This is a genomic window from Pseudomonas sp. FW215-R2, assembly GCF_058789255.1.
The window spans coordinates 400,528-455,639 of sequence record NZ_JBYTBO010000002.1 but is presented as its reverse complement, the minus strand read 5'-3'; the positions used below and the strand labels follow the sequence as shown (position 1 = coordinate 455,639).

56 protein-coding genes (1 of these 56 running past the window's edge) are annotated in these 55,112 nt (G+C 61.4%); 30 read left to right on the top strand and 26 right to left on the bottom strand.

The genetic code is table 11. From position 1 onward, the window contains the following. Nucleotides 1-210, top strand: the end of a protein-coding gene (locus AC3WRD_RS04660) for an MFS transporter (RefSeq protein WP_096817292.1). Its footprint begins 936 nt before the window's first position; 210 of the gene's 1,146 nt are visible here — the last part of the coding sequence; its start codon lies off the left edge, out of view; its stop codon occupies nucleotides 208-210. A gap of 21 nt (nucleotides 211-231) precedes the next feature. On the opposite strand, the gene AC3WRD_RS04655 is transcribed toward AC3WRD_RS04660, so the two are convergent. Both AC3WRD_RS04655 and AC3WRD_RS04650 read right to left on the bottom strand, forming a co-directional pair. Further along, nucleotides 232-1,800 (bottom strand): phospholipase D family protein, encoded by a 1,569-nt coding sequence (locus AC3WRD_RS04655; protein ID WP_102620712.1) that lies wholly within the window; start codon nucleotides 1,798-1,800, stop codon nucleotides 232-234. A 60-nt stretch (nucleotides 1,801-1,860) separates the two neighbouring features. Then, on the bottom strand, nucleotides 1,861-3,282 hold the full coding sequence (locus AC3WRD_RS04650; RefSeq protein ID WP_102620713.1) for an aminotransferase-like domain-containing protein: 1,422 nt from the start codon (nucleotides 3,280-3,282) through the stop codon (nucleotides 1,861-1,863). A gap of 179 nt (nucleotides 3,283-3,461) precedes the next feature. Here AC3WRD_RS04650 and AC3WRD_RS04645 point away from each other — a divergent pair, with 179 nt between their 5' ends. Further along, nucleotides 3,462-3,707 (top strand): DUF1127 domain-containing protein, encoded by a 246-nt coding sequence (locus AC3WRD_RS04645; protein ID WP_096817297.1) that lies wholly within the window; start codon nucleotides 3,462-3,464, stop codon nucleotides 3,705-3,707. 41 nt (nucleotides 3,708-3,748) lie between these two features. Here the strand turns inward: AC3WRD_RS04645 and AC3WRD_RS04640 are convergent, their stop codons facing one another. Continuing rightward, complete coding sequence (locus tag AC3WRD_RS04640) at nucleotides 3,749-5,059, bottom strand: NAD(P)/FAD-dependent oxidoreductase (protein ID WP_102620714.1); 1,311 nt, start codon at nucleotides 5,057-5,059, stop codon at nucleotides 3,749-3,751. 144 nt (nucleotides 5,060-5,203) lie between these two features. Between AC3WRD_RS04640 and AC3WRD_RS04635 the strand changes: the two genes are divergently transcribed. After that, nucleotides 5,204-5,557 (top strand): YkgJ family cysteine cluster protein, encoded by a 354-nt coding sequence (locus AC3WRD_RS04635; protein ID WP_007954485.1) that lies wholly within the window; start codon nucleotides 5,204-5,206, stop codon nucleotides 5,555-5,557. Nucleotides 5,558-5,561: 4 nt separating this feature from the next. Here AC3WRD_RS04635 and AC3WRD_RS04630 read toward each other — a convergent pair whose 3' ends face one another. Beyond that, on the bottom strand, nucleotides 5,562-6,050 hold the full coding sequence (locus AC3WRD_RS04630; protein WP_003177284.1) for an Lrp/AsnC ligand binding domain-containing protein: 489 nt from the start codon (nucleotides 6,048-6,050) through the stop codon (nucleotides 5,562-5,564). Nucleotides 6,051-6,205: 155 nt separating this feature from the next. On the opposite strand from AC3WRD_RS04630, the gene dadA reads away from it, so the two are divergent. The 6 genes from dadA (at nucleotide 6,206) to AC3WRD_RS04600 (ending at nucleotide 12,300) form a co-directional block, all read left to right on the top strand. Then, nucleotides 6,206-7,510: a D-amino acid dehydrogenase gene (gene dadA / locus AC3WRD_RS04625; protein ID WP_085731396.1), complete on the top strand. Its 1,305-nt coding sequence runs from the start codon at nucleotides 6,206-6,208 to the stop codon at nucleotides 7,508-7,510. Continuing rightward, on the top strand, nucleotides 7,482-7,835 hold the full coding sequence (locus AC3WRD_RS04620) for a RidA family protein (RefSeq protein ID WP_039765240.1): 354 nt from the start codon (nucleotides 7,482-7,484) through the stop codon (nucleotides 7,833-7,835). Before dadA ends, AC3WRD_RS04620 begins: the two co-directional genes overlap by 29 nt. Before the next feature lie 95 nt (nucleotides 7,836-7,930). After that, a complete protein-coding gene (gene alr / locus AC3WRD_RS04615) occupies nucleotides 7,931-9,004 on the top strand; it encodes an alanine racemase (protein WP_102620715.1) in 1,074 nt (357 codons plus the stop codon). 89 nt (nucleotides 9,005-9,093) lie between these two features. Beyond that, entirely contained in the window at nucleotides 9,094-9,642 is a 549-nt protein-coding gene (locus AC3WRD_RS04610; protein WP_096817305.1) for a cupin domain-containing protein, read from the top strand. A gap of 182 nt (nucleotides 9,643-9,824) precedes the next feature. Next, complete coding sequence (locus AC3WRD_RS04605) at nucleotides 9,825-10,241, top strand: c-type cytochrome (protein ID WP_025112727.1); 417 nt, start codon at nucleotides 9,825-9,827, stop codon at nucleotides 10,239-10,241. A gap of 136 nt (nucleotides 10,242-10,377) precedes the next feature. Further along, nucleotides 10,378-12,300 (top strand): acetyl-CoA hydrolase/transferase C-terminal domain-containing protein, encoded by a 1,923-nt coding sequence (locus AC3WRD_RS04600; RefSeq protein WP_102620716.1) that lies wholly within the window; start codon nucleotides 10,378-10,380, stop codon nucleotides 12,298-12,300. Nucleotides 12,301-12,369: 69 nt separating this feature from the next. Here AC3WRD_RS04600 and AC3WRD_RS04595 read toward each other — a convergent pair whose 3' ends face one another. Both AC3WRD_RS04595 and rep read right to left on the bottom strand, forming a co-directional pair. Further along, on the bottom strand, nucleotides 12,370-12,942 hold the full coding sequence (locus AC3WRD_RS04595) for a xanthine phosphoribosyltransferase (RefSeq protein ID WP_007920398.1): 573 nt from the start codon (nucleotides 12,940-12,942) through the stop codon (nucleotides 12,370-12,372). Nucleotides 12,943-12,999: 57 nt separating this feature from the next. Next, nucleotides 13,000-15,009, bottom strand: coding sequence for a DNA helicase Rep (gene rep / locus AC3WRD_RS04590; RefSeq protein ID WP_085731399.1), 2,010 nt, complete (start codon nucleotides 15,007-15,009; stop codon nucleotides 13,000-13,002). A 264-nt stretch (nucleotides 15,010-15,273) separates the two neighbouring features. Between rep and AC3WRD_RS04585 the strand changes: the two genes are divergently transcribed. Further along, the gene (locus AC3WRD_RS04585) at nucleotides 15,274-16,947 is read left to right on the top strand and encodes a putative bifunctional diguanylate cyclase/phosphodiesterase (protein WP_096817309.1); all 1,674 of its coding nucleotides are present in this window, start codon (nucleotides 15,274-15,276) and stop codon (nucleotides 16,945-16,947) included. Between the two features lie 44 nt (nucleotides 16,948-16,991). On the opposite strand, the gene AC3WRD_RS04580 is transcribed toward AC3WRD_RS04585, so the two are convergent. Next, nucleotides 16,992-18,389, bottom strand: a complete 1,398-nt coding sequence (locus tag AC3WRD_RS04580; RefSeq protein WP_096817311.1) for a NorM family multidrug efflux MATE transporter — start codon at nucleotides 18,387-18,389, stop codon at nucleotides 16,992-16,994. Between the two features lie 157 nt (nucleotides 18,390-18,546). Here AC3WRD_RS04580 and AC3WRD_RS04575 point away from each other — a divergent pair, with 157 nt between their 5' ends. Both AC3WRD_RS04575 and AC3WRD_RS04570 read left to right on the top strand, forming a co-directional pair. Beyond that, a complete protein-coding gene (locus AC3WRD_RS04575) occupies nucleotides 18,547-19,467 on the top strand; it encodes a LysR substrate-binding domain-containing protein (RefSeq protein WP_102620717.1) in 921 nt (306 codons plus the stop codon). A gap of 181 nt (nucleotides 19,468-19,648) precedes the next feature. Next, nucleotides 19,649-21,625: a methyl-accepting chemotaxis protein gene (locus tag AC3WRD_RS04570; protein ID WP_102620718.1), complete on the top strand. Its 1,977-nt coding sequence runs from the start codon at nucleotides 19,649-19,651 to the stop codon at nucleotides 21,623-21,625. A 14-nt stretch (nucleotides 21,626-21,639) separates the two neighbouring features. Here the strand turns inward: AC3WRD_RS04570 and AC3WRD_RS04565 are convergent, their stop codons facing one another. From AC3WRD_RS04565 to AC3WRD_RS04535, 7 genes are all read right to left on the bottom strand, one after another. Then, nucleotides 21,640-22,353: a phosphocholine cytidylyltransferase family protein gene (locus AC3WRD_RS04565; RefSeq protein ID WP_102620719.1), complete on the bottom strand. Its 714-nt coding sequence runs from the start codon at nucleotides 22,351-22,353 to the stop codon at nucleotides 21,640-21,642. Between the two features lie 19 nt (nucleotides 22,354-22,372). Next, nucleotides 22,373-22,969, bottom strand: a complete 597-nt coding sequence (locus AC3WRD_RS04560; RefSeq protein ID WP_102620720.1) for a gamma-glutamyl-gamma-aminobutyrate hydrolase family protein — start codon at nucleotides 22,967-22,969, stop codon at nucleotides 22,373-22,375. Continuing rightward, the gene (locus AC3WRD_RS04555) at nucleotides 22,966-25,281 is read right to left on the bottom strand and encodes a PEP-utilizing enzyme (protein WP_102620721.1); all 2,316 of its coding nucleotides are present in this window, start codon (nucleotides 25,279-25,281) and stop codon (nucleotides 22,966-22,968) included. Before AC3WRD_RS04555 ends, AC3WRD_RS04560 begins: the two co-directional genes overlap by 4 nt. 6 nt (nucleotides 25,282-25,287) lie before the next feature. After that, nucleotides 25,288-26,037, bottom strand: coding sequence for a class I SAM-dependent methyltransferase (locus AC3WRD_RS04550; protein WP_096817321.1), 750 nt, complete (start codon nucleotides 26,035-26,037; stop codon nucleotides 25,288-25,290). Then, the gene (locus tag AC3WRD_RS04545) at nucleotides 26,034-26,582 is read right to left on the bottom strand and encodes an adenylyl-sulfate kinase (protein ID WP_096817323.1); all 549 of its coding nucleotides are present in this window, start codon (nucleotides 26,580-26,582) and stop codon (nucleotides 26,034-26,036) included. The genes AC3WRD_RS04550 and AC3WRD_RS04545 overlap by 4 nt, the downstream gene beginning before the upstream one ends. Nucleotides 26,583-26,656: 74 nt before the next feature. Further along, nucleotides 26,657-27,862: a hypothetical protein gene (locus tag AC3WRD_RS04540; RefSeq protein ID WP_244142421.1), complete on the bottom strand. Its 1,206-nt coding sequence runs from the start codon at nucleotides 27,860-27,862 to the stop codon at nucleotides 26,657-26,659. A 333-nt stretch (nucleotides 27,863-28,195) separates the two neighbouring features. Further along, entirely contained in the window at nucleotides 28,196-29,689 is a 1,494-nt protein-coding gene (locus tag AC3WRD_RS04535; protein WP_102620722.1) for a YifB family Mg chelatase-like AAA ATPase, read from the bottom strand. A 323-nt stretch (nucleotides 29,690-30,012) separates the two neighbouring features. Between AC3WRD_RS04535 and AC3WRD_RS04530 the strand changes: the two genes are divergently transcribed. Next, a complete protein-coding gene (locus AC3WRD_RS04530) occupies nucleotides 30,013-30,291 on the top strand; it encodes a type II toxin-antitoxin system RelE/ParE family toxin (RefSeq protein ID WP_096817328.1) in 279 nt (92 codons plus the stop codon). Between the two features lie 7 nt (nucleotides 30,292-30,298). After that, on the top strand, nucleotides 30,299-30,604 hold the full coding sequence (locus tag AC3WRD_RS04525) for a HigA family addiction module antitoxin (RefSeq protein ID WP_096817330.1): 306 nt from the start codon (nucleotides 30,299-30,301) through the stop codon (nucleotides 30,602-30,604). 46 nt (nucleotides 30,605-30,650) lie between these two features. On the opposite strand, the gene AC3WRD_RS04520 is transcribed toward AC3WRD_RS04525, so the two are convergent. Continuing rightward, nucleotides 30,651-30,917 (bottom strand): accessory factor UbiK family protein, encoded by a 267-nt coding sequence (locus AC3WRD_RS04520; protein WP_102620723.1) that lies wholly within the window; start codon nucleotides 30,915-30,917, stop codon nucleotides 30,651-30,653. A gap of 413 nt (nucleotides 30,918-31,330) precedes the next feature. On the opposite strand from AC3WRD_RS04520, the gene glnK reads away from it, so the two are divergent. The 4 genes from glnK (at nucleotide 31,331) to sutA (ending at nucleotide 34,115) form a co-directional block, all read left to right on the top strand. Continuing rightward, nucleotides 31,331-31,669 carry a P-II family nitrogen regulator gene (gene glnK, locus AC3WRD_RS04515; RefSeq protein WP_002555808.1) on the top strand — a complete coding sequence of 113 codons (339 nt, stop codon included), beginning with the start codon at nucleotides 31,331-31,333 and terminating at the stop codon, nucleotides 31,667-31,669. A gap of 37 nt (nucleotides 31,670-31,706) precedes the next feature. Next, the gene (locus AC3WRD_RS04510; protein WP_102620724.1) at nucleotides 31,707-33,044 is read left to right on the top strand and encodes an ammonium transporter; all 1,338 of its coding nucleotides are present in this window, start codon (nucleotides 31,707-31,709) and stop codon (nucleotides 33,042-33,044) included. 216 nt (nucleotides 33,045-33,260) lie between these two features. Beyond that, nucleotides 33,261-33,686 carry a secondary thiamine-phosphate synthase enzyme YjbQ gene (locus AC3WRD_RS04505; RefSeq protein ID WP_085731425.1) on the top strand — a complete coding sequence of 142 codons (426 nt, stop codon included), beginning with the start codon at nucleotides 33,261-33,263 and terminating at the stop codon, nucleotides 33,684-33,686. A 102-nt stretch (nucleotides 33,687-33,788) separates the two neighbouring features. Then, complete coding sequence (gene sutA, locus AC3WRD_RS04500; protein WP_007951900.1) at nucleotides 33,789-34,115, top strand: dormancy-specific transcriptional regulator SutA; 327 nt, start codon at nucleotides 33,789-33,791, stop codon at nucleotides 34,113-34,115. A 65-nt stretch (nucleotides 34,116-34,180) separates the two neighbouring features. On the opposite strand, the gene AC3WRD_RS04495 is transcribed toward sutA, so the two are convergent. The 6 genes from AC3WRD_RS04495 to lptM are packed head-to-tail and all read right to left on the bottom strand — an operon-like array spanning nucleotide 34,181 to nucleotide 38,788. Then, entirely contained in the window at nucleotides 34,181-34,885 is a 705-nt protein-coding gene (locus tag AC3WRD_RS04495) for an HAD family hydrolase (protein WP_102620725.1), read from the bottom strand. After that, nucleotides 34,882-35,781, bottom strand: a complete 900-nt coding sequence (xerC, locus tag AC3WRD_RS04490; RefSeq protein ID WP_007951897.1) for a tyrosine recombinase XerC — start codon at nucleotides 35,779-35,781, stop codon at nucleotides 34,882-34,884. The genes AC3WRD_RS04495 and xerC overlap by 4 nt, the downstream gene beginning before the upstream one ends. A gap of 2 nt (nucleotides 35,782-35,783) precedes the next feature. Continuing rightward, nucleotides 35,784-36,509, bottom strand: coding sequence for a DUF484 family protein (locus tag AC3WRD_RS04485; protein ID WP_096817337.1), 726 nt, complete (start codon nucleotides 36,507-36,509; stop codon nucleotides 35,784-35,786). A gap of 13 nt (nucleotides 36,510-36,522) precedes the next feature. Then, nucleotides 36,523-37,353, bottom strand: a complete 831-nt coding sequence (gene dapF, locus AC3WRD_RS04480; protein ID WP_102620726.1) for a diaminopimelate epimerase — start codon at nucleotides 37,351-37,353, stop codon at nucleotides 36,523-36,525. Between the two features lie 4 nt (nucleotides 37,354-37,357). Continuing rightward, nucleotides 37,358-38,605, bottom strand: a complete 1,248-nt coding sequence (gene lysA / locus AC3WRD_RS04475; RefSeq protein WP_096817340.1) for a diaminopimelate decarboxylase — start codon at nucleotides 38,603-38,605, stop codon at nucleotides 37,358-37,360. A gap of 9 nt (nucleotides 38,606-38,614) precedes the next feature. Next, the gene (lptM, locus tag AC3WRD_RS04470; protein WP_085731736.1) at nucleotides 38,615-38,788 is read right to left on the bottom strand and encodes an LPS translocon maturation chaperone LptM; all 174 of its coding nucleotides are present in this window, start codon (nucleotides 38,786-38,788) and stop codon (nucleotides 38,615-38,617) included. A 239-nt stretch (nucleotides 38,789-39,027) separates the two neighbouring features. On the opposite strand from lptM, the gene cyaY reads away from it, so the two are divergent. From cyaY to rnk, 3 genes are all read left to right on the top strand, one after another. Further along, on the top strand, nucleotides 39,028-39,360 hold the full coding sequence (cyaY, locus tag AC3WRD_RS04465; RefSeq protein ID WP_007951887.1) for an iron donor protein CyaY: 333 nt from the start codon (nucleotides 39,028-39,030) through the stop codon (nucleotides 39,358-39,360). 4 nt (nucleotides 39,361-39,364) lie between these two features. Next, on the top strand, nucleotides 39,365-39,589 hold the full coding sequence (locus AC3WRD_RS04460) for a DUF1289 domain-containing protein (protein WP_096817341.1): 225 nt from the start codon (nucleotides 39,365-39,367) through the stop codon (nucleotides 39,587-39,589). A gap of 128 nt (nucleotides 39,590-39,717) precedes the next feature. Further along, nucleotides 39,718-40,128, top strand: coding sequence for a nucleoside diphosphate kinase regulator (gene rnk / locus AC3WRD_RS04455; protein ID WP_065258140.1), 411 nt, complete (start codon nucleotides 39,718-39,720; stop codon nucleotides 40,126-40,128). 7 nt (nucleotides 40,129-40,135) lie between these two features. On the opposite strand, the gene AC3WRD_RS04450 is transcribed toward rnk, so the two are convergent. From AC3WRD_RS04450 to AC3WRD_RS04440, 3 genes are all read right to left on the bottom strand, one after another. Further along, the gene (locus AC3WRD_RS04450; RefSeq protein ID WP_096817343.1) at nucleotides 40,136-42,979 is read right to left on the bottom strand and encodes a class I adenylate cyclase; all 2,844 of its coding nucleotides are present in this window, start codon (nucleotides 42,977-42,979) and stop codon (nucleotides 40,136-40,138) included. Nucleotides 42,980-43,173: 194 nt separating this feature from the next. Next, the gene (locus AC3WRD_RS04445; RefSeq protein WP_007951883.1) at nucleotides 43,174-43,419 is read right to left on the bottom strand and encodes a TIGR02647 family protein; all 246 of its coding nucleotides are present in this window, start codon (nucleotides 43,417-43,419) and stop codon (nucleotides 43,174-43,176) included. A 191-nt stretch (nucleotides 43,420-43,610) separates the two neighbouring features. After that, complete coding sequence (locus tag AC3WRD_RS04440) at nucleotides 43,611-43,895, bottom strand: hypothetical protein (protein ID WP_102620727.1); 285 nt, start codon at nucleotides 43,893-43,895, stop codon at nucleotides 43,611-43,613. Nucleotides 43,896-44,018: 123 nt separating this feature from the next. Here AC3WRD_RS04440 and AC3WRD_RS04435 point away from each other — a divergent pair, with 123 nt between their 5' ends. Beyond that, entirely contained in the window at nucleotides 44,019-44,678 is a 660-nt protein-coding gene (locus AC3WRD_RS04435; protein WP_096817345.1) for a glutathione S-transferase family protein, read from the top strand. Nucleotides 44,679-44,738: 60 nt separating this feature from the next. On the opposite strand, the gene argH is transcribed toward AC3WRD_RS04435, so the two are convergent. Then, a complete protein-coding gene (argH, locus tag AC3WRD_RS04430) occupies nucleotides 44,739-46,133 on the bottom strand; it encodes an argininosuccinate lyase (protein ID WP_096817347.1) in 1,395 nt (464 codons plus the stop codon). A gap of 471 nt (nucleotides 46,134-46,604) precedes the next feature. On the opposite strand from argH, the gene AC3WRD_RS04425 reads away from it, so the two are divergent. From AC3WRD_RS04425 to rsd, 7 genes are all read left to right on the top strand, one after another. Continuing rightward, nucleotides 46,605-47,351 carry a LytR/AlgR family response regulator transcription factor gene (locus AC3WRD_RS04425; protein ID WP_096817349.1) on the top strand — a complete coding sequence of 249 codons (747 nt, stop codon included), beginning with the start codon at nucleotides 46,605-46,607 and terminating at the stop codon, nucleotides 47,349-47,351. A 138-nt stretch (nucleotides 47,352-47,489) separates the two neighbouring features. Further along, entirely contained in the window at nucleotides 47,490-48,431 is a 942-nt protein-coding gene (hemC, locus tag AC3WRD_RS04420) for a hydroxymethylbilane synthase (RefSeq protein ID WP_096817351.1), read from the top strand. After that, on the top strand, nucleotides 48,428-49,195 hold the full coding sequence (locus AC3WRD_RS04415; protein ID WP_096817353.1) for a uroporphyrinogen-III synthase: 768 nt from the start codon (nucleotides 48,428-48,430) through the stop codon (nucleotides 49,193-49,195). Before hemC ends, AC3WRD_RS04415 begins: the two co-directional genes overlap by 4 nt. Nucleotides 49,196-49,211: 16 nt before the next feature. After that, complete coding sequence (locus tag AC3WRD_RS04410) at nucleotides 49,212-50,354, top strand: uroporphyrinogen-III C-methyltransferase (protein ID WP_102620728.1); 1,143 nt, start codon at nucleotides 49,212-49,214, stop codon at nucleotides 50,352-50,354. After that, nucleotides 50,351-51,589, top strand: a complete 1,239-nt coding sequence (locus AC3WRD_RS04405) for a heme biosynthesis protein HemY (protein WP_102620729.1) — start codon at nucleotides 50,351-50,353, stop codon at nucleotides 51,587-51,589. The genes AC3WRD_RS04410 and AC3WRD_RS04405 overlap by 4 nt, the downstream gene beginning before the upstream one ends. Nucleotides 51,590-51,806: 217 nt before the next feature. Continuing rightward, nucleotides 51,807-52,358 carry a disulfide bond formation protein B gene (locus AC3WRD_RS04400; RefSeq protein ID WP_096817359.1) on the top strand — a complete coding sequence of 184 codons (552 nt, stop codon included), beginning with the start codon at nucleotides 51,807-51,809 and terminating at the stop codon, nucleotides 52,356-52,358. Nucleotides 52,359-52,543: 185 nt separating this feature from the next. Next, complete coding sequence (gene rsd, locus AC3WRD_RS04395) at nucleotides 52,544-53,002, top strand: sigma D regulator (protein WP_085731442.1); 459 nt, start codon at nucleotides 52,544-52,546, stop codon at nucleotides 53,000-53,002. 59 nt (nucleotides 53,003-53,061) lie between these two features. Here rsd and AC3WRD_RS04390 read toward each other — a convergent pair whose 3' ends face one another. After that, the gene (locus tag AC3WRD_RS04390; protein ID WP_096817361.1) at nucleotides 53,062-53,727 is read right to left on the bottom strand and encodes an FKBP-type peptidyl-prolyl cis-trans isomerase; all 666 of its coding nucleotides are present in this window, start codon (nucleotides 53,725-53,727) and stop codon (nucleotides 53,062-53,064) included. 192 nt (nucleotides 53,728-53,919) lie between these two features. Here AC3WRD_RS04390 and AC3WRD_RS04385 point away from each other — a divergent pair, with 192 nt between their 5' ends. Then, a complete protein-coding gene (locus tag AC3WRD_RS04385; RefSeq protein ID WP_102620730.1) occupies nucleotides 53,920-55,086 on the top strand; it encodes an AlgP family protein in 1,167 nt (388 codons plus the stop codon). The last annotated feature ends 26 nt before the right edge of the window (nucleotides 55,087-55,112 follow it).

Sequence of the window (55,112 nt, the reverse complement as noted above, 5' to 3'; positions counted from 1 at the left end):
CGCTACCGCGACGACGCGCTGGTGCGGGCCAATGCGCATGTCGCGCAACTGTGGGGTGTCGGTTGCCTGATCGGGCCGTTGGCGGCGGGGGCGGGCAGTCAATGGATCAGCGGGCACGCGTTGCCGTGGTTCATGGCGGCCGGGGCGTTCGGTCTGGTGATTCTGCTGTCGCGGCAAGGGGCGTTCGGCAAGGTGCCGGAGCCGGCCTGATGATCCGGCTGGAGCGGACTGCTACAGCATCCGCTCCAGCCCCACCGTGGTGCTGAACCACGCATTGAACCGCCGCCACCAGCTGCCGGGCTCCTTGGTCAGCGTGTGCATCTGGCCGTTGTCCTCGGTGACCCAGACGACTTTCCCGTCCTGAAGTTTCGCCTCGTAACTCAGCGCCGGCGCCATGCCTTGCAAGGCCAGTTCCCGAACGCGGGCAGCCAGTTCGGGACTGTCCACCAGCACCCCGACTTCGGTGTTCCACAGCACCGAGCGCGGGTCGAAATTGAACGAGCCGATGAACGCTTTTTTCCCGTCGAAAATCATCGCCTTGCTGTGAAGGCTGGAATCCGAGCCGCGAAACGACTTGCTGTAAAACAGGTGCGGGCCGCTGCCGAACTTATCCCCAGGCTGGCGCCGCAGCTCGTACAGCTTCACGCCATGTTCCAGCAACGCTTTGCGATAGGGTGCGTAACCGCCGTGCACCGCCGGCACGTCGGTGGCTTCCAGCGAGTTGGTCAGCAGGCTCACCGACACACCCGCATCGGCACGGCCGGTCAGGTAAACCAGCCCCGGCTGTCCCGGTACGAAGTAGGCGGAAATCATCATCAGTTCTTTGCTGACGCCCCGCAGTTCCGGTGCCAGTTGCGTGGTCAGCAGCAGTTGTGGATCAGGCTTGCCGTCCGCCAGCACCTTGCTCGGTGCATCCCACAACGCCTGGTTCCAGGCCCAGATCAGCTCCCGGCGCCAGATGTCCATGCGCGGGTGGGTGGTGAAGGTCATCAACTGTTGGTACAGCGCGTGGTTCTGCTTGCGGGTTTCTTCGAGGGATTCTTCCAGGCGCGTGCGGGTGTTCTGCAGGTCTTTGGCCGAGGGTTTGCTGGAGAGAAACTCGTCGATCGGTTTGCTCAGGGCGCTGTTCCAGTACTGGTCGAAACTGTGCCCGAGCTGCTCGGCGACCGGCCCGACGCTGAGCATATCGATGTCGGTGAAGTTGAGGTTCGGCTCGGCATCGAAGTACTCGTCACCCAGATTGCGCCCGCCGACGATGGCGGCGCTGTTGTCCGCCAGCCACAGCTTGTTGTGCATCCGCCGATGCTGCAGTGACAGGTTGAACAGCCGCCCGGCCGCACGGGTCACGCCGGTGCTGCGCCCCAGGTTCAGGGGGTTGAACAGACGGATCTGGATGTTCGGATGCGCCGCCAGCGTGGCGATGATCAGGTCGAGGCCGTCGCTGGTGGTGTCGTCCAGCAGAATGCGCACCCGCACACCACGGTCGGCAGCCTTGAGCACTTCTTCCACCAGCATTCGCGTACTGATGCCGTCGTGGACGATGTAGTACTGCAGGTCGAGGCTGCTCTGGGCGTTGCGGATCAATTCGGCGCGGGCGGTGAAGGCTTCGGTGCTGTTGGACAGCAGACGAAAGCCGGACTGGCCTTTGTACGGTGCCGCCTGGGCCTGGATCGAGCGGCCGAAACTCGATGCAGAGGCCGGCAATGCCTGGCTCGGCTCGCGCGGTACGTCGAGGGTCGCGCAACCGCCAAGGAACGAGGCGAGTAACAGCAGAGCGAGTAGGGGCTGTCTGAAGCTCACGTAGGATCGTTCCGATTGGCGGCAAGGGTCGGCATATGGACGCGGGTCTCTCGAAAAAGGTCAGTCGGCTTCAGCCAGCAGTTTGATCGCCGCTGCACCCACCTTGCGCACTGCCTCTTCGACCAGCGCGGTCGGTTTGGCAGCGTAGTTCATGCGCAGGCAATTGCGGTACTTGCCCGAGGCAGAAAAGATGCTGCCGACGGCAATCTGTACGCCCTGATCGTGCAGCGCACGATTCAGTTTCAGCGTATCGAAACCTTCCGGCAGTTCGACCCAGAGCATGAAGCTGCCTTGCGGGCGGCTGGCGCGGGTGCCGGCCGGGAAATAGCGGGTCACCCAATCGATCATCACGTCGCGATTGCGCTGGTATTGCGTGCGCATCCGTCGCAAATGCGGTTCGAAGTGCCCGGCCTTGATAAATTCGGCGATGGCGATCTGCGGTTGTGTCGCGGTGGAGCCGGTGCTGATGTATTTCATGTGCAGTACGCGTTCGAGATAGCGACCGGGCGCGACCCAGCCGATACGCAGCCCCGGCGCGAGGGTCTTGGAAAACGAACTGCACAGCAATACGCGACCGTCTTCGTCGAAGGATTTGATCGTGCGCGGGCGCGGGTAGGTGTAGGCCAGTTCGCCATACACATCGTCCTCGATAATCGCCACGTCGAAGCGCTGGGCCAGGTTGAGCAGGGCGCGCTTACGCGACTCCGGCATGATGTAGCCGAGTGGGTTGTTGCAGTTGGGCGTGAGCTGGATGACCTTGATCGGCCATTGTTCCAGCGCCAGTTCCAGCGCTTCGAGGCTGATGCCGGTGAGCGGGTCGGTGGGAATTTCCAGGGCTTTCATGCCCAGCCCCTTCAGGGTCTGCATGGCGCCGTGAAAGCTTGGCGAATCCACGGCGACGATGTCGCCGGGCTCGCAGATCGCGTGGATGCTGGTGGACAGCGCTTCGTGGCAACCGGTGGTGACCACCAGATCACTGGCGCTCAACTGGCAGCCGGAGTCGAGCATCAGTCGTGCGATCTGTTCGCGCAGTTCGAGGGTGCCGTGGATGTTGTCGTAATACAGACCGGGCATGTCCTGGCGGCGGCTGATACGGGCCAGCCCGCGCAGCAGCGGCTTCATCGTCGGTGACGAGATGTCCGGCATGCCGCGACCGAGTTGCACCACGTCCTTGCGCGGCACGGCGCGAATCAGCTCAAGCACCTGATCCCACTGGGAAATCTCTACCGGCCGTTGGGCCGGACGCCCGACCGCCGGGAGTTCCGGCAGCTCACGACCGGCCGGCACGAAGTACCCGGATTTGGGTTTGGGCGTGGCCAGGCCGCTGTCTTCCAGCATCCGATAGGCCTGCTGCACCGTGCTCAGGCTGACCCCATGTTCTACGCTCAAGGCGCGCACCGACGGCAGGCGATCACCAGGACGGTAGAAGCCTTGTTCGATGCGGGTGCCGAGCAACTCGGCAAGGTTCACATACAGGGTCATGGCACTGCCTCGATGCAGGTGATTCGAAAAACCAGTACAGATGCGGCGTAAATCGACAATTCAGTCTCGGGAACAGCAAATCTGTATGGAGTTAATACAGATGTGTTGAATCTGTAATGCTTTTGTCGACCCGCGCATCATGGAATCTCTGGCTACCCAAGTAAACAGGAGCAATGAAAATGAACGGCTTGAGCGATGTGCGGCTGACGTTACACAGTCAGGAACTGGAGGCAGGGCAACAGGACAACGCGCGCGACGAGATCATGCGCAACGCACCGTCCGGGCTGAGTCGCTGGGGTCTGTTCTGGCATCGTCTTCACACGCGCAAGGCGTTGCTGGGCCTGACACCGGAGCAGCTCAAGGATGTCGGGCTGACCCGGGAACAGGCGCTGGAGGAGGGGTTGAAGCCGTTCTGGCGGATCTGAGTTCTGTATCAGGCGTTCCCACGCAGAGCGTGGGAACGAGCTCAGACCAGCTCTTTGAGCCGATGCCACAACATCCCCAATGCCAGCAACGGCGAGCGCAGATGCTTGCCGCCGGGGAAGGTGATATGTGGCACTTTGGCGAACAGGTCGAAGCCACCGCTGTGCCGGCCGCTGATGGCCTCGGCCAGCAACTTGCCCGCCAGGTGCGTGGCGTTCACGCCATGGCCGGAATAGGCCTGGGCGTAATATACGTTCGGCTGGTCGGCGAGCCGGCCAATCTGCGGCAGACGGTTGGCACCGATGCCGATCATCCCGCCCCACTGATATTCGATCTTCGCTGAGGCGAGCTGCGGGAACACTTCGAGCATCTTCGGCTGCATATACGCGGCGATGTCCTTCGGATCGCGCCCCGAGTAATGGCAAGCGCCGCCGAACAACAGGCGGCGGTCCGCCGAGAGCCGGTAGTAATCCAGTGCCACGCGCTGGTCGCAGACCGCCATGTTCTGCGGCAGCAGGGCGTGGGCTTGTTCTTCGCTCAGCGGTTCGGTGGCGATGATGTAGCTGCCGGCGGGCAGCACCTTGCCACTGAGTTGCGGATTCAGATTGTTGAGGTAGGCGTTGCAGCCGAGCACCAGCGTCTTCGCCCGCACCGAACCTTGCGCCGTGTGCACCCGGACTTCGGGGCCGTAATCAATGTGGGTGACCGCCGATTGTTCGAACAGTTTGACGCCCAGTTGCTGCGCCGCTGCGGCTTCGCCGAGTGCCAGGTTCAGCGGGTGCAGGTGACCGGAACCCATGTCGATCAAGCCGCCGACATAGCGCTTGGAGCCGACCACGGTGTGCATCTCGTTCGCTTGCAGCAAACGGGTTTCGTAGCGATAACCGAGGCTGCGCAACTCTTCGGCGTCTTCGGCGAAGCCTTCAAGGTCGGAAGGTTTGTTGGCGAGGTCGCAATAACCCCAGGTCAGGTCGCAGGGGATCTGAAATTTTTCGACGCGCTGTCGGACGATTTCCACCGCTTCCAGGCCCATGAGCTTCATCTGACGCACGCCGTCGGTGCCGATCACGTTGGCGAACTGGTCGAGCCCGTGGCCTACGCCGCGAATCAGTTGCCCGCCGTTGCGACCGCTGGCGCCCCAGCCAATCCGGTGCGCTTCCAGCAGCACCACGCTCAAGCCCCGTTCAGCCAGTTCCAGCGCGGTGTTCAGCCCGGAGAAACCGCCACCGACCACGCATACGTCGGCAATCAGTTCGCCTTGCAGCACCGGATGGTCGGGCTGCGGCAGGCTGCTGGCGGCGTAATAAGAGGCAACGTGGGGTTGGCTCGCGGAGGCGTGGGCGCGGGCATTCATGGGCGTCATCCTGAACGGGTGTCGAGAAAATTTGACGGAGCATAAGCCGCAGGCCCGAGGCGGGCAACATTGGTCGGCTTATGGTGTCTGGATCACGGCTTTTGCGGCACAATTGCCGCCTATTTCGCTCCGGTTACCGCTGCAATGAGCTGCAACAGTCAGAAAATCCGCACCCTGCGTCAGCAGATTCCCACGTTCGAGTGCGTGCCGGGCTGTCATGACTGCTGTGGGCCGGTGACCACCTCGCCCGAGGAAATGTCCCGCCTGCCGCGCAAGACGCGCGCCGAGCAGGACGCGGCCATGGAAGAACTCAACTGTGTGCACCTGGGGCCGAACGGCTGCACGGTGTATGACGAGCGGCCACTGATATGCCGGTTGTTCGGCACCACCCAGACCCTGCCGTGCCCCAACGGCCGGCGGCCGGTGGAGCTGATTCACCCACGGGTCGAGAAGCAGGTGTTCGAGTACATGGCCGAAAACCGGCAGGTGCTGGTCTGAGCGATCAGTCCGGAATTGGCAGGCTCAGGCTCTCTTTCACTTCTTCCATCACGATGTAGCTCTTGGATTCACGCACGTGCGGCAGCTTGAGCAGGATGTCGCCCAGCAGCTTGCGGTACGAGGCCATCTCGGAAATCCGCGCCTTCACCAGATAGTCGAAATCCCCTGACACCAGGTGGCATTCGAGCACGTGGGGCAATTTCAGCACCGCGCGTCGGAACTCTTCGAAAGTATCGCCGGATTTGTAGTCGAGGCTGATCTCGACGAACACCAGCAGACTACCCTTCAAGTGCTGCGGATTCAGGCGGGCGTTGTAGCCCATGATGATCCCCTCGCGCTCAAGGCGCCGCACCCGCTCCGTGCAAGGCGTGGTGGAGAGCCCGACCTTCTCGCCCAGTTCGGTGAATGAAATCCGCCCGTCCGCCTGCAGGATCCGCAAGATGTTGCGGTCGATCTTGTCCAGCTCACGTTTGGTCTGAGTGTTGGTACGCATAGGGGATGCGCCTCCGTGAAAAGGGTTTTTGCCGAGAATTGTCGCCAAATATAGGCGCTTATACAGTGAAAAGCACTGGCGAATCTTTTTTACACTGCGCGCATCATTGCTCTAACAACAGACGTACGCGGCACGCCGCGATGAGGGATACAAAAATGCGCGTTATGGTCTTGGGTAGCGGCGTCATCGGTACCGCCAGTGCTTACTATCTGGCCCGTGCCGGGTTTGAAGTGGTGGTGGTCGACCGGCAGCCAGCCGCGGCCATGGAGACCAGTTTCGCCAACGCAGGCCAGGTCTCGCCGGGCTATGCCTCGCCGTGGGCCGCGCCGGGCGTGCCGCTCAAGGCCATCAAGTGGCTGCTGCAACGCCACGCGCCGCTGGCGATCAAGGCCACCGCCGACATCGACCAGTACCTGTGGATGGCGCAGATGCTGCGCAACTGCACCGCCAACCGTTACGCGGTGAACAAGGAGCGCATGGTGCGTCTGTCCGAGTACAGCCGCGACTGCCTCGATGAATTGCGCGCCGAGACCGGCATCGCCTACGAAGGCCGCAGCCTGGGCACCACCCAGCTGTTCCGCACTCAGGCGCAGCTTGATGGCGCCGCCAAGGACATCGCCGTCCTGAAAGAGTCCGGTGTACCGTTCGAAGTCCTCGACCGCGCCGGCATTGCCCGCGTCGAGCCGGCCCTGGCCAGCGTCACCGACATCCTCGCCGGTGCCCTGCGCCTGCCGAATGACCAGACCGGCGACTGCCAGATCTTCACCACCCGCCTTGCCGAAATGGCGGTGAACCTGGGTGTGGAATTCCGCTTCGGCCAGGACATCCAGCGCCTCGATTTCGCCGGTGACCGTATCAACGGCGTGTGGATCGACGGCAAGCTGGAAACCGCCGATCGCTACGTGCTGGCTCTCGGCAGCTACTCGCCGCAACTGCTCAAGCCGCTGGGCATCAAGGCCCCGGTCTATCCGTTGAAGGGCTACTCGCTGACCGTGCCGATCACCAACCCGGCGATGGCCCCGACCTCGACCATTCTCGACGAGACCTACAAGGTCGCGATTACCCGTTTCGACAACCGCATCCGCGTCGGCGGCATGGCGGAGATCGCCGGTTTTGACCTGTCGCTGAATCCGCGTCGGCGTGAAACCCTGGAGATGATCGTCAACGACCTTTATCCTCAGGGCGGCAATCTGGCCGAAGCGAGTTTCTGGACCGGCCTGCGTCCAACCACGCCGGATGGCACCCCGATCGTCGGCGCGACACCGTTCAAGAACCTGTTCCTGAACACCGGTCACGGCACCCTCGGCTGGACCATGGCGTGCGGCTCCGGTCGTTTGCTGGCCGACCTGATGGCGAAGAAAAAGCCGCAGATCAGTGCCGAAGGCCTCGATATTTCCCGTTATGGCAACAAGACCCAGGAGTCCGCAAAGCATGGCAATCCAGCGCCAGCTCACCAATGAGCGCATGAGTCAGATCGTCAGCCACAACGGTACGGTGTATCTGTCCGGGCAGGTCGGCGATGACTTCAACGCCGGCGTGGAACAGCAGACCCGCGACGTACTCGCCAACATCGAGCGTTTGCTCGATCTGGCCGGCACCGACAAACAGCACCTGCTGTCGGCGACGATCTACCTGAACGACATCGAGGCGCACTTTGCCGGCATGAATTCGGTGTGGGATCAATGGCTGCCCAAAGGCGCCGCGCCAGCCCGTGCCACCGTCGAAGCGAAGATGGCCAAGCCGAGCATCCTGGTCGAGATCTCCATCGTCGCCGCGTTGCCGTAACCTGTTTTAAAGATCCCTCTCCCGGTGCTGTTGGCGGTTCACGCCGTCAGCCAGCGCCGGTTTTTATTCCCATGACCGCCAAGAAGTCTGCTGCCATGCGTCCTGCCCGTGCCCTGATCGACCTTCAAGCCCTGCGTCACAACTACCGTATCGCCCGTGAAGTCACCGGTGCCAAGGCACTGGCGGTGATCAAGGCCGATGCCTACGGCCACGGCGCGGTGCGTTGCGCCCAGGCGCTGGAGGCTGAAGCGGACGGCTTCGCGGTGGCGTGTATCGAAGAAGCCCTGGAACTGCGTGCCGCCGGGATTCGTGCGCCGGTGCTGTTGCTTGAAGGCTTTTTCGAGGCCGATGAGCTGGCGCTGATCGTCGAGCACGACTTCTGGTGCGTGGTGCATTCGCTGTGGCAGCTCGAAGCCATCGAGCAGGCGGCGTTGAGCAAACCGATCACCGTGTGGCTGAAGCTCGATTCGGGCATGCACCGCGTTGGCTTGCATCCGAAGGATTACCCGGCGGCTTACCAGCGCCTGCTGGCCAGCGGCAAAGTGTCGAAGGTCGTGCTGATGAGCCACTTCGCCCGCGCCGATGAACTGCACGAGCAGAGCAGCGCCGATCAGGTCGCGGTATTTGAAGCTGCGCGTCAGGGGCTGGCAGCCGAAGTCAGCCTGCGCAACTCGCCGGCGGTGCTGGGCTGGCCACAGATTCACAGCGACTGGGTGCGCCCGGGCATCATGCTCTACGGCGCCACCCCGTTCGAAGAAGCCAACGCCGTGGCCGATCGCCTGCAACCGGTGATGACGCTGGAATCGAAAGTCATCAATGTGCGCGAGCTGCCAGCCGGCGAACCGGTGGGCTATGGCGCGAAATTCGTCACCGACAAACCGATGCGCATCGGTGTGGTTGCCATGGGTTACGCCGACGGTTACCCGCGTCAGGCGCCGACCGGCACGCCGGTACTGGTGGCCGGCCAACGCAGCCGCATTCTTGGCCGGGTGTCGATGGACATGCTCTGCATCGACCTGACCGACGTGCCGGAAGCCGGCCTCGGTTCGACCGTCGAGCTGTGGGGCAAGAACATCCTCGCCAGCGAAGTGGCGAAGTGGGCGGACACCATTCCGTACCAGATCTTCTGCAACCTGCGTCGGGTCCCAAGGCTCTATTCCGAGGGTTGAAGCCCAGGCTGGGCCCAAGTGTTGTAAATACTGAACGCTGTCGCCATGATAACGCTCAATATTTCTACAACACTCAGGAGGCCCAAGCCTTGGACGTCGGTGAACGACTGCAATCGATCCGCAAGCTCAAAGGGCTTTCCCAGCGTGAACTCGCCAAGCGCGCGGGCGTCACCAACAGCACCATTTCGATGATCGAAAAGAACAGTGTCAGCCCTTCGATCAGTTCGCTGAGGAAGGTGCTGGGCGGGATTCCCATGTCAATGGTCGAATTCTTTTCCGAAGAGATCCTGCAGGAAAAACCGACCCAGATCGTCTACAAGGCCAACGAGCTGATCGACATTTCCGACGGCGCCGTGACCATGAAACTGGTCGGCCGCGCGCACCCGAGCCGGGCCATCGCGTTCCTCAATGAAATCTATCCGCCGGGCGCCGACACTGGCGAAGAAATGCTCACCCACGAAGGCGAGGAAACCGGGATTCTGGTGGAAGGAAGACTGGAGCTGGTGGTGGGCCTTGAAACTTTTATCCTCGAAGCCGGCGACAGCTACTACTTTGAAAGTACCAAGCCGCATCGTTTCCGTAATCCGTTCGACTCGCCTGCGCGACTAATCAGCGCAGCCACGCCGGCGAATTTTTAAACCGAGAGACGCCAGGCCAGTGCGGCAAAGGTGTCCGGACTGTTTGACCGATGCGCAACAAGACCCCTTTAACTTTGGGGTTGTTTCAGTGTGGCGGGCTAACCGCTATACTTGCGCCCGCCTGCGAACCGTGGCCGCAGGCGTGAATAGCCACCATTGAGGGTGAACGCGTGAATCTAATTATGAAAATGCTGGCTGCACCAGCAACCGTACTGGCCCTCTGGGCTGTCAGCGCTCAAGCTGCGACGAATGACGACATTGCCAAACGCCTCGAGCCCGTCGGCCAGGTCTGTGTTCAAGGGCAAGAGTGCAAGGGGATGGAAGTCGCTGCTTCGGCAGGCGGCGGTGGCGGCGCCAAGACGCCGGACGAAGTGATTGCCAAACATTGCAACGCTTGCCACGGAACCGGCCTGTTGGGCGCACCGAAAATCGGTGACGCAGCAGCCTGGAAAGACCGTGCCGATCACCAGGGCGGCCTCGACGGCCTGCTGGCCAAAGCCATCACCGGCCTGAACTCGATGCCTCCGAAAGGCACCTGCGCCGATTGCTCGGATGACGAGCTGAAGGGCGCCATCCAGAAGATGTCCGGCCTGAAATAAGGTGCACTTCTGACGAAAAAAACCGTCTTCGGACGGTTTTTTTGTGCCTGCGATTCAGGCCCGAGGCTGTTCATTGCAGCAAACAACCGGCAATCTCGGTCGTACCTCTATTCACGGAACGGGCGGGAGGCTTCAGATGGTGCAGTTGTGTTCGATCGAACAGGCAGTGGACGACGTACTGGCTCGGTTGCCGGCGCACATCCACATGGGTCTGCCGCTGGGGCTGGGCAAACCCAATCTCTTCGTCAACGCGCTGTACCGGCGCATCGCCGGTTTGCCGGAGCGGCAACTGACGATCTACACCGCGCTGTGCCTCGGCCGGCCTTCGTTGGGCGACGGTTTGCAGAAGCGCTTCATCGAACCCTTCGTCGAGCGGGTGTTCGGTGATTACCCGGAGCTGGATTTCCTTGCTGACCTGCACCGCGACAGCCTGCCGGCCAACATCCGCATCGAGCAATTCTTCATGCAGCCCGGCAGCCTGCTCAACAGCGCGCCGGCCCAGCAGGACTACGTCAGCAGCAACTACAGCCATGCAGCCCGCGACATCTACGCCGCCGGGCTGAACCTGGTGGCGCAGTTGCTCGCCAGCAGCAGCGAACATCCTGATCGCTTGAGCCTGAGCTGCAATCCGGACATCACCCTCGACCTGTTCCCGATGATCGCCAAACGCCGGGCGGCGGGGGAGACCGTTCTGCTGGTCGGCCAGGTGCACACCGAGTTGCCGTACATGCCGGGCGACGCCGAAGTCGAAATTGACACCTTCGACCTGCTGATTGATGAGAAGGACAACAGCACGCTGTTTTCCACGCCGAACATGCCCGTCGGGTTTCAGGACCACTTCATCGGCCTGCACGCCAGTACGTTGGTGCGCGACGGCGGCACCTTGCAGATCGGCATTGGCTCGATGGGTGACGCGCTGACCGCTGCGTTGCTGGCGCGTCAGGCCGACAATGTAGGCTACCGGGAGTTGCTGGCCGATGTGAATCTCAGCCAGTGGGCGCAATTGATCGAGCGCGAGGGCGGCATCGAACCGTTCGCCAAGGGCCTTTACGGTTGCAGCGAAATGTTCGTCAACGGCCTGCTGGTGCTGGCGGACGCCGGGATCATCCGGCGCAAGGTCTACCCGGACGTGCAGACCCAACAACAGGCCAACGCCGGCAACCTCGACGAGGCGGCGCAAACCGACGGCATTTCAGTGCACGGCGGCTTTTTCCTCGGGCCGCGCAGTTTCTATGAGCGCTTGCGTGAGCTGCCCCACAGCAAACGCCTCGAATTCAACATGACCCGCATCAGCTACATCAACGAGCTGTACGGTCAGGAAGAACTCAAACGCCTGCAGCGCCTTGATGCACGATTCATCAACACCGCATTCACCATGACCCTGCTCGGAGCCGGGGTGTCCGATCAGCTACAGGATGGCCGGGTGCTCAGCGGCGTCGGCGGGCAGTACAACTTCGTTGCCCAGGGCCATGCGCTGCACGATGCGCGTTCGATACTGCTGCTGCGCAGCTGGCGCGAGTCCGGCGGTGACGTCAGTTCGAACATTGTCTGGGAATATGGCCACTGCACGATTCCACGGCACCTGCGGGATATCGTGGTCACCGAGTACGGCATCGCCGATCTGCGTGGTAAGTCCGATGCGGTGGTGATTGAAGCGCTGCTCAATATCAGTGACTCGCGCTTTCAGCAGGGTCTGATCGAGCAGGCACAGAAGGTCGGCAAACTGCCGAAGGATTTCCGCCTCGATCCACGCTTTACCGACAACACCCCGCAACGCTTGCAGGCGATTGCCGCACGGCATCCGAATCTGTTTCCGGAATATCCGCTGGGCTGCGATTTCAATGAGGTCGAGAAGGATTTGCTGCGGGCGCTGAACTGGCTGAAGAGCAAGTTCAAACTGACCGAGATTCTGGAGCTGGGCAAGGCAGCGCTGGATGCGCCGGAGGCTTCGCTGTATCCGGAGCATCTGGCGCGCATGCAGCTCACCCACCCGGAAGGTCTGAAAGAAGACCTGTTTCAGCGGTTGTTGCTCACTGGCCTGAAGGCCACCGCGCAATAACTGTCCACCCCCAAAACAACGGTGGGAGCCAGCAAGCTGGCTCCCACAGAAGTCCTGCGGTGTTACGGGTTACTCGATGAAAGTAACCACGCCATCCTTCAGCGATTTCACGCGAGCCAGCGACTCGACGCGGTAACCCTGCGAATCCAGCTCCGCACGGCCGCCCTGGAACGACTTCTCGATCACGATGCCCAGGCCCGCGACGGTGGCGCCGGCTTGCTTGATGATCGAAATCAGCGCCTGGGACGCCTTACCGTTGGCCAGGAAGTCGTCGATGATCAGCACGCGGTCGCTGCTGGTCAGGTGACGCGGGGAGATGGCCACGGTGCTTTCGGTTTTCTTGGTGAACGAGTAAACGGTCGCCGACAGCAGGTTTTCAGTCAGGGTCAGGGACTGTTGCTTGCGGGCGAAGATCACCGGCACACCGAGGTTCAGACCGGTCATGATCGCCGGGGCGATGCCCGACGCTTCGATGGTGACGATTTTGGTGATGCCGGAATCCTTGAACAGCGAGGCGAATTCGTCGCCGATCAGCTTCATCAGGGCCGGGTCGATCTGGTGGTTCAGGAAGGCGTCGACCTTCAGGACCTGGTCGGAAAGCACGATGCCTTGTTCGCGGATTTTCTGGTGCAATGCTTCCATGAAGCTGTCCTCATTTGGCGCTTTGTGCGCCGAAGGTCTAGTAAAAAGTGGTCAATTCTAGCGCTTTAACATCGCGCGTATATCAGCCAATGCGCTATTGCCCCGCACGGCTTTGACTTCGGTCGGTGTGTCGTCGTTGCCTTCCCAGGCCAGGTCGTCCGGCGGCAGCTCATCGAGGAAGCGGCTTGGCGCGCAGTCGATGATCTCGCCGTACTGTTTACGCTTGGCGGCGAAGGTGAACGCGAGGGTCTGGCGTGCGCGGGTGATGCCCACGTAGGCCAGGCGGCGCTCTTCTTCGATGGTGTCGGCTTCGATGCTGGAGCGGTGCGGGAGGATTTCCTCTTCCATGCCCATGATGAACACGTAAGGGAATTCCAGGCCCTTGGACGCATGCAGGGTCATCATCTGCACGCCTTCGGCGCCGTCTTCCTCTTCCTGCTGACGTTCCAGCATGTCACGCAGGACGAGTTTGCCGATGGCGTCCTCGACGGTCATTTCGCCGTCTTCGTCTTTTTCCAGGGTGTTCTTCAAGGCTTCGATCAGGAACCAGACGTTGCTCATCCGGTAGTCCGCCGCCTTGTCGCTGGAGCTGTTGGTGCGCAGCCAGTTCTCGTAGTCGATGTCCATGACCATGCTGCGCAGGGCGGAGATCGGGTCTTCGCCGGCGCACTGCTCGCGCACCTTGTCCATGAAGCGCTTGAAGCGCGACAGGCGATCGGTGAAGCGGCTGTCCAGATGCTCGCCGAGGCCGAGTTCGTCGGTGGCGGCGTACATCGATATCTTGCGTTCGGTGGCGTAGTTGCCGAGTTTTTCCAGGGTCGTCGAGCCGATCTCGCGGCGCGGCACGTTGATCACGCGCAGGAAGGCGTTGTCGTCGTCCGGGTTCACGATCAGGCGGAAGTAGGCCATCAGGTCTTTCACTTCCTGGCGGCCGAAGAAGCTGTTGCCGCCGCTCAGACGGTACGGCACCTGATGGTGCTGCAGTTTCAGCTCGATCAGCTTGGCCTGGTAGTTGCCGCGATAGAGGATCGCGAAATCACTGTACGGGCGATCGGTGCGCAAGTGCAGGCTGAGGATCTCCATCGCCACGCGTTCGGCTTCGGCGTCCTCGTTGCGGCAGCGGATCACGCGGATCTCGTCGCCGTGGCCCATCTCACTCCACAGCTGCTTTTCGAATTCGTGCGGGTTGTTCGAGATCAGTACGTTGGCACAGCGCAGGATGCGGCTGGTGGAGCGATAGTTCTGCTCCAGCATCACCACTTTCAGGGACGGATAGTCGTCCTTGAGCAGCATCAGGTTTTCCGGCCGCGCGCCGCGCCAGGCGTAGATCGACTGGTCGTCGTCGCCTACTACGGTGAACTGGTTGCGCTTGCCGATGAGCATTTTCACCAGCAGGTACTGGCTGGCGTTGGTGTCCTGGTATTCGTCGACCAGCAGGTAACGCACCTTGTTCTGCCACTTTTCGAGGATGTCGGCGTGCTCTTCGAAGAGCTTCACCGGCAGCAGGATCAGGTCGTCGAAGTCCACCGCGTTGAACGCCTTGAGCGTGCGCTGGTAGTGGGTGTAGACGATGGCGGCGGTCTGTTCCTTGGGGTTGCGGGCGTTTTCCAGGGCTTCGGCCGGCAGGATCAGGTCGTTCTTCCAGGCGCCGATCATGTTCTTGATCTCGTCGACGCCGTCGTCGCCCGCGTATTCCTTCTGCATGATGTCGGTCATCAGCGACTTGACGTCGGTTTCGTCGAAGATCGAGAAACCGGGTTTGTAGCCCAGCCGTTCATGTTCCTTGCGGATGATGTTCAGGCCCAGGTTGTGGAAGGTGCAGACCGTCAGGCCACGACCTTCGCCGGCACGCAGCAGGGTGCCGACCCGTTCCTTCATCTCGCGCGCGGCCTTGTTGGTGAAGGTCATGGCGACGATGTACTGGGCACGGATGCCGCAGTTCTGGATCAGGTGCGCGATTTTGCGCGTGATCACGCTGGTCTTGCCGGAGCCAGCACCGGCGAGCACCAATAGAGGGCCGCCGACGTAGTTCACGGCTTCTTGCTGCCGGGGATTGAGTCGGGACATACGAAAATTCGGGAGTCGTTGACGAAATGGGCCGGCATTTTAACAGGCTCAGCGATTTGTGCTGCTCTCTCCGACTTGTGACGCAGCACGCGATTCAAATTTGCCGGTTTTGTTACTTTCACGCAGGATGCGCGGTGATTTTGCGGCTAATGTTCTCATTCGTGACACAAAATAACGTTTTGATAACCGTTGTCATTTGGTCATTGGTTGGCAGAACGGCATAATGCCCGCCGCCCACATCATTGCAGAGTCTAGGGAGTCAGCTTGACTACGCCTGTCGAACCCTTGCGTTTGCTGCTACTGGCCGAAGAGCCAGCGTGGACAGCGTTATTGCGCGAGTGTCTGGCTCCGTTGGGGAGTGCGGCGGTGCTGATCAGCGCGCCGAACTGGGAGTCGGTCAGCAGTCTGTTCGAAGACAACCGCCATGCGGTGTTGTTGACCGTTCCTGCTTTGCAGCCGGCGCCCGGCCGGTGCAACCTGCCGACGGTGTTGCTGCTGGAGCACGAGCCGGCGACCGCACCCGATGGCGTCAGTGACTGGCTGGTGTTCGATGCCCTCGATGCCGGCATGCTTCGCCGTTGCCTGCGCCATGTGCGCGAACGCGGCGTGCTGGAAAACACCCTGCAACGCCTGGCCGAACAGGATCCCTTGACCGGCATCGCCAACCGTCAGGGTTTCCAGACCCTGCTCACGGCTCGGCTGGCCGAAAACGACGGTCGCGGCCTGGCCCTCGGGCACCTCGATCTCGACAACTTTCGTCACGCCAACGACGCCCTCGGCCATCAGGCCGGCGACCGCCTGATCCTGCAAGTCGTCGCACGGCTGAAAAGCCAGCTGGAGGCCGGCGATCAACTGGCGCGCCTGGGCAGCGACGAATTCGCCTTGCTGATCGACACCCGCCGCGCCCCGCAACGGGCTGAATGGATGGCCGAACGCATCACCGAAGCCTTGGCCGAACCTTACTGGGTCGATGGCGAAAGCCTGCTGATCGGCTCCAGCCTCGGTATCGCCCATGCCCGCGCCCAGGGCGGCGCCGATCCGTTGATGTGGCACGCACACATCGCCATGCAACAGGCGAAGAGCACGCAAGGCTGCACCTTTCACATCTTCAACGAGCGGATCAACCGCAATGCGCGAAGCATGGCCGACCTCGAAAGCGAGCTGCGCCGGGCCTTGCGTCGCGATGAGCTGGAGCTGCATTACCAGCCGCGTCTGAACATGCAGGACGGCCAGATTGTCGGCCTCGAAGCGCTGGTGCGCTGGCGTCACAGTGAGCGCGGCTTGCTGCCACCGAGCGAATTCGTGCCGCTGGCCGAGCAGAGCGGTCTGATCGTGCCGCTGGGTTACTGGGTGATTTCCCGGGCTCTGCGTGACATGCAGGCCTTGCGCGAACGCGGATTGCCGGCGCTGCACATGGCGATCAACCTGTCGTTCCGCCAGTTCCAGGACAGCCAGTTGCTGCCGACGCTCAGTCGTCTGATCGCCGAGCGCGGTGTCGAGGCGCAGTGGCTGGAATTCGAACTCACCGAAACCGCCGTGATGCGCCGCAGCGATCTGGTCAAACAGACCATGGACGCCCTCGGCCGCCTCGGCGTGCGCTTCTCGCTGGATGACTTTGGCACCGGATTCTCGTCGTTCGTGCACCTCAACAGCCTGCCGATCACCTTGCTGAAGATCGACAAGAGCTTCGTCGGCGGCATGGAACAGCGCGAAGAAAACCGCAAACTGGTGCACGCGATGATCAACCTCGCGCACAACCTGCACCTGGAAGTGGTGGCCGAAGGGGTGGAAACCCCGGAGCAGATGGAGTTGCTGCGCGGGTTCGGCTGCGATCAGGTGCAGGGGTATCTGATCAGCAAGCCGTTGCCGCTGGCGGAGCTGGTTGAATACCTGACCTTCGATGCGAGTCAGCAGCCGCCGCTGGAAATCGTGGTTTAACCACAGAACCCTGTGGGAGCAAGCCTGCCCCCACAGGGAAACACCTATTCAGGTTGGGCGACTGCGAACGGCTTTGAGGGTGCAGGCTCCAGGCGAATCATCCGCTTCATTTTCCATTCGAACGCCAGCGTCAGGCTGATCGCCGCGCAGGCCAGCCCCAGCGCCAGTCCCCACCAGACGCCAGTTGGCCCCCAATGCAGATGGAACGCCATCAGCCACGCCGCCGGCGCGCCGATCAGCCAGTAGCAACCGAGCCCGACCAGAAACGTGGTTTTGGCATCCTTCAGCCCACGAATACAGCCCATGGCAATGGTCTGCGTGCCGTCGAACAGCTCGAACCACGCTGCCACAGCCAGCAGGCTCACGGCCAGACGAATCACCTCGGCAAAGGCCGGGTCGTTATGGTCGAGGAACAAACCGACCAGCTGATTCGGCAGCAACCAGAACACCATCGCAAACCCCAGCATCACCACTGCACCGAAGACGATGCCGACCCGCCCGGACATCCGCGCATCGTTCAATTGTCCGGCGCCGTAATGCTGGCCGACGCGCATGGTGATCGCATACGACATCCCCGCCGGCACCATGAACGCCACCGAGACGATTTGCAGAGCGATCTGATGCGCCGCCAGTTGCGTACTGCCCATGGTGCCCATGCACAGCGCCGCGAAAGCGAACAACCCGACCTCCACCGCGTAGGTGCCTCCGATCGGCAGACCCAGGCGCCAGAGTTCTTTCAGGTACTGCCGGTTCGGCCGCGACAGGCCCTCGCGCAGCGGGTAAGCGTCATAGGCCGGATGCCGACGGATATGCCACGCCAGCGCCAGTGCCATGCAGTTGGCGACAATCGCCGTGACCAGTCCGATACCGGTCAGCCCCAGCTTTGGCAGGCCGAACATGCCGGTGATCAGCGCGTAATTGAGCAGGAAGTTGGCCACGGTGCCGGCGAGGCTGATGACCATCACCGGTGTCGCCCGGCCGATGGCGCTGGTGAAGCCGCGCAGGGCCATGAAGCTCAGGTAGCCGGGCAGGGCAAACGGCAGCGCGATCAGAAACTGCCCGGCCGCGTTGACGTTGGTCTCGGTCTGGCCGAACAGCAACAGCACCGGTTTCAGATTCCACAGCAGCAGCCCGGCACCGAGCGCCATCAGCCACGCCAGCCACAACCCGGCCTGGGTCAGTTTGGCGGCGCCGATAATATCGCCGGCGCCCTGACGGATCGCGACCAGGGTGCCGACCGCCGCGATCACGCCGATGCAGAAAATCGACACGAACGAATAGCTCGCCGCGCCCAGACCGCCACCGGCCAGCGCTTCGGGGCTGAGGCGGGCCATCATCAGGGTGTCGGTCAGCACCATCAGCATGTGTGCCAACTGCGAGGCAATCAACGGCCCCGCCAGCCGCAGGATGGCCCAGAGTTCGGTACGCACAGGACGCTGCATGGTGTTCACATCCGTATAAAGAGGGAGCAAGAGACCGTCGATTCTCAGGGTTTGGCGCGGCTTGCACAAAGGGATAAAAAGGATGGGTGGCATGATTAAAACTCATCCAGGAGCAATTCTGCTAAGTTGGCGCAATCCCGCCATTGGAGCGCTGTCCATGTCCCGTCGCCTTCCACCCTTGTATGCCCTGCGCGCATTCGAAGCGGCGGCACGCCACAGTTCGTTCACCCGGGCAGCCGAGGAGTTGTCGATCACTCAGAGTGCGGTGAGCCGGCATATCCGCACGCTCGAAGAGCACTTCGCCTGTCGGCTGTTCCATCGCAGCGGACGCAATTTGCAACTGACCGAATCGGCGCGCTTGCTGCTGCCGGGCATCCGCGAGGGGTTCGCCGCGCTGGAGCGAGCCTGCAATACCTTGCGCGCCGAAGATGACATCCTGCGCATGAAGGCCCCGTCGACCCTGACCATGCGCTGGTTGCTGGCGCGGCTCAGTCGCTTCCGCCATTTGCAGCCGGGCAATGAAGTGCAACTGACCAGTGCCTGGATGGACGTGGATTCGGTGGACTTCAACAACGAACCTTTCGATTGCGCGGTGCTGCTGAGCGACGGGCATTTTCCGTCGGACTGGGAGGCCAGCCTGCTGTTCCCGGAAGAGCTGATTCCGGTCGGCGCCCCGAGTCTTTTGCACGACCAGCCCTGGGATGTGATGCGACTGGCCAGCGCCGAATTGCTGCACCCGACGCCGGATCGCCGCGACTGGCGCAGTTGGCTGGAGCACATGGGACTGTCGGATCAGGTATCGCTCAAGGGCGGGCAGGTGTTCGATACCCTGGAACTGGGGATGATCGCGGCGGCCCGGGGTTATGGCGTGTCGATGGGCGATTTGTTGATGGTGGCCGAAGATGTCGCGCAAGGGCGTTTGAGTCTGCCGTGGCCGACGGCAGTTGCCAGTGGCCTGAATTATTACCTGGTGTGGCCAAAGACCCGTCCGGGAGGTGAACGTTTGCGCCGGCTCAGCGACTTCCTGCAAGGCGAAGTCCACGCCATGGTGTTGCCGCCGGTCACGCGCTTGAGCTGAAACGTTCGAGCCGCCACAATGCCGGCCTTCGGCCATAACCCCGCTGTGCACTCAAGTATTCGGCTTTACCGCCGAATACGTGCAAGTGGGACCGTCGTGCCGGTTCCAGGCTTCACCCCCATTATTAGAATTTTCCGAGCCGCGATCAGGGAGGATCCGCAGACTCGGCCAGGAGCTGTCCATGTCTCAACCTCGCGCCCGGATCGCCTCGCAGCTGGGCCTCGCGCTCGCCGTGATACTGGCGGTTGTCATCAGTGGCAGTACGGTGTTCGCCCTGCGTTCGCTGGACACCGCCAACCTCGCCACCCGTGAAGAACACCTGGCCAGCGAGGCACGTCTGCTCGCCGACCAGTTGAGCACCTTCCACGGCACGCTGCGTGAAAGCACCCAGCGCCTGAGCGGGTTGTTCGAGAAGCGCTTCAGCGCGGGCCTGAGCATTCACCCGAGCGAGCCGGTCAGTGTGGCGGGCACCCAGACCCCGGGCCTGCACCTGGGCAGCGAAGTGTTGAACAACAACTTCAAGGAAGTCGACGAGTTCAAGCAGATGACGGCGGGCGTTGCCACGCTGTTCGTGCGCAGCGGCGAAGACTTCGTGCGGGTCAGTACCTCGCTGACCAAACAGGACGGCACTCGCGCCATCGGCACCTTGCTGGATCACGCTCACCCGGCCTACGCAAAGTTGATGGCGGGCCAGGGCTACGTCGGCCGCGCGCTGCTGTTTGATCGTTCCTACATGACTCAGTACACCCCGGTGCGTGACAGCAGCGGCAAGGTGATCGCGGTGTTGTTCGTCGGCTTCGATTACACCGACGCGCAAAACGCCCAGTTCGATAACCTCAAGCGTTTCCGCATCGGCCAGAGCGGCTCCCTGGCGCTGCTGGACGAACAAAACAAGTGGCTGGTTGCGCCAGCGGGCGTGCAGGCGCCGGATCAAGCGGTCCCGGTGGTCAACGGTCTGGCGAAGACGCCGGGCAAGGGCCGGTTCTGGAGCGACAAGTCCGAAGACTTCTACAGCATCGCCGTACCGTTCGAGGGTGGACCGTGGTCGGTGGTGGCGAGCATGCCGAAATCCGAGATCCGCGAAGTGACCTGGAGCGTTGGCATCCAGTTGGCCATCGGCAGCCTGCTGGCGATGCTGATTGCGGTCGGTTCGGCGGTGTGGCTGCTGCGCAGCAAACTGCAACCACTGGGTGATCTGGTGCGTCAGGCGGAAGCCCTGGGTGCCGGCGATCTGAGCGTGCGCCTGAACGTTTCGAGCAACGATGAAATCGGTCAGTTGGCCCGTGCCTTCAACCAGATGAGCCAGGCGCTGTCGACCATGGTCGAGCACATCCGCCGCGCTTCGGAAGAGGTCAACAGCCGTGCGCAGGCGCTGTCCGGTTTGTCCGGCGGCGCGTATGAAGGCATGGAGCAGCAGTCCGGCGAGATCACCAGCATGGCGGGTGCGGTTGAAGAGTTCTCCGCCACCTCGCTGAACATTGCCGACAACATGGGCAACACTCAGCGTCTGGCCCAGGAAAATGCCCAGCAGACCCAGATCGGTCGCAGCTCGATGGAAGAAGCGTCGTCCTCGCTGGAGCAGATTGCCGGCGCGCTGAACACCACCGCGACTGTAATCAACACGCTCGGTCAGCGCTCCCAGGAAATCGGCGGCATCGTCAGCGTGATCACCTCGATTGCCGAACAGACCAACCTGCTGGCACTCAACGCTGCGATTGAAGCGGCCCGTGCCGGTGAACAGGGTCGCGGTTTTGCTGTGGTGGCTGACGAGGTGCGCAATCTGGCGTCGCGTACCCGTCAGGCGACTGACGAAATCTCCGGGATGATCCACAGCATCCAGCAGGAAACCGGCAACGCCATCAGCACCATGGAGCAGGGCAACGTGCTGATGCAGGAAGGCCTGTCGCGCAATGCCAACGTCGCGTCGGCGCTGGCGCGGATCGATGAGCAGAGTCGTTCGGCGGGTCAGCAGTTCGCGGCGATCACCACCGCGACGCAGGAGCAGAGCAGCACCGCGACGTTGTTGAGCAGCAATCTGCAGAGCATCGCGATGGCCAACAGCGAGCAGCGCGAGGTGGTGTCGAACCTGGCCATTACGGCGAAGGAGCTGGAAAGCCTGGCGGCCGACCTGCGCCAAGAGGTCGACCGCTTCCGCTGAGAGGGCGTACCCGCTTACTGGTACGCGGAGAGGTCTTCGCTGGAGTCGACCTCTCCCCATTCACCCGTGTAGGCAACGGCTTCGACGGGAACCTGGCCAGCATCGATGACGCGCTGCAGCGTGTTGGTCATGTGCATCTTGTCGCGTTGTTCCGGGGTCAGTTCGGCTCGTAGCCGAACGACCTCTGCCCAGCCCTCGGGGGTGAAGCGCAGCAGTCCCATGTATTGGCCCTGAACTTCGTCCACCGATTGCGGCTTGTTGCCGATTTCCGCCAGCGTACCGGCGTCGGTCAGGCGGAACGTTTCGGCATCCAGCAACGGGTCGCCGAAACGTTGCGTCCACAGTTCCAGCCAGTTGGGGTCATAGGTCACCGCCAGTGATGCCGTGTTGGCCATCAACGACTGAACGGCCGCCGGGCTGTAGAAAATATCGGAATAACTCACGAGGCACGGCTGCCCCTGCAGCCACGATTCGGCGCAGGCCAGTGACGACACCATGTTGGTGTCCGCCCAGCGCGGGTTGTGAAACTCGATCAGGCCACGGTCGGCCAGCAACTCACGCTTATAGCCGGTGACCACGGCGATTTCACTGATGCCGGCCGCGCGCAGGGACTCCAACTGCCATTCGAGCAGGGGTTTGCCCCGCAACTCGACCAGGCACTTGGGCCGCTCATCCGTGAGGCTTTTCATGCGACTGCCACGTCCGGCAGCCAGAATAATGGCTTTCACAACACGTCTATCCCGTGGGTTATTGAGAGGAGTGGGGTTCGCCGAACAACTGCCGGATTCGCTGAAGATCGTGGAAGGCAAAATCCGCTTCACGTTCCGGGTGCCACATCCAGCCTTCCCACGGCAGCTGAAGGTGGCGGACGGCTTCGATTTCCCCGTCTTCGCTACGGGCCATGACTTCAAACCCCTGCGGGCAACTGGCAGGAGCGAGGCCGTGATAGCTGTTCACTTCGGCGACGATCCGGCCGGACAACTGATGCCGGGTTCGCACATGACCGGTGACCGGTTTCAGCTCGCCGCCGGACCAGTGCGCCAGCATCTGCATGCCGCGACAAATGCCCAGCACTGGCAACTGACGCGCGCGCGCGTGATCCAGCAGCTCGCTTTCTGTACGGTCGCGGGCCGGGCACTGACCGATGTCATTGCCCCCCGACAGCACAATGGCGTGTGGCGCGACAGCCGCCAGCCAGTGATCGAGCGGCAAACCGTTGGGCACCGGCACCGGGACAAAACCGGCTGCCAGAAGGAAACCGATCAGTCGCTGATCCAGCGCATCACGGGTTTCTCCGCGTTCCGGATGACTGTCCACTCGCTGACTGACGGCGACAACCTTCATGTCATCATCTCCACCCGGCGGCCCGGGCAATCCAGGTGCAGGAAATCTGCGGTCGACCAGCGCCGGTAAAGCACTTCACCCGCACCAATGACGGCCGGCAAGCCCAGTTCGCCGGCACGGATCGCCATGTGCGAATTGGCACCGCCCCACGCTGTGATCAATCCGGCAATCGGGTAGGCGAACAGCCAGTCGAACCCCGGATCCGCGTTGGGAATGCAGACGATCGCCCCGGCGAGTTTGTCCCGGTCGTCGCACAGCACCACCGGCGCGGTCACGCGTTTCTGGGTGATGAAATTGGGCGCCGTTTCCGGCCACTCGAAACTCCAGACATCTTCCGGTCGGGTGATCACCGGCGGCAGGGAGACCTTGAGCGTCTCGGCATAGCGCGCCTTGCCCTGTTCGATGCTGCGCAGCAGCACTTCTTTCGGGTCCGCTGCCGCCACGTGCAGTTCGGTGAAGGCGCGGATATCGCAATAGGCCAGGTCTTCGCGACCGATGCCGTGCTCGGCACCGACTTGCGCAATCAATGCCAGCGCGTCGGAGAGATTGCGGGTGAAGTGAAACTTGGCCAGTTCCCGCAGTTCGATACCGTTCTGCAGGAAGTCCAGCAAACCGACCGGATCAGGCTGCAAACCATGGGCTTCGAGCAGTTTCACGATCTCGCGCATCTGTGGCAGCGTCAGCGAAAACGGTTGAAGCGGTTCCGGAGCGGCTGGACGTTGAGTCCAGTCGAAATAAAGCTCCGGCGCTTCATCGTAGCGGGGTGAAAGGATGTCGTAGGTGCCCGGTCGCAGATGCCCGTAACGCGCCAGGAAAGTCGTCTTGTCGAGCGTCGCCCGGTCGCGTGCCAATTGCCCGCTGACGGTGGAAACACCGGCCATGAACGCATCGTAGTCTGCCTGCGAAAACACGCCCACGGACACCAGCGACCTGAGCATCTGCACGGCGACGAAGCCGGCGCGCGCCAGACCGGCGAAGGGCAGGGTGCCGTAGCGTTTCGCATCTTCCAGCAGCCAGTAAATGCGCTCCAGCGGATCGGCATCGGAAGCCAGCAACTCATCGCGGCGGGCATTGAGCACATCGAGTTTGTTGGCATCGCTGCGCCACAGACCGTCCTTGGGGTGGACGATACGGTTGGTCAGCTTGCGCAGGCTGGTGCTGATCGCGTCCAGCTCGTGGGGCTGGAAGCCTGCATCGGCGAGGCGCTCCAGTTGTTGCGACAGATCCAGGGTGTAGCACGAGAACACGATCTCGAACTCGACCTTGTCGTGGAGTGTCGGTTCAGCCAGCAACCGATCGATGTAGTAGTCGACCAGCCGCCCGGCCAGATCTTCATCAAGGTCTGCCGGAATGAAGGAGTTGAACGACAAGCGCACATCGATATAGGGCAGGCCGAAAAAATGCGGCATCAGCGGAAAGCTGCGCAAGTTGCGGTAGCCGTAGTTGTGACGCTGATAGGCCCAGATGGAGTCGGTCACCAGGTCTCGGTACAGCGAGAGTGCCAACGGTTTGGGCCGGATACCGATGATCTCGGCCGGGTTCCAGTCAGGCATCACGCCATAGACCGTGCGCTGGCCGATCAGGAATGGATGTGGCCGCATGCCGCGCGCCACTTTGCGCTGAATGCTTTCCAGACGGGCCGATTGCTCTGCATCGGATTCCGGACGGGAAGGCAGAATCAGCGGCCGGGCCTGTAACAGCCAGAGCACTTCGCCTTCGGTTTCACGGGTGACTGCAAACTCGCAGTCGACAGGCCCGCCACCGAACAGCTCCAGCAACTCTTCGAGCAAGCCGACCACAGGCGCGAGCGCCGCTGGCGCTGAAACCTTGCTGTGGGCCGCCTGCTGCCAGAGCCGACCGCCCATGCCACCGGTCACCGAGGCCGTGTCGCTGCCTTCCGACCAGTTCACCACCCGATATGGCGCGCAGGTGTTGGGGTCGTGGGAAAACGCCACGCCGGAGCGCAGCACATTCCCCAGCATGGGCTGGACCAGGATCTCGTCCGACGGATACACCTCGCCATAACTGGCGATGACCTGTTCAACCGCCGAGGCCAGCCCTGTGTCATCGACATCCGGGATCGACAGGAAGGCGCCCGCGAAGGACGCCTGGGCGCTGTCCTCGCGTCCGCAACTGGAACGCACGATCCAGGGAGCGGCAGGCAGCCGCCCCCGGATAGCCTGGACACAGGCTTGCCGATCCCGTTGCCAGTCCGCCACGGTGAATGCCAGCAGCGGCGCAATGCGGGCCGACGCGAGTCGTCCTTGCAGGCTGGACAGCGTGCCGGCCTTGGTAGAGAAATGCAGGGCCATCAGGCGTTATCTCAGCTGAGCGACCCAAATGTTCGTCGAGTACGGAATCTGGATCGAAGGCGTCTTCAGGCCTTTCAGGTAGTCGTCGATGGCGCTGATCACTTCGTGGAAGTTCGCACCGGCCTGACGCTCCAGCGTGGCGTGGGAGCGCCAGGCTTCCAGGCATTCTTCGATGCTCTGCTCGTGAATGACACGGGCGTCCAGGTGTACGACCGGGCCGAACAGTTCGCTGGCGTCGATCACGGCCGTCTGGTCTTCGCGACGGGTGCCGTAGCCATAACCCGGTACGCGCTCCTTGATGATGGCTTCGATCCGGGCCTGGATCGGGTCTTCGAGATTGCGGTGGTTCCACATGCAGGCGAACCAGCCACGAGGCTTGAGAATGCGCGCGGTTTCTTTCAGGGCCTGCTGGCGGTCGCAGACGTTGAACGAGCTGCCGAAGGTGACCATGTCGAACGCCTGGGTCGCTTGACCGGTCACTTCGCCGGTGCCTTCGTGCCATTTGACATTGGCCAGCTCGGCGGTGCGCTTGATGCCGTTGGCGCGCATCGCATCGTTGGGCTCCACGGCGGTGACGTCCAGGCCACGAGCGGCCAGCATCAGCGTCAGGTGGGCAACGCCAGCACCCACGTCGCAGAACTTGTCACCCTGTTCGGCACCTGCGATCGAGAGCATCGCGTCGATGGCGGCATCGGCGTAGTCAGGACGCTTCAGATAGGCGTCGGCCAGGGTGGTGTAATCCCATTCGGTTTTCATACCAGATTCCTTGTATAAATTTTATTGAGTAAATCGTCTGCCAGGCTTTGCCCGGAGCGCAGGGGGTCGAATTCAACTAGCCAGTCCGCCGCTTGCGGTTCATCAATGGGCAGGTCAAGTCCGGCAACGTTGTTCAGTTCACCGGCATGAAACCGACGGTAGATGCCCTTGGGATCCCGGCGGCTGAGTTCCTCTACCGGTACTTTCAGGTAAACCTCGAAATAACCGGGCAGATGGGCGCGGTTCCACGCATGAACTTCACGAAACAGCGAGATCGTCGCGATCACCACGGTGTGGCCTTGCGCCGCGATCATTCTGCAGAGATGGGCGTATTGCATGGCCAGCGCGAGTCGACCTTCACGGCCATGGTTCTGCGAGTTGGCGGCGGTGGCGCCGAACACCTCGCGCAATTCATCGCCATCGAGCATCACAACCGATTGGCCATCGCTGCGCAGACGGGCAACGAGCTCACCGGCCAGCGTTGATTTGCCGGCGCCGGAAAGGCCCGTAATCCATATCACCTGCGCGCGAGGGTCACATTTCATAGCATTCTGACCAGTGTTCCGTGTGGGTAAATGGCGTTGAACCTTGCTGCAGGTTCAACGCGCTTTATCTGTGTTCAGTCACGTTCTTTGATATTGCCAAAGGAGTCGATGGTTAACTGGCAGAACATCGAATCATGCTTGTTTTCGATCAAGTCATGAAACACATCCTGCGGTAACGGCAAGTTGCGGTACTGCGTTTCGTAGAACTTCTTGTATATAAAGTAATTGTCGTCGGGGGACATCAGGCTGAAACCCAGTGCCAACTCTTTTAGTTCGTCGCCGTTTTTCGCAATGGGCAGCAGGTTATTCATCTGTTGCAGCCAGGCGTCGACAATCGGATTGCATTCATCGGAGGTCGGAACGTAATAGATTGGCAGCTTGCAAGAGTTGAGCATGAACGAAACACCACCGGTCGAGGCATCGGTAATGATGGTGTCGCACTGCTGGTAGAAAACCGTGCTGCTGGTGCCTGGCTCGTCTATGGTGATCCAGTCATACACAGAGAGCTGTTTGCACAGGTCCTTCAGGGTTGGATGCTCGAGGTCGGCCATGTACGGACGCAGGATGAACCGGGCATGTGCAATCTGTGACCTGACGGCATTGATCACGGTTTGCAGGTTTTCGTACAGCGATGCGCCACTTGGGCAAATGCCCAATTGGGTCGGCAACAGCCCGACAACGTAGTCCCCCGACGCCTTGTTCGACACCGGAGCGGACTCGAAGAACCGGGGGACCTTGATTGGCAACGTCGCGACCGGACTTGTCTTGCGCATGTCGGTGCGCAATGCAATGCCATCGGCAATCAGGGATTTCAGGGCTTTTCTGTCGGGTCTGTAGCGTTGCAGGCCGGTTTTGATCAGGTCAAAACCTGATCGGGATGAAGCAATGACCACGTCCCAATAGGACGTCAGTTCGGCGTAGTAATACTTGTCCTTGGTCGGCATTCCGATATTGCCGTGGGTCATGAAGATGCCAAAGTTCGAATCGTCGAGCAGGCGGCCAACCCAGGCGTCGTTTGAAATGACGATTTGTGATTCCAGGTTCGAAATCTCTTCTACACCTACCTGCTGAACCGGGTAGTCGAGGATCTCTTCTGCCTCTTGCCGGCTCAGCCCCGTCTTGTCTGTTTGCAGGACGATGCAGTTGTAGGTGTTGCGCAGGGCATTGAGCGCAGGGATCAGGTATTCGAGGTATGTTTTGCCGCCACGGGTGACATTGCTGATCAGATAGACGTTTTTCATTATTGATTGGTACTTATAAAATTTGCCGTGGCAAAACAAAGTTGGATCAGCTAGGTGCGCGTGGACAATTAATTGATTGATATTGTCTTGGCGCGTTCGCCATCGAAATCTGTCATCGGCAGTTGTTTTAAGTCTGCCGTCTCATGACGATTTTAATTGATCAAGTATATTGCGCCCGGTGGGCTGAAGAGATCTTTTCCATGATGTGCCGCCTCCATTTTATATTGCTTTAAAGTTTGAGCTTTTAACTAAAGGCTCTGGTGCCTGATGAAGAGCGCCGTCGTTATATCACATCTTGGCTAATGGCTATCAGCGTGCGCGGACTTTATTTTCAGCCGGCACAGACCACTTGCAAACAGCCTGTCCATACCGTCATTGCGTCGCTGGGCGATACTGAAGCGCTTCGGCCAGATGTTCGCGGGAGATGGCATCAACCTTCTCTATATCGGCCAGTGTCCGTGCAACCTTGAGCAACCGATGCGCCGAACGCAGTGAAAGTGTCAGCCGTTCGCATGCAGACTCCAGCCAGTGTTCATCGGTTGTGGATAACTTGCAGTGTCTACGCAACCCCGGCAAATCCAGAAATGCATTGGCGCAGCCTTGACGCTTTTGCTGTCGCTCCCGGGCTTCGGCGACCTGAATCGCTGCACTGGCGCTGTCCTCGCCGGGTTTGATTGCCGGGTTCAATGCAGTGGCTTCCCTTGCAACGGTCAGGTGCAGGTCGATCCGGTCGAGCAACGGCCCTGACAGCTTGTTGCGATAACGCTGCACCATGTCCGGGGTGCACGAGCAACGCCCCGTTGGCTCGCCAAGATATCCACAAGGGCACGGGTTCATCGCCGCGACCAGTTGAAAACGTGCGGGGAAGCGCACGCGATCCTTTGCGCGCGCGATGACGATATGCCCGGACTCCAGGGGTTCGCGCAGAACCTCCAGTACCTTGCGATCAAACTCAGGGAGTTCGTCGAGAAACAGCACGCCGTGGTGGGCGAGGGTGATTTCGCCGGGCTGAGGTTTTGAGCTGCCACCGACCAGTGCCGGTCCGGAGGCCGAATGGTGAGGTTGGCGAAAGGGCCGTTGCGGCCAATGGGTGAGCGGGGCGCCACTGGCGACCGACTGAATCGCAGCCACTTCCAGCGCCTCACTCTCGGCCAGAGGCGGAAGCAACCCCGGCAATCGACTGGCCAGCAACGTCTTGCCCGTTCCCGGCGGCCCGCTGAGCAGCAGGTTATGCGCGCCCGCCGCCGCTATCAGCAGCGCCCGCTTGGCGGCCAGTTGACCCTGAACTTCATTCAGGTCGGGATAGGGTCTGGTGGCATGGATCAACCCGTCCGAAACATAAGGTTCGATCGGCGTATGCCCATTGAAATGCGCCACCGCCTCCAGCAGATGATCCACCGCGATCACCTTCAGCCCTGATGCCAGGCACGCTTCTTCGGCATTCGCCCGCGGAACCATCAGCGTCCGCCCGGCCTTGCGCGCCGCCAGTGCCGCCGGCAATACCCCGCGCACCGCCCGCACCGCACCGGACAACGCCAGTTCACCCAGGCATTCCACGTCATCCAGCGTCAGCGTCGGCACTTGCACACTCGCCGACAGAATCCCCAGCGCAATCGCCAGATCGAACCGCCCGCCATCCTTGGGCAAATCCGCCGGGGCCAGATTCAGCGTGATCCGCCGCGCCGGAAACTGCAGCCCGGAATTGATGATCGCACTGCGCACCCGATCCTTGCTCTCCTTCACTGCTGCCTCCGGCAACCCGACCATGGTCAGCGAGGGCAAACCATTGGCCAGGTGGACTTCGACGGTGACGGCGGGAGCATCCACGCCAATCTGGGCGCGACTGTGGACGATGGCGAGGGACATGGGCATTCCTTGGGTTGAATCGGGGGCCGCTTCCTGCGGGTTTTTGAAGGGTAGTCGGGGAGGACGGTGTTGGAGGGATGGTTGCTTGGGCAAACTTTCACTGGATGTTGCGGGGCAGAACTGAGGAAGCCCTCTCCAGCATTGCAAGCAGATGTGCCGGGTTTTCTTGTAGGAAATGCTGAAGTTTTTTGTGGGGCTTAGATGGGCTGAGTAGTCCGTTTCCTAAAATATTGAGAGACCATTGTGAAACCTCAATGGGCCATTTGCTTTCAAGGATTCCACGAATAAACTCAAGATTAATGCATAACGTTAAGCTTTAAATTATGATCGTTAGCTTTAAGTGTTCTGAAACCGAATACCTGTTCTGCAGCGGTAAAACCCGTTTCTGGTCAGCCATATTGAGTGTCGCGGAACGTAAGCTGACGATGCTTGATGCGGCAGCTGTACTCGCTGATTTACGATCTCCTCCAGGTAATCGACTCGAGGCTCTGGAGGGGGATCGAAAAGGGCAGTACAGCATTCGAATCAACGCCCAATGGCGAATCTGCTTCGTTTGGGGCCTCAATGGACCCGAGGATGTCGAAATCGTCGATTATCACTGAGGTGAGTATGACTAAGAATGGTATGCGCCCGGTTCATCCAGGCGAGATCCTCAAGGAGGAATACCTGGAGCCTCTGAACCTGACAGCTGCTGCATTGGCCAGAGCTTTGAGTGTCTCCACGCCAACGGTGAATGACATCGTCCTGCAGCGCCGAGGTGTCAGCGCGGATATGGCGCTCCGGCTTTCCATATGCCTGGATACCACCCCTGAGTTTTGGCTCAACCTGCAATCGACTTACGATCTGCGCAAGGCCGAGATTGAACGGGGGGCATCAATTAGAGATCAAGTTGAGCGACTTGCTCGCTGTGCCTGATCGCTACAAAAGAAAGAACCCCACGTTGAATGACGTGGGGTTCTTTTTATTCGGTTTCTGAAGGTGGCGTCAGCTTCGCTTCCATCTCAGCCACTTTCGCCTCAAGGCTCTCAAGCCGAGCGCGAGTGCGCGCCAGCACCACCATCTGACTATCAAACTCTTCGCGGCTCACCAGATCCAGTTTGCTGAAGGCGCTTTGCAGCAGCATCTTGAACTGGCTTTCGATTTCGGCTTTTGGCAATGGCGTGTCGCCGCTGAACAGGCGGGAGGCGGTGCCGCTCAGGGCGTCGAGGAAGTCTTTGGGCGCGAGCATGGGATATGTCCTGGAAACAATGGCCGGCAGTGTATCACGCAGTGTCTATAGTCATTTGCGTTGGCCGGGATGCACGCTTTTCGCGCAAAAGGACGAACGGCTGCGCACCGTTGTTGTGCGTATCCCGTGTGCCATTTCGGTGATGGCATCTTCGGCAGCGGCCAAGGGATTGAAATCAGGGGATTTTGGCGAGATGGCAAGCTTTCTGCTTAGTCGGTAGTGACCCATGCACTGATGCAGTCGCTGTGACGAATGCAGTGCGGCAGGCGGAGCGGGGAGTTTCGTCAGCAGCGGTTAGCTGGCGTCAGTCGGGCAGGTAGGGCCGACGATGCGTTACAAAGCCAGGCACTGCGCTTAGACTTGAGTCGGGTTTGTTTTCCTGGGGCAAGTCCACCAATTCGGGAGAGAGTTTCATGAAGCTAGTCACTGCCATCATCAAGCCGTTCAAGTTGGACGACGTGCGCGAGTCGCTGTCCGAAATCGGCGTGCAGGGCATTACCGTTACTGAAGTCAAAGGCTTCGGGCGGCAGAAGGGTCACACCGAGCTGTATCGCGGCGCGGAGTACGTGGTCGATTTTCTGCCCAAGGTGAAAATCGACGTTGCCATCGACGACAAGGATCTGGATCGGGTTATCGAGGCGATAACCAAGGCTGCCAACACCGGCAAGATCGGTGACGGCAAGATCTTCGTGGTCAATCTGGAACAGGCGATTCGCATCCGTACCGGCGAAACCGATACCGACGCGATCTAAACGCCGCCACAAACCCAACGCCCCAGGAGAAAACAATATGACTCTGCGTAAATTCGCAGGGCTAGGCGCCCTGTTGTCCATCGTAATGCCCGGCCTGGCTTTGGCGGCAGATCCGGTGGCGCCTCCAGTCCTCAATTCCGGCGATACCGCCTGGATGCTGACCTCGACGGCCCTCGTGCTGTTCATGACCATTCCCGGCCTCGCGCTGTTCTACGGCGGCATGGTTCGGTCGAAAAACATTCTTTCCGTGATGATGCAGTGCTTCGCCATTACCGGCCTGGTCACCATCCTGTGGTTCCTTTATGGCTACAGCATGGCGTTCGACACCACCGGGATGGAAGCCAACGTCGTCAACTTCAACTCCTTCGTCGGCAGCTTCGGCAAGGCCTTCCTCGCGGGCATCACGCCTGCCAGCATTACTGGCCCGGCGGCGCTGTTCCCTGAAGCCGTGTTCGTCACTTACCAGATGACGTTCGCCATCATCACCCCGGCGCTGATCGTCGGTGCCTTCGCCGAGCGTATGAAGTTCTCCGCGATGCTGGTGTTCATGGGCGTCTGGTTCACCCTGGTGTATGCACCGATCGCGCACATGGTCTGGAGCGGTCCGGGCTCGCTGCTGGGTGACTGGGGCGTGCTCGACTTCGCCGGCGGCACCGTGGTGCACATCAACGCCGGTATCGCCGGTCTGGTGGCGTGCCTGGTGCTGGGCAAGCGCAAAGGCTTCCCGACCACCCCGATGGCGCCGCACAACCTCGGTTACGCCCTGATGGGCGCCGCCATGCTGTGGGTTGGCTGGTTCGGCTTCAACGCCGGTTCCGCCGCAGCCGCCAACGGCACTGCCGGCATGGCGATGCTGGTCACCCAGATCGCCACCGCCGCCGCTGCACTGGGCTGGATGTTCGCCGAGTGGATCACCCACGGCAAACCTAGCGCACTGGGTATCGCTTCGGGTGTGGTTGCTGGTCTGGTAGCAATCACTCCGGCGGCCGGTACCGTGGGCCCGATGGGCTCGCTGATCATCGGTCTGGCCGCCGGCGTGGTGTGCTTCTTCTGCGCCACCACCCTGAAACGCAAACTCGGCTATGACGACTCCCTGGACGCCTTCGGCGTGCACGGTATCGGCGGTATCCTCGGCGCGATCCTGACTGGTGTGTTCGCCGCTCCAGCGCTGGGTGGCTTCGGTACCGTCACCGACATCGCCGCACAAGTCTGGATTCAGTGCAAAGGCGTCGGCTTCACGGTGATCTACACCGCGATCGTCACCTTCATCATCCTCAAGGTGCTGGATGCCGTGATGGGTCTGCGCGCTACCGAGGAAGAAGAATCTGTGGGCCTGGACCTGGCACAACACAACGAGCGCGGCTACAACCTGTAAGTACGCGCCTCAAAAAAACTTGCCCGGTTCGCCGGGCATTTTTTTGTCCGGGATTTGTCATCCTTGAGATGGCTGTAAGGATTTTTCGTACTGCTTTGGTCGTGTTTACGACGGGTGTTTTTCTACGGCCAATGGCTTACATCATTGAAGGAATATTAGGGCCTTTGTTTTTTTTCAGAGCGCGCTAGAATGCGCCCCGAACGTGCGGAGAACTGTATGTGGCAACAGACTCTGATAACCCTGCGGGCACGGCCCCGGGGCTTTCATCTGGTAACGGAAGAGTTGCTCGCCGGACTGCCTGAACTCAAGGCATGCCGGGTCGGTCTGTTGCATTTGTGGCTGCAGCATACCTCGGCGTCGTTGACCATCAACGAGAACGCCGATCCGGCGGTACGTCGCGACTTCGAACGATTTTTCAATCGTCTGATCCCACAAGGAACAGACGGCTATGAGCATAACGACGAAGGCCTGGACGACCTCCCGGCGCACTTCAAGGCCAGCGTGCTGGGCTGCCAGATCAGCCTGCCGGTTTCGGCGGGTCGGCTGGCACTGGGCACCTGGCAAGGCGTTTACCTGGGCGAGCACCGCGATCATGGCGGTGCCCGTAAAGTCCTCGCCACCTTGCACGGTGAAGAGGCATAAACCGTTGGTCACCAATGGTTACCGATTTTTTTACGGCGACTTTCGACAGTCGCCAAAGCTGGTCTATAACTAATCTGCTTTTCGCAAGTCATGAGGTAGAACATGAGCGACGATGATCTGGAAAACGACGACCTCGAAGTAGGCGACGAAGACGAGGCCGAGGACGGTCTGGAAGCAGCAGCGGAAGACGTTGCTGAAGACGATGGCGGTGACGATACGCCGGCCCCGGCTGCCAAAGGCAAGGCCAAGGCTGCGGTGTCGGTCGATGAGTTGCCGAGCATCGAAGCCAAGAACAAGGAGCGCGATGCCCTGGCCAAGGCCATGGAAGAGTTCCTTGCGCGCGGCGGCAAGGTGCAGGAAGTGGAGGCCAATGTGGTCGCCGATCCGCCCAAGAAGCCGGACAACAAGTACGGCAGCCGCCCTATCTGAGGCGTGCCGCTTGCTTGCTGAAAAAGCCCGCCGTCGCTGCGGGCTTTTTCATGGGCGAAAGAAACCTAGCCGAGGCTGTTCCAGCGGGCGAGCACGGCGGGCAGATCGGTCAGGCTGCGAATTTCGGCATCCGGCAAGCGTTCTGCTTCCCAGACCTTGCCCGCCGGGTTGAACCAGATCGCACGCAAGCCGGCCTGCTGCGCCCCGGCGATGTCATCTCCCGGGTGATCGCCGATATGCACCGCCGCTTCAGCGCTCACGCCGCCGCGTTGCAGGGCTTCATGGAACAGTCGCGCATCCGGCTTGGCGATGCCGATGTCTTCGGCGCACAGCGCAAACTTGAAGTAATCCGCCAGCCCGAGGCGACGCACATCGGCGTTGCCGTTGGTGACCACGCCAAGGGCGTAATGCTTGGCGAGGGTTTCCAGGATCGGCTCGACTTCCGGGAACACCTCGATCTGATGCCGGGCATGCAGAAACACTTCGAAACTCTTGTCCGCCAGCGCCGAGGCTTCACCGTGGGCATAACCGGCTTCTTCCAGGGCGTGGAACAGCACCCGCCGACGCAACGCACTGATGCGGTGCTTGAGTCCCGGCTCGCTGGCCAGCACCCGTTCGCGGATCGACCACAGATGTTCCACCGGCACCGCGCCCAGATTCGGCGCATGTTCGCTCAGCCATTCGCGCAAAACCGCTTCGGCGCTGACGATCACCGGGGCGGTGTCCCACAGGGTGTCGTCGAGGTCGAAGGTGATCAACTGGATGCTCATGAATCGTCGCCTTTCATGCGTTTGGCCCGTGGATGGGCGCTGTCGTAGACCGCCGCCAGGTGCTGGAAGTCCAGGTGGGTATAGATCTGGGTGGTCTTGATGTCCGAGTGGCCGAGCAGTTCCTGCACGGCGCGCAGATCCTGGGAGGACTCCAGCAAATGGCTGGCAAAGGAGTGCCGCAGCATGTGCGGGTGCAGGTTCTGCCCCAGTTCGCGCTCGCCGGCCAGTTTGACCCGCACCTGAATTGCGCGCGGGCCGAGGCGTCGGCCTTGCTGGCTGACGAACACCGCATCGTCCGCCGGGTTGGTCAGCGCCCGCAGCGGCAACCATTGCTCCAGCGCTTCCCGGGCCTTTTTACCCACGGGTAACAGGCGCGTCTTGCTGCCTTTGCCGAGCACTTGAACCATGCCGTCGGCGAGGTCCAGTTGATCGAGATTGAGCCCGGTCAGCTCCGACAGGCGCAGGCCGGAGGAGTAGAACAACTCCAGAATCGCTTGATCACGCCGAGCCAGGAAATCGTCTTCCACGGCACCTTCAAGCAGTTGCAGGGCGCGGTCGGTATCGAGGGTTTTCGGCAGGCGGCGTTCGCCTTTTGGCGGCGCCAGACCGGTCGCCGGGTCGTGATCGCAGAGGCCTTCGCGATTCAGATAGTGATAGAGCCCGCGCACTGCAGACAGCAGGCGCGCCAGGCTGCGTGAAGACTGGCCCTGGGCATGCAGGCGGGCGATCAGGCTGCGCAGGCGCTGGATGTCCAGGGCCTGCCAGCTGCCGATGTTCTGTTTGTTGCACCAGCCGAGGACTTTATCGAGGTCGCGCCGGTAGGCCGACAGCGTGTGCGGCGACACCTGCCGCTCACTGCGCAGGTGTTCGCAGTAAGCGTCCAGTTGTCGTTCCATGGTCAGCGTACCGAGCGCAGGGAGCTGTTGACCCGTGGCAGCACGCGGCCCATGACTTCGGCGATGTAGCTGAGGAACAGCGTGCCGACCGAGCTCTTGTAGTGCTGCGGATCACGGCTGGCGATGGCCAGAATCCCGTGGATGCCCTGGTGGCTGACAGCGACCACGGCGGTGGAGCCGATCTGCTTGCGCTGCTCTTCGCCGAACAGGAAGTCCAGCTCGTGTTCGCGCAGGCTGCCGCTGATGCTCTTGCCTTCGGTGAGCAGGCCGCCGATGGCGGTTTGCGCGTCGGCGTGGGTCACCCAGCGGCCGACCGGAGCCGGGTTGTCGCCGAGCAGGATCAGGCTGACGAAGGGCACCTGGAAGTCCTGGCGCAGACTGTCTTCGACGCTGATCACCACGTCTTCCAGGGTGGCGGCGTCCATCAGGGCGAGGATCAGGCGGCGGGTCTTGTCGAACAGGCGATCGTTGTCCCGGGCGACGTCCATCAAGTGCGAGAGGCGATGACGCATCTCGATGTTGCGGTCGCGCAGGATGGACATCTGGCGCTCGACCAGCGACACGGTGTCACCGCGACGATGGGGGATGCGCAGGGACGGCAGCAGTTCTTCATGTTCGACGAAGAAGTCCGGATGAGCCTCCAGGTACGCGGCAACCGCTGCCGCCTCCAGGCTCTCGGACGCTGTTTCACCGGACTGTCGGGCGGGTACCTGAGGCTTATCGGTCATGGCTTCTGCTCACTCAAAGACGGACTTGTCCTTCGTATACACGCACTGCCGGACCGGTCATCAGCACCGGTTGGCCAGGGCCTGCCCATTCGATGGACAAGCGCCCGCCCGGCAGGTCGATCAGCAGTGGCGAATCCATCCACCCCTGGCTGATCGCAGCTACAGCAGCAGCGCAGGCGCCGGTGCCGCAGGCCTGGGTTTCCCCGGCGCCACGTTCCCAGACGCGCAGTTGTGCGCGATTACGGTCGATGACCTGGATAAAACCGACGTTGACCCGCGCCGGAAAACGCGGGTGGTGTTCGATCTTCGGCCCCAGTTCATGCACCGGCGCGGTGTTGATGTCCTGTACGCGCAGCACGGCGTGGGGGTTGCCCATCGACACCGCTGCGAGCTCGACCGATGTACCGTCGACGTCGACCTGATAGCTCAGGGCCTGCTCGGCCGCCTGGAACGGAATATCCGCCGGCACCTGACGCGGGGCGCCCATGTTCACGCCGATCTGGCCGTCGTTACGCACGTCCAGTTCGATGATCCCGCCCTTGGTCTCGACGCGAATCAAGCGTTTGGCGGTCAGGCGCTTGTCGAGTACGAAGCGGGCAAAGCAGCGAGCACCGTTACCGCACTGTTCGACTTCCGAACCGTCGGAGTTGAAGATCCGGTAGCGGAAATCCACATCCGGGTTGCTCGGTGCCTCGACGATCAGCAACTGGTCGAAACCGATGCCGGTGTGCCGGTCGCCCCACATTTTTGCGTGCTTGGGCTGAATGTGCGCGTGCTGGCTGACCAGGTCGAGGACCATGAAGTCATTGCCCAGGCCGTGCATCTTGGTAAAACGCAGCAGCATGGGGTTACTCCGGCAGCAGGCTTTCGCCGGCAAACAGCTCGGCCACGGTCTCGCGGCGACGCACTTCAAACACCTGATCGCCATCTACCAGCACTTCGGCGGCTCGGCCGCGAGTGTTGTAGTTGGAGCTCATCACAAAACCGTAGGCACCGGCCGAATGCACGGCCAGCAGGTCGCCTTCTTCCAGCGCCAGTTCGCGATCCTTGGCGAGGAAGTCGCCGGTCTCGCAGATCGGGCCGACCACGTCGTACTGGCGTGCGGCGGTGTCGCGCGGCTTGACCGCAGTCACGTCCATCCACGCCTGGTACAGGGCCGGGCGGATCAGGTCGTTCATGGCGGCATCGACGATGGCGAAGTCTTTGTGCTCGGTGTGCTTGAGGTACTCGACCTGAGTCAGCAGCACGCCGGCGTTGGCGACGATGAAACGGCCCGGCTCGAACACCAGCGCCAGATCACGACCGTCGAGACGCTCGCGCACAGCCTTGATGTAGTCGGCGGCCAGCGGCGGCTCTTCATCGCGATAACGCACACCCAGGCCACCACCGAGATCGATGTGGCGCAGGTGGATGCCGCAATCGCCCAGACGATCCACCAGATCCAGCAGGCGATCAAGGGCATCGAGGAACGGCGGCAGGGTGGTCAGTTGCGAGCCGATGTGGCAATCGACGCCAACCACTTCCAGGTTCGGCAGGTGCGCGGCACGCACATACACGTCTTCGGCGTCGGCGATGGCGATGCCGAACTTGTTCTCTTTGAGACCGGTGGAAATGTACGGGTGGGTACCGGCATCGACGTCCGGATTCACGCGCAGCGAGATCGGCGCGACAACGCCCAGCTCGGCGGCGACCACTTGCAGGCGCTCCAGCTCGTCGGTGGATTCGACGTTGAAGCAATGCACGCCGACTTCCAGCGCGCGACGCATGTCGTCACGGGTCTTGCCGACGCCGGAGAACACGATCTTGTCAGGGCTGCCGCCGGCGGCCAGGACGCGTTCCAGCTCGCCACGGGAAACGATGTCGAAACCGGCGCCGATGCGGGCCAGGACATTCAGTACGCCGAGGTTGGAGTTGGCCTTGACCGCGTAGCACACCAGGTGCGGCATGCCGGCCAGTGCATCGGCGTAAGCCAGGTACTGGGCTTCGATGTGGGCGCGGGAGTAGACGTAGGTCGGTGTGCCGAAGCGATCGGCGATGGCGGACAGCGCCACACCTTCCGCGAACAGCTCCCCGCCACGGTAGTTAAAAGCGTCCATGGCGATCCCTTAGTAAACGTCGTGCTTGTGTGCCTTGGAGGCAGGCTGCTTTTGCGAAGACTGGGCTTGTGCGGCCGGGTCCTGATCTTCATCGGGCAGGTACAGCGGGCCTTTCTGACCGCAGGCCGAAACGAGACAGGCAACCGCGACGAGCGCAGCAAGGGAAGAGATCAGGCGCTTCATGGCGAAATCCTTGAATATGCGTTAATTGCGCCGGAGTATACCGGCCACCCGGCAGCTTGCCTATGCGACGGAACTCCCGTCCGGCGGGGCTCGGGCTGCGGCGAAGAAACTTTTCCCGCGTGACGGGTGCATATTTCGTCGCCGGGCAGGGCGCTTGGTCGTTATCCTTTGCAATCGGCTGGCAGCGACCGTATCTTGCGGCGCTTGAGCCTGATCAGACATTTTTTGAGGTTGCCGCAATGAGTTTGTCCGAAGCCCGTTTCCACGATCTGGTCGATGAAACCCAGGAAAAACTGGAAGACATCTTCGACGACAGCGACCTGGACATCGACATGGAGAACTCGGCCGGTGTGCTGACCGTCAAGTTCGAGAACGGCACCCAGCTGATCTTCAGTCGTCAGGAACCGCTGCGTCAGCTGTGGCTGGCCGCTGTCTCCGGTGGTTTCCACTTCGATTACGACGAAGAAAGCGAACGCTGGATGTGCGACAAGAGCGAAGAGCAGTTGGGCGAGATGCTCGAGCGCATCGTCAAGCAGCAGGCCGGTACCGAATTCGATTTCGAAGGCCTGTGATTTCGTGACTGACACCGCTCCCGCCCGTCCGCCGAAGCCGCTCTACAGCAACGTCAGCCCGGCCGTGCCTTCGCCGTGCACTGGCGTGTGTCGGCTGGATGAGCAGAAGGTCTGTCTCGGCTGCATGCGCCATGTCGAAGACATCCGCGAGTGGCGCTCGGCCGATGACGAGCGCCGCCGGGTAATCTGCGCGCAGGCGATGCAACGCCGACAGCTCGCCGGAGCGTAGCTTGTATATTTTTTGAGCTGTGATAGTGTCCGGAAACGCCTCAACCCATCGAGGCCTGGTGAAAACCCCGTCTTTTTTGGCGGGGTTTTGCTTTTTTTGTGTGCAGAAGAAAGGAGTCTGCCCGGATCATGACCGCACCTTCCATCACCCTTACCCGTCTGGACGTGCAACGTCTGGAGCGCCTGATCGACAGCCTGGATGACACGCTGCCGGGCGTGATCGCGCTGCAAACCGAACTGGACCGCGCCGATACGCTGGTCGGCCACGATGAAGTGCCCGCCGATGTCGTGACGATGAATTCCCGTGTGCATTGTCGCGAAGAGGGCAGTGGCAAGGACTATCACTTGACTCTGGTTTATCCGAAGCACGCCAACGCCGATGAAGGCAAAATCTCGATCCTGGCCCCGGTCGGCAGTGCGCTGCTGGGCCTGAAAGTCGGCCAGCACATCGACTGGCCGGCACCGGGTGGCAAGACCCTGAAGCTGACCCTGCTGGAAGTCGAATCGCAGCCGGCCAACGGCGGCGACTTCCCGGAGTAACCCTGCCTCAGACCTGCTCGAGCGCCTCGTTCAGAGAGCGCTCCAGGTCAGCCTTGTAACGCAGATACAGATTGCTCGAACTCTGCCCGTCACCGATCACACCCGAGAGATCGAGGTCGGTGATGTAGCAGCGGTAGCGCTCGGTTTCCCGGCGCTGCCCGACAATCTCCCGGGCGACCACGCTGAACAGCTGGTCGCCATGTTCCAGCTCGCTGAATTCCCGCTGATTGCAATACAACGTGACCTGCACTTCGCCCGGTGCGGCTTTGCCGATGATCGCCTGCACGTCGTAGAACGGCTTGTTGACCGGGGTCTGCGGTGCCGGGCGCATTTCGACGCGTCGCGCGCGTCCCGGTCCTGAAGGCAATAACTGGTAATACAAGATTTCAAGGCTGGCGGCGTGGTTCGAGTCCATCGGCAGCAGTGCTTCGCGACGGAACTGGATCGATTGCAGGAACCGTTGCAACGGCACCAACAGGCTTTGCTCGTCGTGATAGGGCAAGTGTTGTTGCCACAGCGCATTGAATTCGTCGAGCACGTACAGCTCGGCCGTTTGTTCGGTGATCCGGTAGAACACCTGAATGCATTCGGGCTGGCCCATCGGCAGGATCAGCGCGAGGTCGTGGTCTTCCAGCGCCATCGGGTCCAGGTGCAGCGGGCTGTAGCGCGGTTGCTCCTCGCCCAGGTAATCGAGCAGCGCCGGCAGGGTAGCGAGAGCGACATGGCTGACCTGGCCCGGCACCAGTTCCAGTACGTGATAGTGCTGTTGCACCTGAATCAGGTAGCGGTGATTCAAGTCGCTGAGCAGCAGGTTCTGAGCGGTGTCGACGATCTCTTCCACCCGGCGGGCGATGAACTGCGCACGGTTGTGGCAGAAGCAACGCACCCGCAACGATGGCTGTTGCGGCCCGCGCGGCAGGTTGTTGAGGTAGTCGCGCAGGCAATCGAGCAGCGCATGCGGGCCGTCGAAGCGATTGACCAGCACTTCGTTCCAGCTGTTGAGCGTGACCTGATCGAGGGTCAGCACCAGGTTTTCGCGCACGCCGGCATAGCTCAGGGAGTCCGTGCGCTCGGTGGTCATCAGGATGTTCAGGTCGCGGTGATGCTTGAGCGGGTCGACCCCGACATTCACCAGTATCAGCACTTCGCTCGGCACGCTGGCGTGCAGCAGCGGTTCTTCGGCAACGGTGGGCAAGGGCAGGGCGATGCTCTGTTGCAGGCTACCGAGCAGGTTGAACAGCTCGAACTCGCTCAGGTCGCTGGTGCCGGGATGCAGGGCCAGTCGTGTGCTGCTATCGATCACGCCGTTGCGATGGCACCAGGTCAGCAGTTCCAGCAACTCGCGGCTGCGCTTGATCGGTGCGAAGTGTTCCCACTCCAGCGCCGTCAGGCTGCCGTTGTACAGGCCCCACTGGGTTTGGCCCGGTTCCTTTTTGTTCGGCGACTGCACCAGGGTCAGGGTGTCTTCGGCCAGATCCGGGGCGATGCCGGGGTTGATGAACTCGACCTTGTCGGCCTTGCGTTCGAACGCGGCGTACAGGCGTCGGCCGAGAACGTTGAGATCACGTTTGTTGATCAGGCTGACAGTCTGCTCGGTGCGGGCGAACTGGGTGAGAAAGCGGTAGCTGTAGTTCAGCTCGTTGACCAGGGCCCGGCGCTCGGCGCTGACCTGACGGACTTTCCACTGACTGCGACTGTCGAGCAGCGCAAGCTGACGCTGGTCCCAGTGCCATTCGCTGGCCAGCCTTTCCAGCAACGAACGCTGCCAGCTCTGGGTGCGACTGTTGCCGGTGAGCTTGCGGTTGACCTTGAGGTACAGCGCCCGACGCACCAGTTCAAGTCGTTCCGGTTCGTTGCGTGCGGTGAGGTATTCCTCGATCCGGCGGTAAACCACCATGTACGGATCCAGCTCGTCGAGGTCCAGCCGGTTGGCGAATACCGCCTGCTTGAAGCGCAGGCTCAGGCACTGCACCTGCGGGTGCTCGCTGGCGTAGACCTCGATCAGCAGCAGCTTGAGCACCGACTTGTAAGGCGATTCGATGCCCTTGAACAGCTGCCACAGCCCGGCGCCCACGAATTCGCCCGGTGGAATGTGCGCCAGCGGTCCAAGGTCGAGGGTTTCATCGTTGCGGATAAAGCGTTTGGACAGCAGCGTGTGGGTGTACTGATCGTAGGCCCGTTCTTCGTAGACCGGCACCAGCCACCAGATCGGCGTACGCCCGGCCAGCCAGATCGCGGTGCGGTAGAATTCGTCCAGCAGCAGATAATGCTGGGTGGTGCCGCAATCCTCGGAACTGAGCTGGGTATCGCGCTCGCCTTTGACGAAGCGTGTCGGGTCGATCAGGAAGAAATGCGCCTCCGCGCCCTGGCTCGCGGCCCAGACTTCGAGCAACTGGCACTTTTTACGCAGCTCGGCGAGTTCGCTGTCGCTCAGGTCGGGGGCGTGGCACACCCACACGTCCATGTCGCTCTGGTCGGCCTGGGCGAGGGTGCCGAGGCTGCCCATCAGGAACAGGCCATGAATCGGCCGTGGCGGATTGCTGCCGTGGCGCGGCTTATAGGAAAACGAACGCGTCAGGCGCTGGGCTTCGGTGAGGGCGTCGGCGTCCGGCTCGTAATTCGACAACCCGGCCGGTGTGCTACCCGAAACATAGCCGGGCAACAGCGGATGATTGACGTGGAAAAACAGCGGCAGCAAGGTCAGCACGCTTTGCTGGCGCGTCGACAGGCCTTCCAGCGCCCGGCTCAGGCGACCTTCGTTGAGTTTCAGAAAGCGTGCGCGCAGCTGGCTGAGTACCTTGCGGTCGATTCCCTCGTCCAGGTCGGGGCGGATTTCATGGGTGCGGGTCATGTCGACTCAAACCGGCTCGCAGGGCTCGGAGGCAGAGGGTCACGGAATGCGGGGGAGTTTAGCGCCTGTGCAGCGCGAGCATTAAGCTGAATTTGTTTTTTGACGTCAGATTTCCACCGCGCGGCGATGGCTTGCAGCCGGGCTGGCCCGCGGAAATCCCGTGGCAGAGGTTTCCGTGGGCAAAGTCGGGAGGATCAGGCGGTTTGTTGCTCTTTCAGAATCGTCAGTACGGTTTGCACGTTTTGTGCGGCATCGCGACCGAGGCTGGTCAGGTAACCGCCATCAGGCTGGTCTGTCAGTTCTTTTTCAAAGAGGCGTTGGGCAGCAGCAATGTGCTTCGGGGCAGCGGTCTGATGAATTTTCAGGCCTTCCTGGGAACTGTCCAGGTTGAAGAGTGCGAGGACTTCCAGTTCGGCAACCAACTCAGGGGTAAGCGACATAAGGACTCCAGACTTTCTAGGAATTGGACGACAGCGCCCCTAAGGTGAACCTGCCGGCGCGACCTGTCCAGTGTGCGTCGGGGTTTTTGTCTCGGGGGTGGATTCCAGTGTAGTCAGGGGCCGGGAGAAGGCCGCAGAGATGGGTGACAAATTGTGTGGGAGCAGAGCTGCTCCCACATCGGGTTGCCCGGTTAAGCCTTTTCCGGTGGCAACTCGGGCAGTGCACGAAGGGCCGCTTCGTACCATTCGGTATTGAACGCGCGGTCGTCATCGAGCATGGCGTCGATCTCGTAAGCCAGCACGTGGGCCATCAGATTCAGGATGTCTTCGCGCTCATAACCGACCAGCGTCAGCTTGTTGAACGTCGCCTTGGCCGCTGGCGGGTTGTCGCTTTCGATCTGGTTTTCGATGGCTTCGATCAAAGTGCTCTCGGTGAACTCTTCTTCGTCGTTATCGATGTCTGTCGGCTCGCTCATGGCAGGCTCCTCAAGGAAAGGCGCCAGTTTACCCGCATTCAGCGGCGTGATGCTGCTGGCAGGATTCCCCGGAGCGATCTATAAACAGGCACTGCCCACCCCGCACGGCCTGGAGGCTATGTGATGTTCAAGCTCTACGGATTCTCAGTCAGCAACTACTACAACATGGTCAAACTGGCGCTGCTGGAAAAAGGCCTGCCGTTCGAGGAAGTCACGTTCTACCCGACGCCTACGCCTGAGTCTCTGGCCATCAGCCCGCGCGGCAAGGTGCCGGTGCTGGGCGCCGAAGGTGGCTACATCAACGAAACGATGGTGATGCTCGAATACCTCGAAAGCACCCAGAAGGGTGTCTCGCTGCTGCCGAGCGATCCGTTTGCGCGCGCTCAAGTGCTGGCGGTGGCCAAGGAAATCGAGCTGTACATCGAGTTGCCGGCCCGTGCCTGTTACGGCGAAGCGTTTTTCGGCGCGGCGCTGCCGGAGGCGATCAAGGAGAAAACCAAGGCTGAATTGCTGCTGGGGTTTGCGGCACTGGGCCGTCACGGCAAGTTTGCCCCGTATGTGGCGGGCGACAGCCTGAGTATTGCGGATTTGTACTTCCTCTACAGCGTGCCGCTGGCGGCTGCGGTGGGGCACAAGCTGTTCGGTCTGGATCTGCTGGCGGACATGCCGAAGGCCAAGGCGCTGCTGGAGCGACTTGAACAGAATCCGCATGTGCAGAAGATCGCAGCGGACAAGGAAGCGGCGATGCCGACGTTTTTGGCGATGATCGCGGCCAAAAAGTAGAAGTTTTGTTCTGAAACAAGTTCGCGGGCAAGTCGATAGTTCGACTTGCCCGCGATGCTTTTAGCGGCTGGCGATCAGCGCCTGACCGCGAGCTACGGCAGCCTTGACCTGCGCCGGCGCAGTGCCGCCGATGTGGTCACGGGCATTCACCGAGCCTTCCAGGGTCAGCACGGCAAACACGTCCTGCTCGATCTGGTCGCTGAACTGACGCAGTTCTTCCAGGCTCATTTCCGCCAGATCCTTGCCGGTGTCGACGCCGTATTTCACGGCGTGGCCGACGATCTCGTGGCAGTCACGGAACGGCAGGCCACGGCGAACCAGATAGTCGGCGAGGTCGGTGGCGGTGGAGAAGCCGCGCAGCGCTGCTTCACGCATGATCGCGTGCTTCGGTTTGATCGCCGGGATCATGTCGGCAAAGGCACGCAGCGAGTCGCGCAGGGTGTCGGCGGCGTCGAACAGCGGCTCCTTGTCTTCCTGATTGTCCTTGTTGTAGGCCAGCGGCTGGCCTTTCATCAGGGTCAGCAGGCCCATCAGGGCGCCGAACACACGGCCGGTCTTGCCACGTACCAGCTCTGGCACGTCGGGGTTTTTCTTTTGCGGCATGATCGAGCTGCCGGTGCAGAAGCGGTCCGGCAGATCGATGAACTGGAACTGCGCGCTGGTCCACAGCACCAGCTCTTCGGAGAAGCGCGACAAGTGCATCATCGCGATGCTCGCGGCCGAGCAGAATTCGATGGCGAAGTCACGGTCGGACACGTTGTCCAGCGAGTTGCCGCCGACGGCGTCGAAGCCCAGCAGTTGCGCGGTGTATTCGCGGTCGATCGGGTAGGTGGTGCCGGCCAGCGCGGCACTGCCCAGCGGCATGCGGTTGGTGCGCTTGCGGCAGTCGACCAGGCGCTCGTAGTCGCGGCTGAGCATTTCAAACCAGGCCAGCATGTGGTGCCCGAAGGTCACAGGCTGGGCGGTCTGCAGGTGAGTGAAGCCCGGCATGATGCTGCCGGCTTCGCGCTCGGCTTGCTCCAGCAGTCCTTTTTGCAGGCGGGTGATCTCGGCCAGGATCAGGTCGATTTCGTCGCGCAGCCACAGGCGGATGTCGGTGGCGACCTGGTCGTTGCGGCTGCGGCCGGTGTGCAGCTTTTTACCGGTCACGCCGATGCGGTCGGTCAGGCGCGCCTCGATGTTCATATGCACGTCTTCGAGGTCGACGCGCCAGTCGAACTGGCCGGCCTCGATTTCACCCTGGATGGTCTTCAGGCCATCGATGATGCTGTCGCGCTCGGCATCCGTCAGCACGCCGACCTTGGCCAGCATGGTGGCGTGGGCGATCGAGCCCATGATGTCGTGGCGATACAGGCGCTGGTCGAAAGTGACGGAGGCGGTGAAGCGGGCGACGAAGGCGTCGACGGGTTCACTGAAGCGGCCGCCCCAGGACTGATTGGTCTTGTCAGTGCTCATGAATTCGCTCGTATCGGCTTGAAGAAAGAAGGCGTGAAACGCTGGCGCGGATAATAACAGGGTTGCCAATCCTGTCGCTGACACTGGTCGATACGTTTTTTTCTCATGTCGGGGTTCATAGTCGCCGCCGGTTCCGGGGGATTTGCTCAAGGATATTTTCCGATTGAGCAATATCGGCCCGGCGAGCGTCTACAGTAGGACTAAGGGTCGGCGCAACTGTGGATCGCGCAAAGGTCTGGCCGCCGACTATAAGAAGAGAGGGGTGGGTGTATTGACCATCGGCATACCCTGCGTAAAACGCAGACAGCAGCGAGCTTTGAGTGGTGCGTCCCGGGTGTCGGCAAATATTGCCGGCCGACGTACGGCACTTTTTGCCGCTCGCGCTAGTCTTAGCGTGGATCGCGGTGACGGACGTCACTCCACTTGTCTACGCTATCCTTGTGCGAGACTCACGCAGGAATCCAGCGCAATATGAATGTCCTGATCGTTGATGACGAACCACTGGCCCGCGAGCGCCTCGCCCGAATGGTGAGCGAGCTCGAGGGCTACACAGTCCTGGAGCCCAGCGCCACCAATGGCGAAGAGGCGTTGGCACTGATCGACAGCCACAAGCCGGATATCGTGCTGCTCGATATCCGCATGCCAGGCCTCGATGGCCTGCAAGTGGCTGCCCGCCTGTGCGAACGCGAAACCCCGCCCGCCGTGGTGTTTTGCTCCGGTATCGATGAATTTGCCTTGGAGGCCCTGCAGGCCAGTGCCGTGGGCCATGTGGTGAAACCCGTGCGAACCGAACATCTGCAGGAAGCCCTGAAAAGGGCTGAACGTCCGAATCGGGCTCAGCTTTCGGCCCTGACTCGTCCCGCCGCCGAAAGCGGCACCGGCCCGCGCAGCCACATCAGCGCGAGAACCCGCAAAGGCATCGAGCTGATCCCGCTGGATCAGGTGGTGTACTTCATTGCCGACCACAAATACGTGACCTTGCGCCATGAAACCGGTGAAGTCCTGCTGGACGAGCCCCTCAAGGCCCTGGAAGACGAATTCGGCGAGCGCTTCGTGCGCATCCATCGCAACGCGCTGGTGGCTCGAGACCGCATCGAGCGACTACAACGTACGCCGTTGGGCCACTTCCAGTTGTTCCTCAAGGGGCTGAACGGTGACGCGCTGATCGTCAGTCGCCGGCATGTGGCGGGCGTGCGCAAAATGATGCAAGGGCTTTAGTCCGCAGGCGTCGGGCGGCTCTCAACTCTTTTCACCAGGCATTGCCGGCCAGGGAGGCCACGCCGTTTCTGATTCAGGTCAAAGTGGATTTGGCTGAGCTGTTATTATCCGCCGTATCTATTCAGTACGGATTGATCCATGTCCTCTCGCGAAATCCGCATCGCCACCCGCAAAAGTGCACTGGCCCTCTGGCAGGCCGAATACGTCAAAGCCCGTCTGGAAGCAGCCCACCCGGGACTGCTGGTGACGCTGGTGCCCATGGTCAGTCGTGGCGACAAGCTGCTCGATTCCCCCCTGTCGAAAATCGGCGGCAAGGGTCTGTTCGTCAAGGAACTGGAAACCGCGCTGCTGGAAAACGAAGCCGACATCGCCGTCCATTCGATGAAAGACGTGCCGATGGACTTCCCCGAAGGCCTCGGACTGTTCTGCATCTGCGAGCGCGAAGACCCGCGTGACGCCTTTGTCTCCAATAACTATTCCAGCCTCGATGCATTGCCTGCCGGCAGCATCGTGGGCACCTCCAGCCTGCGTCGCCAGGCGCAGTTGCTGACCCGCCGTCCCGACCTGGAAATCCGTTTCCTGCGCGGTAACGTCAATACCCGCCTGGCCAAGCTCGATGCCGGCGAGTACGACGCGATCATTCTCGCGGCGGCCGGCCTGATTCGTCTCGGTTTCGAAGATCGCATCACCTCGGCGATCAGCGTCGATGACAGCCTGCCGGCCGGTGGCCAGGGCGCCGTCGGTATCGAATGCCGCAGTGCCGATACCGAAATCCATGCCTTGCTCGCGCCTTTGCATCACGCCGATACCGCTGACCGCGTGAGCGCCGAACGTGCCCTCAACAAACACTTGAATGGCGGCTGCCAGGTGCCGATCGCCTGTTACGCCGTGCTTGAAGGCGAGCAGTTGTGGCTGCGTGGTCTGGTCGGCGAGCCGAGCGGCGGCAAGCTGCTGAGCGCCGAAGCCCGTGCGCCACGCGCTGCCGCTGAAACGCTGGGCGTGCAAGTCGCTGAAGATTTGCTCCGCCAGGGTGCCGCCGACATTCTCAAGGCTGTCTACGGCGAGGCAGGTCACGAGTGACTGCCTGGCGCCTGCTGCTGACGCGTCCCGCTGACGATTGCGAGGCGCTGGCCGAGGTGCTGGCCGGACAGGGGATTTTCAGCAGCTGCCTGCCGCTTTTGGAAATCGCGCCGCTGCCGGTCTCTGACACAATTCGCCAGACGTTTGCCCGGTTGTCGCGCTACAGCGCGGTGATCGTGGTCAGCAAACCGGCGGCGCGTATCGCCGTGCAATGGATTGATACCGATGAGGCGTCGCTGCCGGCCATGCCCTGGTTCAGCGTTGGCGCGGCGACGGCGCAGATTCTTCGGGATCGGGGCCTGGATGCGCACTGCCCGGACGAGGGTGATGACAGCGAAGCCTTGCTGCAATTGCCGCGTCTGCTCGACGCCGTCGCACAGCCCGGCGCGCCGGTGTTGATCCTGCGCGGAGAGGGCGGTCGCGAGCTGCTGGCCGAGCGCCTGCGCGCGCTTGGTGCTAGTGTCGAGTATCTGGAACTGTACCGCCGTGACCTGCCGGACTATCCGCCGCGGGAACTGCCCCGACGGATTGAGGCGGAACGCCTGAACGGGCTGGTGGTCAGCAGTGGACAGGGTTTTGAGCACCTGCGCCAATTGGCCGGCGACACTTGGCCAGTGCTTGCGCAGATGCCGTTGTTTGTTCCAAGCCCAAGGGTCGCCGAGCAGGCACGTGCCGCCGGGGCCCGAACAGTTGTGGATTGTCGCGGCGCCAGTGCCGCGGCCTTGCTGACGGCGTTACGGGAGCATCCCGTGCCCGTTCTCTAATGCAAAGGATGGATACGTGAGCGAAACAGCCTTGCCTAAAGATGACGTTCAACCTGTGATCGATGCACCGGTTGAAGTACCGCCACCGGCCGCTGAACCGCGCCGAGGCAACGGATTGGCCATTGTCGCGCTGCTGCTCGGCGCTGCCGGTATCGCAGTGGGTGGCTGGGGTGTCTGGCAGGTGCGACACCTGCAAGCCAACACTCAGGAGCAATTGAGTCAGGTACAGGCGTTGAGTGACCAGGCCCAGACCCTGAAACTCAACGACCAGCGTCTGACCGAGCGCCTCGGGCAGTTGCCGGGCGCTGACGAACTCGCCGACCGCCAGCGTCTGGTGACGCAGCTTCAAGGTGATCAGCAGCGTCTCAATCAACGTCTGGAAACGGTTCTCGGTGCCAGCCGCAAGGACTGGCGCCTGGCCGAGGCCGAGCATTTGCTGCGTCTGGCCAGCCTGCGTCTTTCGGCCCTGCAGGACATCAGCAGCGCTCAGGCGCTGGTGCAGGGCGCCGATGAAATCCTGCGCGAGCAGAACGACCCGGGTTCGTTTGCCGCGCGCGAGCAAGTGGCGAAAACCCTGGTGGCGCTGCGCAGCACCGCACAGCCTGATCGTACCGGTCTGTTTCTGAGACTGGGTGCGTTGCGCGATCAGGTCATCGAGCTCACCGAGCTGGCACCTGAGTACAAGGATCGCGGTGATTCCCTGCTGGGTCTGACTGCCGATGGCGACGGTGCCAGTCGCTGGTCGCAGTGGTGGGATCAGATCTCGCGATACATCCGTATCGATTTCAACGCGGACAAAAAAGTCCGGCCGCTGCTTGCCGGTCAGAGCCTGAGCCAGGTGCGTCTGGCCTTGAGCCTTTCGCTCGAGCAGGCGCAATGGGCCGCCCTCAACGGTCAGGCGCCGGTGTACACCCAGGCATTGGCTGAGGCGCGGGATGTGCTCAAGGGCAATTTCAACCCGGACAACCCGCAGAGCAAAATCATGCTCGAGCAAGTGGCGGAGCTGAGCAAGCAACCGGTCACAGTCGTCACCCCGGATCTGGCGGGCACCCTCAGCGCTGTGCAGGCCTATCTTGAGCGACGTAACGTCAACGCTAAAGACTCGGTGAAACCCTTCGCCAAACCTGCTGCCAGCACCGCGCAGGAGGCCACGCCATGAAGCGTCTGTATGTCATCGTGTTTCTGGTGATTGCTGCGACGGCGGCGCTCGGTCTGGCGATCGCCGAGCATTCCGGTTACGTGCTGGTTGCCTACAAAAGCTTCCGCTATGAGTCGAGTCTGTGGGCAACGCTGGCGCTGGTGGCGGTGTTATGGCTGCTCATCTGGGGCATCAAGGCGCTGGTCGAGCTGGTGCTGACTTCGGGTGGCGTAGTCAATCCGTGGTCGCGCCGCAACCGCAGTCGACGCGTACAAGTGGCGATCGAGCACGGTCAACTGGATCTGGCCGAAGGTCGCTGGGCCAGTGCCCAGCGCCATCTTTACCGGGCCGCCGAGGCCGAGCGTCAACCGTTGCTGTATTACCTTGGCGCCGCCCGTGCCGCCAACGAGCAAGGCAACTACGAGGAAAGTGATCGTCTGCTGGAGCGCGCCCTCGAACGTCAGCCTCAGGCTGAGCTGGCGATCGCCTTGAGTCATGCGCAACTGCAAACCGACCGTGGCGATACCGAAGGTGCGCTGGTGACCTTGCAGGCGATGCGCGAGCGTCATCCGCATAACGTTCAGACCCTGCGTCAGTTGCAGCGCCTGCATCAACAGCGTGGTGACTGGTCGGCGGTGATCCGCATGCTGCCCGAACTGCGCAAGGACAAGGTCCTGCCTCCTGCCGAACTGGCCGAGCTGGAGCGTCGTGCCTGGGGTGAGAACCTGTCGCTGGCGGCGCATCGCGAGGAAGATGGCGCGGTGGGTCTGCAGTCGCTCAATCGTGCCTGGCAGCAACTGACCTCGTCGCAGCGTCAGGAGCCTCCGCTGGTCCTGGCGTACGCTGAGCAACTGCGCCAGCTCGGCGCTCAGGTCGAAGCGGAAGAGGTGCTGCGCAACGCCCTCAAGCGCAAGTACGACAGTCACTTGGCGCGCCTCTATGGCCTGGTGCGCGGCAGTGATCCGACGCGTCAATTGCAAGCGGCCGAGGGCTGGCTCAAGGATCATCCCGCCGACCCGAGCCTGCTGCTGACGCTTGGTCGACTGTGCCTGCAAGCCAGTCTGTGGGGCAAGGCGAGGGACTACCTGGAAAGCAGCCTGCGTACGCAGCGCAACCCGGAAGCCTGTGCGGAACTGGCTCGATTGCTGGCCCGACTCGGCGATACCGAACGCAGCAACCAACTGTTCCAGGAAGGTCTGGGGTTGTTGGATGAGCGCCTGCTGGCCGCGCCTCTGCCGGTACAGGTTCACGCCTGAATGGACGAGGGAGTGCGCTCCCTCGCTCATGTTCTCGACTGAATAGTTACCGCTAATTCGCTTCTGAGGCAAAGTCCTACAGAGGCCTACTTCCTTTCCTCTCAAGCCTGTCGGGATTTCCCTACACTTCTGGTGAAGTGTCGTCAGCGGCCCGCCTTGAAAGGCCGCGTCCCTTTCCTCTACCGTAACTGCCTGTCTTTATTGTTACGGATAACCCATGTCGTTGACCTGCTCACGCTCCCTGTTTTTTATGGCTTTCACGGCGGGAACACTGGCGCTGGGAGCTTCCTATTACCTCGAGTACGCGGTCGGCCTGGTGCCTTGCAGCCTGTGCCTGGTGCAACGGCTTTTCCTGAGCATTCTCACCGTTTGCTGTGGCGTGGCGGCTGTGCATGGGCCCGGTCGTTTCGGTCTGTCGCTCTACTGGTCTGGCGCGTTGTCAGCCGCTCTGGGTGGAACGATGGCGGCCTGGCGGCAGGTGCTGCTGCAGAGTGATTCGATGCATCACCTGGCGCAATGCGCACCCAACCCGGAAGAGCTTTTCAGTTCTCTGCCCTGGCTCTGCGCCCTGGCGCGGATGTTCAACGACAGCGAGGATTGCGCGCAATTGTCCTGGACATTGTTTGACCTGAGCATTCCGGAGTGGAGCCTGCTGTTCTTCGTCGCGCTGTCGATCCTGGCGGTTTACCAGTTGCTGCGGCTGGCCTGGAGCGCTCTGCAACGACCGCTCAGCGGCGAAGCGTCGCACCGGGCGCTGCTCGGGGATTAAACACTTGTATGAACTTTCTCTCCTGCGTACCTTGAAGCCATAGGCGTGCGGGCATAATCTGGCCCGCACGTGTCATTGGATTTGTGTTGCTCGATGACGCTCTGCCTGGCCGCCTCTCAAAGCAATACCCACAAGAAGGGGCGCGGGAGTAGGGCAGCATGACCCACAAGGGAAGAGAGATCGCCATGCTCGAAAGTTGTCAGAATGCTCAGGAACGTTGGGGTGGAGTTCATCTGCTGATCGACCGCTGGCTCCAGGAGCGTGAGGAGCTGATCGCTGCTTACGACAAGCTGGGCGCAGAGCCTCAGTCGCTTTCCGTGGATCGAAAGCCCTTGCAGGAATTCTGCGGCGTGCTGGTCGATTACGTGTCGGCCGGGCATTTCGAAATCTACGAACAGCTGACGGGCGAGGCCAAGGCCTTCAACGACAAGCGCGGCCTGGAACTGGCCGAGACGATTTATCCGCGCATCGATGTCATCACGGAAAAACTGCTGGCCTTCAATGACCTTTGCGATGAAGGCAAATGCGTTGCCGAAAAATTCAAGGAGCTGGGTGGGCTGCTCCACGAGCGCTTCGAACTGGAAGACTGCCTGATCGAAGTGCTGCATACCGCCCACAAGGAAGAGGATTCGGTTCAGGCTTGAACCGACCCTGCAAGACACAAAAACGGTGCGCCAACAGCGCACCGTTTTTTATTGGGCGATCAACTGGTCGCGCCGCGCAATTCGACTTCGAACACCAGCGGTGTGAACGGCGCGATCAAGTCGCCGGCACCGTCGGCGCCGTAAGCCTGATCCGATGGAATCACCAATCGCCACTTCGCACCCACCGGCATGTTTTGCAGCGCGGTGCGCCATCCGGCGATCACGCTGTCGAGATTGAACCACTGAGGCTGAGTGTTCTGATCGAACACGGTACCGTCCGGCAGTCGACCGACATACAGCACCTGTACTTTTCCATCCGGGCCGGCCTTGGTGCCATTCCCCGGCGCCAGCTCTGTCAGCAGGATGCCGTCGGCCAACTCTTTCACTCCCGGTTTGGCTTTTTCGGCGGTGAGAAAACGTCGCTCGTTTTCCATCGCAGCTTCAGTCGACGGCATGGCGGCATGCTCGGCCGTCTGCGATTCGTGATCGGCCAGGATCTGCTCGATACGTGCCTCGCTCAGGGCCAGCGGCTTGCCTTGATAGGCCTGTTGCAGACCTTCGATCAATGCCTGGATCTGTAGCTGCGGCACTTCTTGACGCAGCCGTTCACCGAGGCTCGCGCCGAGACTGTAGGCCAGATCATGAGCATCGTTCGCGGTGTTTTTTTCGTCGGCCTGAACCGCCGAAAAGATCATGCAGAGGGATAAAAAAAAGTAGCGCGACATGGGCACTCTCCGTCCTGAATTGCGGTGGATTATGCCAGCGCGAACGTCTGCACCGGTGAACTGCTTTGAGCAATGTGCAGAAGTTTTTCGCAAGCCTGCAACCGAGTGCATTCGATACTGTCAACATGCCCTAGCGGCGGTAGCAGCAGAGGTCTAGTATGAGCCGCACTCACGTCAGCCAGGAGGTAAACCATGTCGGCCACCAAGAAGCCTGTAAATACTCCGTTGCACTTACTCCAACAGCTCTCGGGCAGCCTGCTCGAACATTTGGAAAACGCTTGCTCCCAAGCCTTGGCTGATGCTGAAAAACTGCTCGCCAAACTGGAAAAGCAACGCGGCAAGGCGCAAGAAAAACTGCACAAATCCCGCACCAAATTGCAGGACGCAGCCGCAGCCGGTAAAGCCAAGGCGCAGACCAAGGCCAAGGGTGCCGTGAAGGAACTCGAAGACCTGCTGGATGCGTTGAAGGATCGTCAGTCCGACACCCGCAGCTACATTCTGCAACTCAAGCGCGATGCCCAGGAAAGCCTGAAACTGGCCCAGGGTGTCGGTCGTGTTCAAGAAGCCGTCGGCAAGGCGTTGTCCCTGCGTTCGGCCAAGCCGGCAGCGGCGCCTGCGAAAAAAGCGGCCGCCAAACCTGCTGCAAAAGCCCCGGCCAAGGCACCTGCAAAAGCCCCGGCAAAAGCGCCAGTGAAAGCCGCCGCAAAACCTGCAGCGAAGAAACCCGCAGCCGCCAGCGCTGCAAAACCTGCGGCTAAAACCGTCGCGGCAAAACCTGCTGCCGCCAAGCCGGCTGCTGCCAAACCAGCGGCTGCCAAACCAGCTGCCAAGCCTGCCGCGAGAACCGCTGCTGCAAAAGCTGCTCCGGCGAAAACCGCAGTTGCCAAACCGGCTGCAAAACCAGCCGCCAAAACCGCCGCTAAACCGGCAGCAAAACCTGCGGCCAGAACGGCTGCTGCCAAGCCAGCAACCAAAACCGCGGCCAAACCGGTTGCCGCTAAACCTGCAGCGAAACCAGCCGCCAAGCCTGCGGTAAAAGCCGTGGCTAAACCTGCTGCAAAACCGGCCACCGCCGCCAAGCCTGCAACTACTGCGGCCAAGCCAGCAGCTACCGCTAAACCAGCAGCGGCTGCCGCCAAGCCAGCAGCGAAACCCGCCGCAAAACCTGCCGTGAAAAAACCTGCCGCTGCCAAGCCAGCTGCAGCGAAACCGGCTACTGCACCTGCTGCCAAGCCAGCCGCGCCGGCAACCCCGGCATCGACCGCAGCACCTGCATCCGCCGCCACTACCTCGACCACCACCGCGCCATCGTCGGCACCGGTGTCGAGCGTCGCCAGCAACCCGACCAGCGCTTCCTAAGCACCGGTCGCGGGGGGGGGGGGGCG

Bases quoted from the DNA above. Each gene is read 5' to 3' on its own strand.
- AC3WRD_RS04650 (WP_102620713.1), bottom strand. From the start codon at position 3,282: ATGACCCTGTATGTGAACCTTGCCGAGTTGCTCGGCACCCGCATCGAA.
- AC3WRD_RS04645 (WP_096817297.1), top strand. From the start codon at position 3,462: ATGAACGGCTTGAGCGATGTGCGGCTGACGTTACACAGTCAGGAACTG.
- AC3WRD_RS04640 (WP_102620714.1), bottom strand. From the start codon at position 5,059: ATGAATGCCCGCGCCCACGCCTCCGCGAGCCAACCCCACGTTGCCTCT.
- AC3WRD_RS04635 (WP_007954485.1), top strand. From the start codon at position 5,204: ATGAGCTGCAACAGTCAGAAAATCCGCACCCTGCGTCAGCAGATTCCC.
- AC3WRD_RS04630 (WP_003177284.1), bottom strand. From the start codon at position 6,050: ATGCGTACCAACACTCAGACCAAACGTGAGCTGGACAAGATCGACCGC.
- dadA (WP_085731396.1), top strand. From the start codon at position 6,206: ATGCGCGTTATGGTCTTGGGTAGCGGCGTCATCGGTACCGCCAGTGCT.
- AC3WRD_RS04620 (WP_039765240.1), top strand. From the start codon at position 7,482: ATGGCAATCCAGCGCCAGCTCACCAATGAGCGCATGAGTCAGATCGTC.
- alr (WP_102620715.1), top strand. From the start codon at position 7,931: ATGCGTCCTGCCCGTGCCCTGATCGACCTTCAAGCCCTGCGTCACAAC.
- AC3WRD_RS04605 (WP_025112727.1), top strand. From the start codon at position 9,825: ATGAAAATGCTGGCTGCACCAGCAACCGTACTGGCCCTCTGGGCTGTC.
- AC3WRD_RS04600 (WP_102620716.1), top strand. From the start codon at position 10,378: ATGGTGCAGTTGTGTTCGATCGAACAGGCAGTGGACGACGTACTGGCT.
- AC3WRD_RS04595 (WP_007920398.1), bottom strand. From the start codon at position 12,942: ATGGAAGCATTGCACCAGAAAATCCGCGAACAAGGCATCGTGCTTTCC.
- rep (WP_085731399.1), bottom strand. From the start codon at position 15,009: ATGTCCCGACTCAATCCCCGGCAGCAAGAAGCCGTGAACTACGTCGGC.
- AC3WRD_RS04580 (WP_096817311.1), bottom strand. From the start codon at position 18,389: ATGCAGCGTCCTGTGCGTACCGAACTCTGGGCCATCCTGCGGCTGGCG.
- AC3WRD_RS04575 (WP_102620717.1), top strand. From the start codon at position 18,547: ATGTCCCGTCGCCTTCCACCCTTGTATGCCCTGCGCGCATTCGAAGCG.
- AC3WRD_RS04570 (WP_102620718.1), top strand. From the start codon at position 19,649: ATGTCTCAACCTCGCGCCCGGATCGCCTCGCAGCTGGGCCTCGCGCTC.
- AC3WRD_RS04560 (WP_102620720.1), bottom strand. From the start codon at position 22,969: ATGAAGGTTGTCGCCGTCAGTCAGCGAGTGGACAGTCATCCGGAACGC.
- AC3WRD_RS04555 (WP_102620721.1), bottom strand. From the start codon at position 25,281: ATGGCCCTGCATTTCTCTACCAAGGCCGGCACGCTGTCCAGCCTGCAA.
- AC3WRD_RS04550 (WP_096817321.1), bottom strand. From the start codon at position 26,037: ATGAAAACCGAATGGGATTACACCACCCTGGCCGACGCCTATCTGAAG.
- AC3WRD_RS04545 (WP_096817323.1), bottom strand. From the start codon at position 26,582: ATGAAATGTGACCCTCGCGCGCAGGTGATATGGATTACGGGCCTTTCC.
- AC3WRD_RS04535 (WP_102620722.1), bottom strand. From the start codon at position 29,689: ATGTCCCTCGCCATCGTCCACAGTCGCGCCCAGATTGGCGTGGATGCT.
- AC3WRD_RS04530 (WP_096817328.1), top strand. From the start codon at position 30,013: ATGATCGTTAGCTTTAAGTGTTCTGAAACCGAATACCTGTTCTGCAGC.
- AC3WRD_RS04525 (WP_096817330.1), top strand. From the start codon at position 30,299: ATGACTAAGAATGGTATGCGCCCGGTTCATCCAGGCGAGATCCTCAAG.
- AC3WRD_RS04520 (WP_102620723.1), bottom strand. From the start codon at position 30,917: ATGCTCGCGCCCAAAGACTTCCTCGACGCCCTGAGCGGCACCGCCTCC.
- glnK (WP_002555808.1), top strand. From the start codon at position 31,331: ATGAAGCTAGTCACTGCCATCATCAAGCCGTTCAAGTTGGACGACGTG.
- AC3WRD_RS04510 (WP_102620724.1), top strand. From the start codon at position 31,707: ATGACTCTGCGTAAATTCGCAGGGCTAGGCGCCCTGTTGTCCATCGTA.
- AC3WRD_RS04505 (WP_085731425.1), top strand. From the start codon at position 33,261: ATGTGGCAACAGACTCTGATAACCCTGCGGGCACGGCCCCGGGGCTTT.
- sutA (WP_007951900.1), top strand. From the start codon at position 33,789: ATGAGCGACGATGATCTGGAAAACGACGACCTCGAAGTAGGCGACGAA.
- AC3WRD_RS04495 (WP_102620725.1), bottom strand. From the start codon at position 34,885: ATGAGCATCCAGTTGATCACCTTCGACCTCGACGACACCCTGTGGGAC.
- xerC (WP_007951897.1), bottom strand. From the start codon at position 35,781: ATGGAACGACAACTGGACGCTTACTGCGAACACCTGCGCAGTGAGCGG.
- AC3WRD_RS04485 (WP_096817337.1), bottom strand. From the start codon at position 36,509: ATGACCGATAAGCCTCAGGTACCCGCCCGACAGTCCGGTGAAACAGCG.
- dapF (WP_102620726.1), bottom strand. From the start codon at position 37,353: ATGCTGCTGCGTTTTACCAAGATGCACGGCCTGGGCAATGACTTCATG.
- lysA (WP_096817340.1), bottom strand. From the start codon at position 38,605: ATGGACGCTTTTAACTACCGTGGCGGGGAGCTGTTCGCGGAAGGTGTG.
- lptM (WP_085731736.1), bottom strand. From the start codon at position 38,788: ATGAAGCGCCTGATCTCTTCCCTTGCTGCGCTCGTCGCGGTTGCCTGT.
- cyaY (WP_007951887.1), top strand. From the start codon at position 39,028: ATGAGTTTGTCCGAAGCCCGTTTCCACGATCTGGTCGATGAAACCCAG.
- rnk (WP_065258140.1), top strand. From the start codon at position 39,718: ATGACCGCACCTTCCATCACCCTTACCCGTCTGGACGTGCAACGTCTG.
- AC3WRD_RS04450 (WP_096817343.1), bottom strand. From the start codon at position 42,979: ATGACCCGCACCCATGAAATCCGCCCCGACCTGGACGAGGGAATCGAC.
- AC3WRD_RS04445 (WP_007951883.1), bottom strand. From the start codon at position 43,419: ATGTCGCTTACCCCTGAGTTGGTTGCCGAACTGGAAGTCCTCGCACTC.
- AC3WRD_RS04440 (WP_102620727.1), bottom strand. From the start codon at position 43,895: ATGAGCGAGCCGACAGACATCGATAACGACGAAGAAGAGTTCACCGAG.
- AC3WRD_RS04435 (WP_096817345.1), top strand. From the start codon at position 44,019: ATGTTCAAGCTCTACGGATTCTCAGTCAGCAACTACTACAACATGGTC.
- argH (WP_096817347.1), bottom strand. From the start codon at position 46,133: ATGAGCACTGACAAGACCAATCAGTCCTGGGGCGGCCGCTTCAGTGAA.
- AC3WRD_RS04425 (WP_096817349.1), top strand. From the start codon at position 46,605: ATGAATGTCCTGATCGTTGATGACGAACCACTGGCCCGCGAGCGCCTC.
- hemC (WP_096817351.1), top strand. From the start codon at position 47,490: ATGTCCTCTCGCGAAATCCGCATCGCCACCCGCAAAAGTGCACTGGCC.
- AC3WRD_RS04405 (WP_102620729.1), top strand. From the start codon at position 50,351: ATGAAGCGTCTGTATGTCATCGTGTTTCTGGTGATTGCTGCGACGGCG.
- AC3WRD_RS04400 (WP_096817359.1), top strand. From the start codon at position 51,807: ATGTCGTTGACCTGCTCACGCTCCCTGTTTTTTATGGCTTTCACGGCG.
- rsd (WP_085731442.1), top strand. From the start codon at position 52,544: ATGCTCGAAAGTTGTCAGAATGCTCAGGAACGTTGGGGTGGAGTTCAT.
- AC3WRD_RS04390 (WP_096817361.1), bottom strand. From the start codon at position 53,727: ATGTCGCGCTACTTTTTTTTATCCCTCTGCATGATCTTTTCGGCGGTT.
- AC3WRD_RS04385 (WP_102620730.1), top strand. From the start codon at position 53,920: ATGTCGGCCACCAAGAAGCCTGTAAATACTCCGTTGCACTTACTCCAA.